The 54,692-nt window shown below is 71.4% G+C and carries 59 protein-coding genes (1 of these 59 running past the window's edge); 20 read left to right on the top strand and 39 right to left on the bottom strand.

What is annotated here, in order from left to right; translation table 11 throughout:
• The 5 genes in view from DI005_RS08240 to DI005_RS08220 are tightly spaced (at most 32 nt apart) and all read left to right on the top strand, a layout consistent with a single transcriptional unit that may run on beyond the window.
• Positions 1–355, top strand: partial view of a cytochrome P450 gene (locus tag DI005_RS08240; RefSeq protein WP_113641712.1) — the 3' end only. It extends 1,013 nt beyond the left edge of the window; the window shows 355 of its 1,368 coding nt (coding positions 1,014–1,368); the start codon falls outside the window, past its left edge; it ends in the stop codon at positions 353–355.
• Positions 356–387: 32 nt separating this feature from the next.
• On the top strand, positions 388–2,046 hold the full coding sequence (locus tag DI005_RS08235) for an OB-fold domain-containing protein (RefSeq protein WP_113641711.1): 1,659 nt from the start codon (positions 388–390) through the stop codon (positions 2,044–2,046).
• Positions 2,043–2,945, top strand: coding sequence for an alpha/beta hydrolase (locus DI005_RS08230; RefSeq protein WP_113641710.1), 903 nt, complete (start codon positions 2,043–2,045; stop codon positions 2,943–2,945). The genes DI005_RS08235 and DI005_RS08230 overlap by 4 nt, the downstream gene beginning before the upstream one ends.
• Entirely contained in the window at positions 2,935–3,447 is a 513-nt protein-coding gene (locus DI005_RS08225) for a DoxX family protein (protein ID WP_233520048.1), read from the top strand. The genes DI005_RS08230 and DI005_RS08225 overlap by 11 nt, the downstream gene beginning before the upstream one ends.
• Positions 3,447–4,265 carry an NAD(P)-dependent oxidoreductase gene (locus DI005_RS08220; RefSeq protein WP_113641709.1) on the top strand — a complete coding sequence of 273 codons (819 nt, stop codon included), beginning with the start codon at positions 3,447–3,449 and terminating at the stop codon, positions 4,263–4,265. The genes DI005_RS08225 and DI005_RS08220 overlap by 1 nt, the downstream gene beginning before the upstream one ends.
• Here the strand turns inward: DI005_RS08220 and DI005_RS08215 are convergent.
• Genes DI005_RS08215 through DI005_RS08205 form a run of 3 tightly spaced genes read right to left on the bottom strand, consistent with a single transcriptional unit; the run spans position 4,253 to position 7,950 of the window.
• Complete coding sequence (locus tag DI005_RS08215) at positions 4,253–5,248, bottom strand: aldo/keto reductase (RefSeq protein WP_113641708.1); 996 nt, start codon at positions 5,246–5,248, stop codon at positions 4,253–4,255. The genes DI005_RS08220 and DI005_RS08215 overlap by 13 nt on opposite strands.
• On the bottom strand, positions 5,241–6,647 hold the full coding sequence (locus DI005_RS08210) for an acyl-CoA reductase (protein ID WP_113641707.1): 1,407 nt from the start codon (positions 6,645–6,647) through the stop codon (positions 5,241–5,243). The genes DI005_RS08215 and DI005_RS08210 overlap by 8 nt, the downstream gene beginning before the upstream one ends.
• Positions 6,648–6,657: 10 nt before the next feature.
• Positions 6,658–7,950, bottom strand: coding sequence for a hypothetical protein (locus DI005_RS08205; RefSeq protein ID WP_113641706.1), 1,293 nt, complete (start codon positions 7,948–7,950; stop codon positions 6,658–6,660).
• Between the two features lie 89 nt (positions 7,951–8,039).
• Between DI005_RS08205 and DI005_RS08200 the strand changes: the two genes are divergently transcribed.
• Complete coding sequence (locus tag DI005_RS08200; protein WP_112267542.1) at positions 8,040–8,681, top strand: TetR/AcrR family transcriptional regulator; 642 nt, start codon at positions 8,040–8,042, stop codon at positions 8,679–8,681.
• Here DI005_RS08200 and DI005_RS08195 read toward each other — a convergent pair.
• The 6 genes from DI005_RS08195 to DI005_RS08170 are packed head-to-tail and all read right to left on the bottom strand — an operon-like array spanning position 8,678 to position 13,415.
• Positions 8,678–9,292, bottom strand: coding sequence for a TetR/AcrR family transcriptional regulator (locus DI005_RS08195; protein ID WP_199542641.1), 615 nt, complete (start codon positions 9,290–9,292; stop codon positions 8,678–8,680). The two genes, DI005_RS08200 and DI005_RS08195, sit on opposite strands and share 4 nt — an antisense overlap.
• A 5-nt stretch (positions 9,293–9,297) precedes the next feature.
• Positions 9,298–10,068 (bottom strand): SDR family NAD(P)-dependent oxidoreductase, encoded by a 771-nt coding sequence (locus DI005_RS08190; protein ID WP_113641704.1) that lies wholly within the window; start codon positions 10,066–10,068, stop codon positions 9,298–9,300.
• Positions 10,065–11,615, bottom strand: a complete 1,551-nt coding sequence (locus DI005_RS08185) for an acyl-CoA synthetase (protein WP_113641703.1) — start codon at positions 11,613–11,615, stop codon at positions 10,065–10,067. The genes DI005_RS08190 and DI005_RS08185 overlap by 4 nt, the downstream gene beginning before the upstream one ends.
• Positions 11,612–12,103 carry a cupin domain-containing protein gene (locus DI005_RS08180; protein ID WP_113641702.1) on the bottom strand — a complete coding sequence of 164 codons (492 nt, stop codon included), beginning with the start codon at positions 12,101–12,103 and terminating at the stop codon, positions 11,612–11,614. The genes DI005_RS08185 and DI005_RS08180 overlap by 4 nt, the downstream gene beginning before the upstream one ends.
• Positions 12,104–12,111: 8 nt before the next feature.
• The gene (locus DI005_RS08175; protein ID WP_113641701.1) at positions 12,112–12,942 is read right to left on the bottom strand and encodes an SDR family oxidoreductase; all 831 of its coding nucleotides are present in this window, start codon (positions 12,940–12,942) and stop codon (positions 12,112–12,114) included.
• A complete protein-coding gene (locus tag DI005_RS08170; RefSeq protein ID WP_113641700.1) occupies positions 12,939–13,415 on the bottom strand; it encodes a VOC family protein in 477 nt (158 codons plus the stop codon). Before DI005_RS08170 ends, DI005_RS08175 begins: the two co-directional genes overlap by 4 nt.
• A gap of 78 nt (positions 13,416–13,493) precedes the next feature.
• Between DI005_RS08170 and DI005_RS08165 the strand changes: the two genes are divergently transcribed.
• From DI005_RS08165 to DI005_RS08150, 4 genes are read left to right on the top strand one after another with little or no spacing between them, the layout of a single operon-like run.
• Positions 13,494–14,795 (top strand): acyl-CoA dehydrogenase family protein, encoded by a 1,302-nt coding sequence (locus DI005_RS08165; protein ID WP_113641699.1) that lies wholly within the window; start codon positions 13,494–13,496, stop codon positions 14,793–14,795.
• Positions 14,792–15,811, top strand: coding sequence for a phosphotransferase family protein (locus DI005_RS08160; protein ID WP_199542639.1), 1,020 nt, complete (start codon positions 14,792–14,794; stop codon positions 15,809–15,811). The genes DI005_RS08165 and DI005_RS08160 overlap by 4 nt, the downstream gene beginning before the upstream one ends.
• Positions 15,808–16,584, top strand: a complete 777-nt coding sequence (locus DI005_RS08155) for an enoyl-CoA hydratase-related protein (protein ID WP_113641697.1) — start codon at positions 15,808–15,810, stop codon at positions 16,582–16,584. Before DI005_RS08160 ends, DI005_RS08155 begins: the two co-directional genes overlap by 4 nt.
• Entirely contained in the window at positions 16,581–17,564 is a 984-nt protein-coding gene (locus DI005_RS08150) for an NADPH:quinone oxidoreductase family protein (RefSeq protein WP_233520047.1), read from the top strand. The genes DI005_RS08155 and DI005_RS08150 overlap by 4 nt, the downstream gene beginning before the upstream one ends.
• 90 nt (positions 17,565–17,654) lie before the next feature.
• On the opposite strand, the gene DI005_RS08145 is transcribed toward DI005_RS08150, so the two are convergent.
• The 10 genes from DI005_RS08145 to DI005_RS08100 are packed head-to-tail and all read right to left on the bottom strand — an operon-like array spanning position 17,655 to position 26,695.
• On the bottom strand, positions 17,655–18,110 hold the full coding sequence (locus DI005_RS08145) for a hypothetical protein (RefSeq protein ID WP_199542638.1): 456 nt from the start codon (positions 18,108–18,110) through the stop codon (positions 17,655–17,657).
• 41 nt (positions 18,111–18,151) lie between these two features.
• Positions 18,152–18,793, bottom strand: a complete 642-nt coding sequence (locus tag DI005_RS08140) for a TetR/AcrR family transcriptional regulator (protein WP_199542637.1) — start codon at positions 18,791–18,793, stop codon at positions 18,152–18,154.
• A gap of 57 nt (positions 18,794–18,850) precedes the next feature.
• Positions 18,851–19,999: an acyl-CoA dehydrogenase family protein gene (locus tag DI005_RS08135; RefSeq protein WP_113641695.1), complete on the bottom strand. Its 1,149-nt coding sequence runs from the start codon at positions 19,997–19,999 to the stop codon at positions 18,851–18,853.
• Positions 20,000–20,008: 9 nt separating this feature from the next.
• Positions 20,009–21,142 (bottom strand): thiolase family protein, encoded by a 1,134-nt coding sequence (locus DI005_RS08130; RefSeq protein WP_113641694.1) that lies wholly within the window; start codon positions 21,140–21,142, stop codon positions 20,009–20,011.
• A gap of 21 nt (positions 21,143–21,163) precedes the next feature.
• The gene (locus DI005_RS08125) at positions 21,164–21,952 is read right to left on the bottom strand and encodes an enoyl-CoA hydratase/isomerase family protein (protein WP_233520046.1); all 789 of its coding nucleotides are present in this window, start codon (positions 21,950–21,952) and stop codon (positions 21,164–21,166) included.
• Positions 21,949–23,130: a CaiB/BaiF CoA-transferase family protein gene (locus tag DI005_RS08120; protein WP_113641693.1), complete on the bottom strand. Its 1,182-nt coding sequence runs from the start codon at positions 23,128–23,130 to the stop codon at positions 21,949–21,951. The genes DI005_RS08125 and DI005_RS08120 overlap by 4 nt, the downstream gene beginning before the upstream one ends.
• Positions 23,130–23,897, bottom strand: coding sequence for an SDR family NAD(P)-dependent oxidoreductase (locus DI005_RS08115; protein ID WP_113641692.1), 768 nt, complete (start codon positions 23,895–23,897; stop codon positions 23,130–23,132). Before DI005_RS08115 ends, DI005_RS08120 begins: the two co-directional genes overlap by 1 nt.
• On the bottom strand, positions 23,897–25,063 hold the full coding sequence (locus tag DI005_RS08110) for an acyl-CoA dehydrogenase family protein (protein ID WP_113641691.1): 1,167 nt from the start codon (positions 25,061–25,063) through the stop codon (positions 23,897–23,899). Before DI005_RS08110 ends, DI005_RS08115 begins: the two co-directional genes overlap by 1 nt.
• Before the next feature lie 7 nt (positions 25,064–25,070).
• Complete coding sequence (locus DI005_RS08105) at positions 25,071–26,366, bottom strand: amidohydrolase family protein (protein ID WP_113641690.1); 1,296 nt, start codon at positions 26,364–26,366, stop codon at positions 25,071–25,073.
• Between the two features lie 11 nt (positions 26,367–26,377).
• On the bottom strand, positions 26,378–26,695 hold the full coding sequence (locus DI005_RS08100; protein ID WP_113641689.1) for a hypothetical protein: 318 nt from the start codon (positions 26,693–26,695) through the stop codon (positions 26,378–26,380).
• A gap of 218 nt (positions 26,696–26,913) precedes the next feature.
• On the opposite strand from DI005_RS08100, the gene DI005_RS08095 reads away from it, so the two are divergent.
• Genes DI005_RS08095 through DI005_RS08080 form a run of 4 tightly spaced genes read left to right on the top strand, consistent with a single transcriptional unit; the run spans position 26,914 to position 29,747 of the window.
• Positions 26,914–27,444 (top strand): carboxymuconolactone decarboxylase family protein, encoded by a 531-nt coding sequence (locus DI005_RS08095; protein WP_113641688.1) that lies wholly within the window; start codon positions 26,914–26,916, stop codon positions 27,442–27,444.
• A gap of 4 nt (positions 27,445–27,448) precedes the next feature.
• Positions 27,449–27,877 (top strand): nuclear transport factor 2 family protein, encoded by a 429-nt coding sequence (locus DI005_RS08090; protein WP_113641687.1) that lies wholly within the window; start codon positions 27,449–27,451, stop codon positions 27,875–27,877.
• The gene (locus DI005_RS08085; protein ID WP_113641686.1) at positions 27,874–28,962 is read left to right on the top strand and encodes an acyl-CoA dehydrogenase family protein; all 1,089 of its coding nucleotides are present in this window, start codon (positions 27,874–27,876) and stop codon (positions 28,960–28,962) included. The genes DI005_RS08090 and DI005_RS08085 overlap by 4 nt, the downstream gene beginning before the upstream one ends.
• Positions 28,963–28,964: 2 nt before the next feature.
• The gene (locus DI005_RS08080) at positions 28,965–29,747 is read left to right on the top strand and encodes an acyl-CoA dehydrogenase family protein (RefSeq protein WP_199542636.1); all 783 of its coding nucleotides are present in this window, start codon (positions 28,965–28,967) and stop codon (positions 29,745–29,747) included.
• Positions 29,748–29,753: 6 nt separating this feature from the next.
• On the opposite strand, the gene DI005_RS08075 is transcribed toward DI005_RS08080, so the two are convergent.
• From DI005_RS08075 to DI005_RS08060, 4 genes are read right to left on the bottom strand one after another with little or no spacing between them, the layout of a single operon-like run.
• Complete coding sequence (locus DI005_RS08075) at positions 29,754–30,512, bottom strand: SDR family NAD(P)-dependent oxidoreductase (RefSeq protein WP_113641684.1); 759 nt, start codon at positions 30,510–30,512, stop codon at positions 29,754–29,756.
• Complete coding sequence (locus tag DI005_RS08070) at positions 30,509–31,771, bottom strand: amidohydrolase family protein (RefSeq protein ID WP_199542635.1); 1,263 nt, start codon at positions 31,769–31,771, stop codon at positions 30,509–30,511. The genes DI005_RS08075 and DI005_RS08070 overlap by 4 nt, the downstream gene beginning before the upstream one ends.
• Before the next feature lie 10 nt (positions 31,772–31,781).
• A complete protein-coding gene (locus DI005_RS08065) occupies positions 31,782–32,111 on the bottom strand; it encodes a hypothetical protein (RefSeq protein WP_113641682.1) in 330 nt (109 codons plus the stop codon).
• A 20-nt stretch (positions 32,112–32,131) separates the two neighbouring features.
• Positions 32,132–33,424, bottom strand: coding sequence for an aromatic ring-hydroxylating dioxygenase subunit alpha (locus DI005_RS08060; protein WP_113641681.1), 1,293 nt, complete (start codon positions 33,422–33,424; stop codon positions 32,132–32,134).
• A 204-nt stretch (positions 33,425–33,628) separates the two neighbouring features.
• Here DI005_RS08060 and DI005_RS08055 point away from each other — a divergent pair, with 204 nt between their 5' ends.
• Genes DI005_RS08055 through DI005_RS08045 form a run of 3 tightly spaced genes read left to right on the top strand, consistent with a single transcriptional unit; the run spans position 33,629 to position 36,236 of the window.
• Positions 33,629–34,282, top strand: coding sequence for a TetR/AcrR family transcriptional regulator (locus DI005_RS08055; RefSeq protein ID WP_113641680.1), 654 nt, complete (start codon positions 33,629–33,631; stop codon positions 34,280–34,282).
• A 54-nt stretch (positions 34,283–34,336) separates the two neighbouring features.
• Complete coding sequence (locus DI005_RS08050; RefSeq protein ID WP_113641679.1) at positions 34,337–35,158, top strand: acyl-CoA thioesterase II; 822 nt, start codon at positions 34,337–34,339, stop codon at positions 35,156–35,158.
• 40 nt (positions 35,159–35,198) lie between these two features.
• Positions 35,199–36,236, top strand: a complete 1,038-nt coding sequence (locus tag DI005_RS08045) for a dihydrodipicolinate reductase (RefSeq protein ID WP_113641678.1) — start codon at positions 35,199–35,201, stop codon at positions 36,234–36,236.
• A 34-nt stretch (positions 36,237–36,270) separates the two neighbouring features.
• Here the strand turns inward: DI005_RS08045 and DI005_RS08040 are convergent, their stop codons facing one another.
• Together DI005_RS08040 and DI005_RS08035 are read right to left on the bottom strand one after the other, a co-directional pair.
• On the bottom strand, positions 36,271–37,410 hold the full coding sequence (locus DI005_RS08040; RefSeq protein ID WP_113641677.1) for a thiolase family protein: 1,140 nt from the start codon (positions 37,408–37,410) through the stop codon (positions 36,271–36,273).
• Complete coding sequence (locus tag DI005_RS08035) at positions 37,403–38,812, bottom strand: class I adenylate-forming enzyme family protein (protein WP_233520045.1); 1,410 nt, start codon at positions 38,810–38,812, stop codon at positions 37,403–37,405. Before DI005_RS08035 ends, DI005_RS08040 begins: the two co-directional genes overlap by 8 nt.
• A gap of 78 nt (positions 38,813–38,890) precedes the next feature.
• On the opposite strand from DI005_RS08035, the gene DI005_RS08030 reads away from it, so the two are divergent.
• Positions 38,891–39,652: an SDR family NAD(P)-dependent oxidoreductase gene (locus DI005_RS08030; RefSeq protein ID WP_113641675.1), complete on the top strand. Its 762-nt coding sequence runs from the start codon at positions 38,891–38,893 to the stop codon at positions 39,650–39,652.
• A complete protein-coding gene (locus DI005_RS08025; RefSeq protein ID WP_113641674.1) occupies positions 39,649–40,395 on the top strand; it encodes an SDR family NAD(P)-dependent oxidoreductase in 747 nt (248 codons plus the stop codon). The genes DI005_RS08030 and DI005_RS08025 overlap by 4 nt, the downstream gene beginning before the upstream one ends.
• 51 nt (positions 40,396–40,446) lie before the next feature.
• Here DI005_RS08025 and DI005_RS08020 read toward each other — a convergent pair whose 3' ends face one another.
• The 10 genes from DI005_RS08020 to DI005_RS07975 form a co-directional block, all read right to left on the bottom strand.
• Positions 40,447–41,208 carry an enoyl-CoA hydratase/isomerase family protein gene (locus tag DI005_RS08020; protein WP_113641673.1) on the bottom strand — a complete coding sequence of 254 codons (762 nt, stop codon included), beginning with the start codon at positions 41,206–41,208 and terminating at the stop codon, positions 40,447–40,449.
• A 1-nt stretch (position 41,209) separates the two neighbouring features.
• The gene (locus tag DI005_RS08015; RefSeq protein WP_113641672.1) at positions 41,210–42,298 is read right to left on the bottom strand and encodes an acyl-CoA dehydrogenase family protein; all 1,089 of its coding nucleotides are present in this window, start codon (positions 42,296–42,298) and stop codon (positions 41,210–41,212) included.
• Entirely contained in the window at positions 42,285–43,190 is a 906-nt protein-coding gene (locus DI005_RS08010; RefSeq protein WP_113641671.1) for an acyl-CoA dehydrogenase family protein, read from the bottom strand. The genes DI005_RS08015 and DI005_RS08010 overlap by 14 nt, the downstream gene beginning before the upstream one ends.
• The gene (locus tag DI005_RS08005; RefSeq protein ID WP_113641670.1) at positions 43,168–44,577 is read right to left on the bottom strand and encodes a class I adenylate-forming enzyme family protein; all 1,410 of its coding nucleotides are present in this window, start codon (positions 44,575–44,577) and stop codon (positions 43,168–43,170) included. Before DI005_RS08005 ends, DI005_RS08010 begins: the two co-directional genes overlap by 23 nt.
• Positions 44,577–45,587: an ABC transporter ATP-binding protein gene (locus tag DI005_RS08000; RefSeq protein ID WP_113641669.1), complete on the bottom strand. Its 1,011-nt coding sequence runs from the start codon at positions 45,585–45,587 to the stop codon at positions 44,577–44,579. Before DI005_RS08000 ends, DI005_RS08005 begins: the two co-directional genes overlap by 1 nt.
• On the bottom strand, positions 45,577–46,596 hold the full coding sequence (locus tag DI005_RS07995) for an ABC transporter ATP-binding protein (protein ID WP_113641668.1): 1,020 nt from the start codon (positions 46,594–46,596) through the stop codon (positions 45,577–45,579). The genes DI005_RS08000 and DI005_RS07995 overlap by 11 nt, the downstream gene beginning before the upstream one ends.
• A gap of 19 nt (positions 46,597–46,615) precedes the next feature.
• A complete protein-coding gene (locus tag DI005_RS07990) occupies positions 46,616–48,181 on the bottom strand; it encodes an ABC transporter substrate-binding protein (protein ID WP_113641667.1) in 1,566 nt (521 codons plus the stop codon).
• 55 nt (positions 48,182–48,236) lie between these two features.
• Entirely contained in the window at positions 48,237–49,121 is an 885-nt protein-coding gene (locus DI005_RS07985) for an ABC transporter permease (RefSeq protein WP_113641666.1), read from the bottom strand.
• Complete coding sequence (locus DI005_RS07980; RefSeq protein WP_113641665.1) at positions 49,118–50,071, bottom strand: ABC transporter permease; 954 nt, start codon at positions 50,069–50,071, stop codon at positions 49,118–49,120. The genes DI005_RS07985 and DI005_RS07980 overlap by 4 nt, the downstream gene beginning before the upstream one ends.
• A gap of 204 nt (positions 50,072–50,275) precedes the next feature.
• A complete protein-coding gene (locus DI005_RS07975) occupies positions 50,276–51,232 on the bottom strand; it encodes an LLM class F420-dependent oxidoreductase (RefSeq protein ID WP_113641664.1) in 957 nt (318 codons plus the stop codon).
• A gap of 103 nt (positions 51,233–51,335) precedes the next feature.
• Between DI005_RS07975 and DI005_RS07970 the strand changes: the two genes are divergently transcribed.
• Positions 51,336–52,166 (top strand): NAD(P)-dependent oxidoreductase, encoded by an 831-nt coding sequence (locus tag DI005_RS07970; RefSeq protein ID WP_113641663.1) that lies wholly within the window; start codon positions 51,336–51,338, stop codon positions 52,164–52,166.
• Here DI005_RS07970 and DI005_RS07965 read toward each other — a convergent pair.
• The 4 genes from DI005_RS07965 to DI005_RS07950 form a co-directional block, all read right to left on the bottom strand.
• Positions 52,163–52,957 (bottom strand): NAD(P)-dependent oxidoreductase, encoded by a 795-nt coding sequence (locus DI005_RS07965; RefSeq protein ID WP_113641662.1) that lies wholly within the window; start codon positions 52,955–52,957, stop codon positions 52,163–52,165. The genes DI005_RS07970 and DI005_RS07965 overlap by 4 nt on opposite strands.
• A 4-nt stretch (positions 52,958–52,961) precedes the next feature.
• Positions 52,962–53,267: a DUF4286 family protein gene (locus DI005_RS07960; RefSeq protein ID WP_113641661.1), complete on the bottom strand. Its 306-nt coding sequence runs from the start codon at positions 53,265–53,267 to the stop codon at positions 52,962–52,964.
• A 16-nt stretch (positions 53,268–53,283) separates the two neighbouring features.
• Entirely contained in the window at positions 53,284–54,213 is a 930-nt protein-coding gene (locus tag DI005_RS07955; protein ID WP_147263829.1) for a sucrase ferredoxin, read from the bottom strand.
• A gap of 11 nt (positions 54,214–54,224) precedes the next feature.
• On the bottom strand, positions 54,225–54,692 hold a 468-nt coding region (locus tag DI005_RS07950; protein WP_113641659.1), incomplete at its 5' end, for an aldehyde dehydrogenase family protein.

The following is a 54,692-nucleotide window of genomic DNA, read 5'->3' as shown; positions in this document are numbered from 1 at the left end:
GTTCCCCGAGCCGAACACGATCGACCTGGCCCGCAAGGGAAACCGGCACTACGCCTTCGGAATCGGCATCCACCGCTGCATCGGCTCCAACGTGGCCCGCACGGTGTTCAAGCGCATGCTGATCCAGGTGCTGGACCGCATTCCCGACTACCACTGCGATCCGGAGGGCGCCGTGCACTACGACACCATCGGCGTGATCCAGGGGATGCGGAAGCTGCCCGCCGACTTCACGCCCGGCTCGCCGCTGGGGCCCGGCCTCGACGAGACGCTGGAGGTGCTGCAGCGTTCCTGTGACGAGCAGCGGCTCGCCGAGCCCGTCACCAGCCGCAAGACCGAGGCGAGGATCGCCCGCTGACCGGCCCGAACGGAACGCAGCGAGGAGGCGAGGTGACCGCGAAGCCGGGACGTCCCCTGCCGTTGGTGACACTACAGAACGAGTTCTTCTGGACCTCGGGGGCGGACGGCACACTGCGGGTCCAGGCCTGCGAGTCCTGCGAGGCGCTCATCCACCCGCCGCAACCGGTCTGCCGGTACTGCCGGGGACGGCGGCTGGGCCCGCGAGAGGTGTCCGGCTTCGCGACGCTGATCGGCTTCACCGTCAGCCACCGGTTCAGCCTGCCGGGGCTGCCCTCGCCGTACGTGGTCGCACAGGTGGCGATCGAGGAGGACCCGAGGGTCCGGCTCACCACCAACGTCGTCGGGTGCGATCCGGCCGAGCTAGAGCTCGGCATGCGGCTGGAGGTGGTGTTCGAGCGGCACGACGACGTGTGGCTGCCGCTGTTCCGGCCCGCGGACGGGCGAACTGGTCCCGCGCCGCTGCCGTGCGATGAGGTCGAGCCGGAGGACGTGCACCGCCACGTCCGGCCGATGGCGACCCCCGAGAAGTTCGAGGACAAGGTCGCGATCACCGGCATCGGGATGTCGGAGATCGGGCGCAGGCTCATGGTCCCGCCGCTGTCGCTGACGGTGCAGGCGTGTGAGCGCGCGATCGCCGACGCTAGTCTGTCCTTTTCGGACATCGATGGCCTATCGACGTGGCCCGGGGCGGGGCCGGTCAGTGGGTTCGGCGAGGGCGGCGTGGGCGCCCTCGAATCCGCGCTGGGCATCCGGCCGACGTGGTACAACGGCGGCGGCGAGACGTTCGGCCCCGGTGGCTCGGTGATCGCCGGGATGCTGGCGGTCGCGGCCGGGCTGGCACGGCATGTGCTGTGCTTCCGCACCGTGTGGGAGTCCACCTACGGCGAGCTCGTGAAGGCGGGCCGGATCGAGCCGCCGTCCGGGCGCACGCCGAGCTGGCTGGCGCCGTTCGGGGCCACGTCGCCCGCACATTCGCTGGCGCAGAACGCGCAGCGGCATTTCCACCGCTACGGCACGACGCGGGAGACCCTCGGCTGGATCGCGCTCAACCAGCGGGCCAACGCCGCGCTCAACCCGACGGCGATCTACCGCGAACCGCTCACGATGGAGGACTACCTCGGCGCGCGGACCATCACCACCCCGTTCGGGCTCTACGACTGCGACGTGCCGTGTGACGCCTCGGTGGCGGTGATCGTGTCGGCGAAGGACGTGGCCGCGGACCTCGCGAAGCCGCCCGTGCTCGTGGAGGCGGTGGGCACCCAGATCATCGAGCGGATCGAGTGGGACCAGAGCACGCTCACCCACGAGCCGCAGGTGCTCGGGCAGTCGGCGCACCTGTGGTCGAGAACGTCCTTGCGCCCGGCCGACGTCGACGTGGCGCAGCTCTACGACGGGTTCACGATCAACTTCCTGTCGTGGCTGGAGGCACTGGGCTTCTGCGGGATCGGCGAGGCCGGGGACTTCCTCGACGGCGGCAAGAACATCGCGAGGGACGGCATGCTGCCGGCGAACACGCACGGCGGGCAGCTCTCGCACGGCCGCACCCACGGCATGGGCCTCATCCACGAGGCCGTGCTGCAGTTGCGAGGGGAGGCCGGGGCGCGCCAGGTGCCCGAGGCCGAGGTCGCGGTGGCCACCAGCGGCGGGCTCACGCCCAGCGGGGTGCTGCTGCTCAGGGCGGCCGCATGACGTCGCCGGTCGAGGAGGTCACGCCCGTCGAGTCGCGCGTCGCCGAGGTCGGCGGCGTGCCGATGTCCGCTCTGGTGCGGGAGGTCCGGGACCCGCGAGCCGTGCTCGTGGCACTGCACGGCGGTGCGGCGACGTCTCCCTACTTCCACCATCCCGGCCTGCCCCGGCTGTCCCTGCTGGAGGCCGGTGCGGCACTCGGGTTCACCGTGCTGGCGCTCGACCGGCCGGGCTACGGACGGTCGGCACCGTTCGCCGAGGGGATGCGCTCCCCCGAGCGAAGGGTCGACCTCGCATACGCCGCGATCGACCTCCTCCTCGGCGACCGGCCGCGAGGCGCCGGCGTCTTCGTGCTCGCCCACTCGGCGGGGTGCGAGCTGGCCGTGCGGATGGCGGCCGACGAGCGCGGGCACTCACTGCTCGGCATCGAACTTGCCGGCACCGGCTGCCGGTTCCACCCCACCGCGCAACGCATCCTCGGCGGGGCACGGCCGGGTCGGCCGACAGGGCTGCAGCGGCTGCTCTGGGAACCCGCCGAGCTGTATCCGGCCGAGGTGATCGGCGGCGCGCACTTCGCCGCGTCGGCGCCCGCCTACGAGTCCGACGTGGTGGCCCGGTGGGCGCCCCGCGACTTCGCGCTCACCGCGACGGACGTCCGCGTGCCCGTGCAGTACACGCTCGGCGACCACGACCTGGTGTGGCGTACCGATCCGGAGGCGATGGCCGACATCGCCGGGCTGTTCACCGCGGCCCCCCGGGTCGTGGTGAACCTGCAGGCGAACAGCGGGCACAACCTGAGCACGGGGCTCACCGCGGCGGCCTACCATCTGCGGGCTCTGTCCTTTGTGGAGGAATGCGTGGTGGCAAGGCAAGAGAGCAGGAGGGGAACCGGTGGAGGCTGACCTCGCACTGCTGCTGATCCGGGTCGTGGTCGGCGGCACGATGATCGCGCACGGCGTGAACCACTGGCTGGGCGGTGGCCGGATCGAGGGCACCGCCCGCTGGTTCGGCGGGCTCGGTCTGCGGTACGGGACGCTGCAGGCGTGGCTGAGCGTGGTCACCGAGATCGGCGCGGGCGCGCTGCTGGTGCTCGGGCTGCTCACAGCGCCCGCATGCGCGGCGGTGATCTCGGTGATGCTGGTGGCCGGTGCGCTCGCGCACCGGCCGAACGGGTTCTTCGTCTTCAAGGACGGCTACGAGTACGTGCTCGTGCTGGCCGTTGTCGCGCTGGGGCTGGCGATGCTGGGCCCGGGCCGGGTGTCGCTCGACGCCGCGGTCGGCATCGAGGTCACCGGCTGGGCGGGCGGCGGTGTCGCGCTCGGGGTCGCCGTCGTCGCGACGGCGGGGCTGCTGGCGGTGTGCTGGCGGCCCAGGCCGGCCAGGGTCGAGTCGGAGGTGGGCTGATGCGGGTCGGGTTCATCGGGCTGGGCAGCCAGGGCGCGCCGATGGCGCGGCGGATCGTCGACGCCGGATACGAGGTGACGCTGTGGGCGCGCCGCCCCGCGTCGCTGGAGCCCTTCGCCGGCACCGCGGCGAAGGTCGCGGGCTCGCCGGCCGAGGTGGCCGCGGCGAGTGACCTCGTCTGCGTCTGTGTGGTGAGCGACGCCGATGTCGAGGAGGTGACGTACGGCGAGAACGGTGTGCTCGCAAGACTGCGGGAGGACGGCGTGCTGGCCGTGCACAGCACGGTGCACCCGGACACGTGCCGCCGCCTGGCCGAGCGGGCAGGCGCGCGCGGTGTCGCCGTCGTCGACGCCCCGGTGAGCGGCGGCGGCCCGGCCGCGGCCGAGGGAACGCTGCTCGTCATGGCAGGTGGGGACGAGGCCGTCGTGGAGCGCTGCCGTCCCGTGTTCGAGACCTACGGCGACCCGGTGGTGCATCTCGGCGGCCTCGGTGCGGGACAGCTGACCAAGCTGCTCAACAACCTGCTGTTCACGGCCAACCTCGCCACGGCGTCGAGCACGCTCGCGCTGGGCCGGGCACTCGGGGTGGATCCGCGCCGCCTCGGAGAGGTGGTCGCGCACGGCACGGCGAACAGCTTCGCGCTGGGCCGGATCAGCGCCGCGGGCGGGACACTCGACCGCATCGCCGCACACGCCGGTGCACTGCTGCGCAAGGACGTCGGGCTGGTCGCCGAGCTCGCGAGCGCGGACGGGGCGGCGCCGGGCATCGTGCTCGACGCCGCCGACGCCACGCTCGCGGCGATGAATCACCCTCGCTGAGCGGCCGGGTCGTTGAGCGCCGAGGGGCTCAGCGCCGCCCTGCGCTCGCGCAGGAAGTCGTGCGGATAGCCGGGCCGCACACGTGTGGTGGCGTCCAGCCGCTCCAGTTGGGTGTCGTCGAGCCGGACGTCCACCGCGCCGAGGTTGTCCCGCAGCTGCACGAGGGTCCGGGCGCCCAGCACGGGCAGCAGTCCCTGGCGCAGCACCCACGCGAGCGCGACCCGCGCGGGTGTGGTGCCCAGTTCGGCGGCGACCTCGGCGGCCACGTCCGCCGCCGAGGGCCTGGTCCGCTGTGGACGGTCGCGCTCGCGCCGCTTGCCGGTCAGCAGCCCTCGGGCGAGCGGGCTCCACGCACAGGGCGTGAGCCCGAGCGACCGGGCCATCGGCAACAGCTCGCGGTCGGCCGTCCTCGCGGCCAGCGAGTACTCCACCTGCACGGCGCAGAACTCGCTCCAGCCGCGTAGCTCGGCGATGGCCTGCGAACGGGCGACCACCCACGCGGGCGTGTTGCTGACCCCGATCGAGAGCACCGCGCCCGACCGCACGAGGTCGTCGAGCGCGCGCAGGGTCTCCTCGGCGGGCGTGCACTCGTCCCACGCGTGCACCCACAGCAGATCGAGGTAGTCGGTGCCGAGACGGCGCAGGCTCGCCTCCACACTGCGCCGCAGGTTCTTCCGATGGTTGCCCGCGGAGTTGGGATCGGCCTTGTCGGTGGGCAGCGAGTACTTGGTGCTCAGCACCACGGCGTCGCGGTCCCCGGCGACGAGCCGGCCCAGGATCGTCTCGCTCGCACCCTCGGTGTAGACGTCGGCGGTGTCGACGAAGTTGCCGCCCGCGTCGCGGAACGCGCCGTAGATCTCGCGGCAGACCGCCTCGTCGGCGCCGAACCCCCACTCGGTGCCGAACGTCATCGTGCCGAGGCAGACCTCGCTCACGCGCATCCCCGACCGGCCAAGTACACGCAGCCGCAGTGGCTCAGGCATCGTCGTCCACCACCCAGTTCACGAAGCGGTGCAAGGGGTACATGGCGTCGTGCGGGTTGCCGATACTGCCGGACAGCGCGCCGCCGAGGTTCACGATGCGCTGCACGCCCGCGGTGGCGAGGCGATCCCGCACCTCGGCCTTACGGTGTGCCGGGTAGACGCCCACCGTCTGCGTCGCGACCGTGGCGAACGCGGCCGCGTCGGCGAGTGCGTCAACGGGCACGACGTTGACGGTCTTGTTCGTGGGGTGGAAGTCCACCGGTTCCGGCGAGCGCACGACGAGCCCGCGCCCGTCGTACTCGCCCCACACGCGGTAGTCGGGTTCGAGGAAACGCAGGCCGTCCACGGCCTCGCGCACGTCGCTCGGGGTCCTCGGCCCGGCCGCCGACGCGAACTCCCTGTCCACGCCGAGCCGTTCCCACAGCAGCGCGGCGAACCGGTCGGCCTCGGCGACGCCGCCCTCGACGCAGATGTGCCGGGGAGCGACGCACGCGTCCTGGTTGAACACGGTCGCGTCGGTGGCCGCGCGCTCGGCGACCTCGCGCAGGGTCTCCCCCGACGCGAACGCCTCCCTGCCGATCATCGACATCGACACCTTGGGATCGAAGGCGATCAGCTGGAACCCGGGCGCCACGTACTTCGCGGCGTTGGCGATCGCGTCGCCGCCGCCCCATGCGACGAGCTTGTCGAAGTACTGGGAGCGGTAGAGCACGCCCTCCACGGCGGCGTCGCCGCCGCGCCAGTACACGGCCGACATCGACCGCAGCACGGGGTGGTCCGGCGCGAGGTCGGCCATCGTGCGGAGCACGGCGACGGTGGTGAACGGGTCGGCCGAGGGCATTTTGAACACGTTGACGGCCTTGACGAGCGCGGCGTCGGCGATCGAGGTCATGGCCGCGCTGGGCGAGTTGCCCGCGAGCATGTGCACGAGCCGGGGCGGGAACGCGCGCACCCGGCTGACCCGGCCCGCCGGGTCGGTGTGCTCGGCCCAGCCGTCGAGGACGGCGCTGCCACCGAACGTGCGCTCGATGCGGTACTCCAGCGCCTCCCGCGTGAGGAACTGTCCCGGCCTTCGGAAGGTGTTCTCAATGATCCGGCGGGGCAGCGCGCTCACCCGCAGGGTCATCTCCAGCGACTCCTGCAGGTAGGGGTTCTTCTCCAGCGTGAGATGCTTTCCGGTCTCCACGAGGAAGTCGATGATCTCGTCCACCGGCACGTCGAACGCGGGACCGGGCTCGGTGCGTGGCACGAACAGCTCACCCAGCTCGAGGCGCGGGGTGACGAGCGGGATCCCGAAGTCGCGCGAGTGGTACTCGGTGTCCTCACCGTAGACGAGCCTGCCCCGGACGAAGTGGGGTACGCGGATCCTGGCCCCGGGGGGCGCGGCCGTGGTGGTCATGGTCTGCCCCTCACTCGGCGACGAAGCCGCGGACATAGGCGTCGATGGTTCCCGCGCAGGCGATCTTGTCGTCGTCGCGCAGGTCGGAGTATCGGACGATGTCGGGGTGAATGCTCTCCCCGCCGCGCCCGCAGGGGCAGCCCCTGAGGTCCACCCGGATCCGGTCGCCGGTGATCGTGCCGCCCCAGCGCCCGTCGACGGTCGCGTCGAAGAACGCGGCCCGTCCCTCCACCTCACCGTCCGATGCGGACGCGAGTGTCTCGCCGTCCTTGTCCAGCACGAACAGGGTCAGCCCGGTCGGCACGTGGTAGCGGCCCTCGGCGCACTTGGGGGCGCGCAGGTTCAGCTCCTGCATCGAGTAGTAGTGGTAGAAGCGGGACGGCGAGATGTTGAGCATGCGGAAGATCCGCTCCTGGTAGTCCGGCGGAAGCGTGTTGCCCTTGAGGCCGCCGCCGGTCATGAGCGCGTTCTCGCCGGTGAGGTCGCCGGCGGTGGCGCCGGACTCCTCGAGGATCTCGCACAGCCGGAACAGCGGCGCGAACATCGAGTTGAAGAAGATGCGCTCGTGGCGGTGCTTCAGGATGTGCCCGGCGAAGTGGCGCAGGCGTTCCTCGGTCTGCCGTTGCCGTTTCGCGCCGTCGGCCTCGATCGCCGCGACGTCGTCGGGGTTCGCGGTGCCGTCGGCCATCGCCTTGCGGATCACGGCGACGCGGGAAAGGTAGCTGTAGTGGTCCTTGCGGACCTCGGCGGTGGGTATCGGGATCGAGTCCGGCCTGGCGTAGGCGTCGAGGATCAGGTCGCGGGTGGCCTGATGGGCGCTCACGCCCGTGTCGGGTCCGACCGGGATGACGTGCCAGGTGCGAGCGGGCACCACGCCCAGTTCGCTGAGCCCGTCGAGCATGTTGCGCAGTGACGTCTCGCGGTCGCGCCGCGTCTTGTTGAGGAAGGACGCCTTGCCGCTGGTGCCGCTGGAGCTCGTCACCAGGTGACCCGCGGACTCGAGCCGCTCGATCCAGTCGTCGACGGTCTCGACCCCGGTCACGTCCACGTCGACGCGATGAGTCGACAGCGAGTCGAGCCAGCGGTTCAGCTGCGCCCACCGGCCCTTGCTCACGAGGGTCTCGGGGTAGCTCTTGTAAGTGGTGTGGGGGAAGAGCAGCGGAACGAGGTCCTCCTTGGCGCGGATCGCGGAGATGCCCTCCGCGTCGGCCCGCTTCGCCAGCACGGGCACCTGACGGCGCCGCTCCTGGAACCGCTCGTCGAGCGCCTCGATGGTCTCCCGCTGGTTCGTCGTCGTTGACATCGCGCCTCCGGCTGGGGTGAGGGATCGCCATTAACTATACTTGCGAGTCTAGTTATGTCCAGGGCTTTCGTTCTGGCAGACTGCGGCAGATGACGCCACCGACTCGATCCCGCAGGGGCGGGAGGCCGACGCGCGAGCAGGCGAGGCTGCTCGACGAGACGGTGCGGGAGCGCGCCCTCGAGCTGTTCCTGGAACACGGTTACGAGGACACCTCGATGGACGCCATCGCGGCCGCGGCCGGCACCACCAAGGCGTCGCTCTACGCCCGCTTCCCCGGCAAGGAAGCCGTCTTCCGTTCGGTGATGGCGTGGGCGATGCAGCGCGCGGACTGGCCCGTCGCGGAGCCACCGCCGCCGGATCTCGACGACCTGGAGGGCGCGCTGACCGCCATCGCCGAGACCGCGCTGCGGCGCGCGCTCGATCCGGCGATGGTCCGTCTCGGGCAGGTCGCGATCGCCCACGCGACCCGGTTCCCCGACATTGCCCGGAACGCGTACTCCGCCGGGTTCTGGCCACGCAGGCAGCTCGTGGTGGAGCTGCTGAACCGGCACGCGGAGACCGGCGACATCGCGCTGGCCGACGACCCGGAGGTGCTCGCCGAGCACTTCCTCGGGCTCGTCTCCGGCACCCCGGCGCGCCTCGCCTCCTTCGGCATCGTGCGCGCCGAGGCCGACCGGCGACGACACGTCACCAGTGCGGTGCGCCTCTTCCTCCGCAGCCTGCGTACCTAGGCCTTCACGATCCGGAGACAGCACGCGGTGATCCGGTCCACATCGGACGGCGCGGGCACGGACCGGCCCCAGAGGTGGTCGGCCAGCGTCCCGACCGTGGCGTGTGCGGCGAGCGCGGCATCGAAGGCCGGATCGGGGCTGCCGAGCGCGGCGAACGGCTCCCGCAGCAGCACTGCGAGCAGCCCGGTGACCGACGGCGGACCCGACGGGGCAGGCCCGGTCACACCACCCGCGTTCCACAGCACCGCCCGCGTGGTCGCCGCGACGTCCCCGGCCGCCTGCGACAGCACGCCCGCCACCCAGCTCCGGACCTTCCCCTCCGGTGTGGGCTCCTTGCCCATCTGGTGCGCGACGTAGTCGCGCAGCCGCTCGCTCCCGTCCTCCAGGATCGCGGCGACGAGGGCATCCTTCGAGGGGAAGTGCCGGTAGAACGCCTCGTTGGACAACCCGGCCGCCGCCACGATGTCGGCGACCCTCGGCCGCGAGGCCGTTCCGCCCGCCCGCATCAGCTCCAGCGCCGCGTCGAGCAGCCTGCGGACCTCCCCCGCGTAGTCGGCCCTGCGTTTCGCGAGCGAGCGCTGGGCGATCCGGCTCGCGACATCGCTGCCCACGGGACTCACACCGGGCCCAGTCCGTCGACCCGCAGCAGCGAGCCGGTTGTGTAGCAGGAGGCGTCACTCGCGTAGTAGAGCGCCGCCGTGACGATCTCCTCGGGGTGGCCGAACCGCCGCAGCAGCACGTTCGGCACGTCCTCGCCGGGCGTCGCCCACTTCTTCGAGATGTCGGTGTAAAAGCCGCCCGGCGAGATGACGTTGAACCTGACCTTCGGGGCGAACTCCTGCGCGAGCGCGACGCTGATCGCGTTGAGCGCCGCCTTCGAGCCGGCATAGGGCGCGAACCTCGGCGACGGCCGCAGGGCTCCAGTACTGGAGATGCCGATCACCGACCCGCCCTCGCCCGCCGCCATCCGCTCGGCGACGATCGCCGAGAGCCGGAAGGGACCCTTGACGTTCACGGCGACGACCTTGTCGAACAGCTCCTCGCTCGTGGCGGCCGACGACGGTGCCGTCGGCGACAGCCCCGCGTTGTTGACCAGGACGTCGACCCTGCCGAACCGGTCGTACGCTCGTTCCACCAGCGTGTCGAGCTCGGCCCAGCGCCCGACGTGGCACGCGACCGGCAACGCCGTGCGCCCGAGCGCCTCCACCTCGCGCGCCACGGACTCGCACGCCTCCTGTTTCCGGCTGGCGATCACCACATCGGCCCCCGCCGCCGCGTAGCCGAGCACGATCGCCCTGCCCAGTCCCCTGCTGCCGCCGGTGACGAGCGCGACCTTGCCGGAGAGGTCGAACAGCTCGGCCGGCGTGCGAGTCTCCCTGCTGCTCATCGGGCCACTCCGTCCGCTCCGTAGCGTTCGCGCAGGAGCCGTTTGTAGAGCTTGCCGTTGGGATCGCGGGGTAGCTCGGCCACGAAGTCCACCGTTCTCGGGCACTTGTACGTCGCCAGCTCGGCACGGCAGTACGCGAGCAGCTCCGCCTCCAGATCCGGCCCGCCCGTGGCCCCGCCGGCGAGCTGGACCACAGCCTTGACCGCCTCCCCCATCTCCGCGTCCGGCACGCCGATCACGGCCACGTCCGCGACCGCGGGGTGTCCGATGAGGACGTTCTCGGCCTCCTGCGGGTAGACGTTCACGCCCCCGGAAATGATCATGTGTGCCTGCCGGTCGGTGAGGTAGAGGTACCCGTCGTCGTCGAGGTAGCCGATGTCGCCGAGGGTCCGCCAGCCCTTGTCGTTGGTGACCGAGGCGGTCGTGGCCGGGTCGTTGTGGTACTCGAACGGCCGCCCGCCCGCGAAGTACACGACGCCGGGACTGCCCGCGGGCTGCTCGGTGCCGTCGTCGCCGACGATGTGGCACTCCTGCATCGGGCGCCCGACCGAACCGGGATGCGCCAGCCATTCCCGCGGGGTGATGGCCGTGGTGCCGACGTCCTCGGTGCCCGAGTAGTACTCGTGGATGATCGGCCCCCACCAGTCGAGCATCGCCCGCTTCACCGCCACCGGGCACGGCGCGGCGGCGTGCACCACGTAGCGCAGACTCGACAGGTCGTGACGCTCACGCTCGCGGGCGGGCAGCCGCAGCAGGCGCACGAACATCGTCGGCACGAACTGCGCGTGCGTCACGCGGTGGCGTTCGATGAGCTCGAGGCAGCGGCGCGCGTCGAACCGCTCCATCACCACCACCGTGGCGCCAAGCCGGTGCATCGACATCGAGAACACCAGCGGCGCCCCGTGGTACAGCGGCGCGGGCGACAGGTACACCGAGCCCGGGCCCGCCTCCTGCACCAGCAGGCCCCGTGCGATCTGCGCGGGCGCGGCCGACGGATCGCCCAACGGCGTGCGCGGCAACGGTTTGCGCACGCCCTTCGGCCTGCCCGTCGTGCCCGACGAGTAGAGCATCTCGCGGCCCTCGCACTCACCGGGAAGCTCGCGCGCGTTCTCGGCGGCGAGCACGTCGCCATAACGCTCGAACCCGGGCAACTCGCCCGCCGCCGCGACGCGCACGCGAAGGCGGGTGAGGTCGAGGCCGGCGACCACCTCGGCCATCGCCTCGCTCGCCACGAGCGCGCTCGCACCGCAGTCGTCGAGCACGTACTGCACCTCGGCCGGCCGCAGATGGTTGTTGATCGCCGTGTAGTACAAGCCGCTGCGCTGCGCGGCCCACGCGATCTCCAGGTACGCGCGGTTGTTCTCCATGAGGACGGCGAGGTGGTCGCCGGGGCGAAGACCCCGGGCGCGCAATGCGGCGGCGAAGCGCACGGAACGGTCGTGCAGCTGCGCGAACGTCACCACCTCGCCGGTGCCGCCGAGCACGATCGCGGGCGCGTCCGGGGTCTCGTGCGCGTACCGGCTCGGGGTGAGCAGGGTGCCGGTCACGGCGCGGCCTCCTCGGCGCCGAGGACCACGAACGCGATCGTCGCGGGCGCGCCGGAGGAGTTGCGCCAGCCGTGCATCGTCCCGTTCTGCACCACCGTGTCGCCGGCCCGCAACGTGACCTCGTCCCCGGAGTCGAGCACGAGCGTCAGCTCGCCGTGCAGCACGATCCCGTAGTCGACGGTGCGGGTGACGTGCGAGTGAATCCGCTCGGGTGAGGCGGAGCCGTCCGGTGGCGCGGTGCCCATGCCGGCCGGGAAGACGCTGACGAAGAACCGCGATCCGCGGGGCCGCGGGAAGAACGCCTGGCCCGGCCCGGTCGGGTCGGTGCCGTCGCAGGGCACGGCCGGAACGTCGTCGGTCGCCCACAGCTGAACGGTCTCGTAGCCGGGTGCGCGCTCGTCGGTGAGCACGTGCGGGGCGGGCCCGTCGCTCACCACACGGGCCGTGCCGTCGTGTCCGAGGCCGGTGACCACTCGTCGTGTCGCCATGCGGCCGCTCACCGGTGCAGGGCGGCGCACACGCCGCCGTCGACGAGGAGATCGGTGCCGGTGAGGAACGCGGCCTCGTCGGACAGCGCGAACGCGACGACCGCCGCGACGACCGCCGCGACGTCCTCCGGCCTGCCCTTGCGGCCCAGCGGCGTCTGCCGCACGAGCGCCGTCATGCTCGGGTGGCTCTGCTCCTCCTGCCGCCCCTGTGGCGTGTCGATGATGCCGGGCGACACCGAGCAGATCCGGGCGCCCACGGGGCCGAGCAGCACGGCTTCCCTGCGCACCAGCCGGTGCACGCCGCGTTTGGCCCACGCGTAGGCGGTTCCGGTGTCCTCGAGCGGCGCGCCGAGCGCATCGTGCAGCCGCTCGGGAAACCCTTCGGCGAGCGGGTCGTCGAGCGCCGCGAGCACGGCGGGGTGCTCCTCGGCCGGGCCGAGCAGCGGCGCCATCGAGGCGAAGCACACCAGTGCGGTGCCCTCGGTGGCGAGCGGGCGCAGCGCCTCGGTCAGCAGGGCCGTGCCCACCAGGTCCACGGTGAGGATCCGGCGCCAGTCGGCCATCGTCGGGGAGATGCCCGCGGCGTGTGCCACCGCCCGCAGCGTGCCGGTGCCGGCGACGCGGCCGGCGAGCCCGGCGAGCCCGTCGCGGTCGGTGACGTCGAGCGCGACCGGTTCGACGCGGGCGGAGCCCTCGGCCGCGAGCTTGCCCGCCGCAGCGGTGGCGGCGTCCTCGTCGCGGTCGACGAGCAGCAGCACGTCCACCATCGTCGTGAGCCGGCACGCGCACGCCAGCCCCATCCCCCGGCCCGCGCCGGTCGCGATGCCCACGGTCGTCATCGGTCTGCCTCCTGTCGGTCTCCGGTGCCGGGCGCGGCCCAGCATCGCCTCAGTCCCGGCTCCGCCGCCCTGCTGACGAGCTCGATCCGGAACCCCTTGGTGCTGCGCTGAAAGCTGAAGTACGCCGCACCGTCGACACCCGTCCTGCTCGCCTCGGTGACGTAGCCGTGGGCGGCGAGCTCGGCGGAGTCGGCGGCCACGTCATCGGACCAGAAACCGACGTGGTGGATGCCACCGCCGGCCACCGGCTCCCACAGGGTGCCCGGGATGCTGCGCACCAGCTCCAGCCTCGGCACGGTCACCGAGAAGGCGCACCGCAGATCGAGAACGGCGTTCCCGGCGGGCAGGGTGACCGCCGTGGGACCACCGACCTGCTCGCCCCACTCGTAGCCGAACACCGCCGACAGCGTCGCCATGGTCGCCTCGATGTCGTCGGCGACGATGCCGAGGTGGAACTGGTCCTCAACCCGCATGACACACTACTTGCCCAGCTGCAAGAATTGCGTTCTCATTCACGAGAAAGATATTCTCACTTCCGACTAGGAGGCGCAATGGCGTGGGACTTCGAGACCGAACCCGAGTTCCAGCGCAAGCTCGACTGGGCGGACACGTTCGTCCGCGAGGAGGTTGAGCCGCTGGACCTGGCGTTCCCGCACGAGCAGTTCGTGCCGCTGGACGAGACCAAGCGCAAGATCATCGACCCGCTGAAGGAGGAGGTCCGCAGGCAGCAGCTGTGGGCGACCCACCTCGGGCCCGAACTCGGCGGCCAGGGCTACGGGCAGCTGAAGCTGGCCCTGCTCAACGAGATCCTCGGCCGCTCACAATGGGCGCCGATCGTCTTCGGGTGCCAGGCACCCGACACCGGCAACGCCGAGATCATCGCCCACTACGGCACTCCCGAGCAGAAGGAGCGCTACCTTCGCCCGCTGCTCGACGGCGAGCTGTTCTCCTCGTACTCGATGACCGAACCGCAGGCGGGCGCCGATCCCACCCGGTTCACCACCCGCGCGGTACGCGACGGTGACGACTGGGTGATCAACGGCTGGAAGTTCTTCTCCTCCAACGCGAAAACGGCGTCGTTCCTGATCGTGATGGCGGTGACCGACCCCGACGTCAGCCCGTACCAGGGGATGTCTATGTTCCTCGTGCCCGCCGACACGCCGGGCGTGCACCTCGTGCGCAACGTCGGCCTGTACGGAGAGCAGGACGACGAGGGGTTCCACTCGCTCATCCACTACGAGAACGTGCGCGTACCCGCCGACGCGCTGCTCGGCGGGGAGGGCCAGGCGTTCGCCGTGGCGCAGACCCGCCTCGGCGGCGGGCGCATCCACCACGCGATGCGGACCATCGGATTCGCCCAGAAGGCGCTCGACATGATGTGCGAGCGCGCGCTCTCTCGCGAGACCGCTGGCAGCAGGCTCGCCGACAAGCAGTTCGTCCAGGGCTACATCGCCGACTCCTACGCCCAGCTCACGCAGTTCCGGTTGTTCGTGCTTTACACGGCGTGGGAGATCGACAAGTACAACGACTACCGCAAGGTCCGCAAGGACATCGCGACGGCCAAGGTCGTGATGCCCACCGTGCTCCACGACATCGCCTGGCGTGCGATGCAGGTGCACGGAGCGCTCGGTGTCACCAACGAGATGCCGTTCTTCTCGATGATCCACGGCGCGGCCGTGATGGGCCTCGCTGATGGGCCGACCGAGGTCCACAAGGTCACCGTGGCCAAGCAGGTGCTGCGGGACCACGAACCGTCCGACGACCTCTGGCCGACCGAATGGCTGCCGCGCAAGCGGGCCGCGGCGCGGGCCAAGTTCGCCCAGTACCTCGAACACGAAGTGGGGAACCTGTGATCGACCTCGACCGGCTCGCCGAGTGGATGGACGGTGAGGGACTGCCTGGCAAGGGCGCGCCCATCGAACACCGCTTCCTCTCCGGCGGAACCCAGAACGAGATCTACGAGATCCGTCGCGGGGACGAGCGCTGCGTGCTGCGCATCCCGCCGCCCCCCGCGCCGGCCAACCGGGACGACGGCATCCTGCGGGAGTGGCGCATCATCGAGGCGCTCGCCGGCACCGACGTGCCGCACACCGCGGCGATCGCGGCCTGCCGCGACACCGCGGTGCTCGGCAGGCCCTTCTACCTCATGGGCTTCGTCGAGGGCTGGTCACCGATGGGCCGCAGAACGTGGCCGGAGCCCTTCGACACCGACCTCGGCGCGCGCGCCGGGCTCGCCTACCAGCTGGCGGAGGGCATCGCGCTGCTGTCGAGAGTGGACTGGCGGGAGAAGGGGCTGCACGACCTCGGCCGCCCCGACGGCTTCCACGAGCGGCAGGTCGACCGCTGGACCGCGTTCCTGGAGCGGATCAAGGGCCGCGAGCTGCCCGGGTTCGACGAGGCGGCGGCGTGGCTGCGGGCGCACCGGCCGCTCGATTACGTGCCCGGTCTCATGCACGGCGACTACCAGTTCGCCAACGTCATGTACGCCGACGGCGCACCCGCCCGGCTCGCGGCGATCGTCGACTGGGAGATGGGCACCGTCGGCGACCCCAAGCTCGACCTGGGCTGGATGCTCCAAAGCTGGCCCGAGGACACGAACGCCCCCGAGGCGGCCGAGGCGAGCTACGTGGACCTGCGCGGCATGCCGTCGCGGGATCAGCTGCTCGCGCACTACGCCGAGGTGTCGGGCCGTCAGGTCGACGACATCGACTACTACGTCGTCCTCGCGAAGTGGAAGCTGGCCGTGGTGCTCGAACAGGGCTACCAGCGCGCGGGCGACGACGAGAAACTCCAGGCGTTCGGCCCGGTCGTGCTCGACCTGATGCGCTCGGCCGCCGAGCTCGCCGAGACCAGCGAGTACCGGTCATGACCGCCGACGAGCTGGTGCTGACGCGCCGGGGACCGGTGCTGATCGCCCGCCTCAATCGGCCCGAGGCCCGCAACGCGCTCAACGCGAGCCTGTTCCGCGCCATCGGCACCGCCGCGAACGAGGCCGAAGCCGACCCGGAGGTGCGCGCGCTCGTGCTCACCGGCACTGGCGACCGCGCGTTCTGCGCCGGGATGGACCTGCGAGCCTTCGCCGACGGCGAGCGGATCGGCACCGGCTCCCCCGAGGAGACGGCCGGGTTCGCCAGGCTCGCCGGAGGCGCCCTCACCACGCCGGTGATCGGCGCGGCCAACGGCACCGCGATCGGCGGCGGGCTGGAGCTGCTGCTCGGCTGCGACGTCATCATCGCGTCGGCCGAGGCGAAGTTCGGGCTGCCGGAGGTGAAGCGCGGGCTCTTCCCCGCGGGCGGCGGCACCACGATCAGCACCCGGATCCCGCTATCCGCCGCGCTGGAACTGGCGCTGACGGGTGACCCGGTCGACGCGCGGAGGGCCTACGAGCTCGGGCTGGTCAACGCCGTCGTCGCCCAGGAGGACGTGCTGGAGTCGGCGGTGACCATGGCGGAGCGGATCGCCGCGAACGGACCGCTCGCGCTCGCGGCGGTCAAGGAACTCGTGCGGCTGTCCGTCACCGATCCCGCCCGTGCGGCGGAGCGCACGCGGCACTGGCAGACCACGGTCTTCGCCAGCGAGGACGCCGGGGAGGGCGCGCGCGCCTTCGTGGAGAAGCGGCAGCCGGTCTGGAAGGGCCGGTGAGGCGGGTGCGCGCCGCGCTCTGCCGCTCCTACGGACCGCCCGAGGTCGTGCGCGTGGAGGAGGTTCCTGCCCCGGAGCTGACCGACGGCGCCGTGCGCGTGCGCGTCGCCGCCGCGGCCGTGAACTTCCCGGACGTGCTGCTCATCGCCGGCGAGTACCAGATCAGCGTGCCGCCGCCGTTCGTGCCGGGCAGCGAGTTCGCCGGCGTGGTCACCGAGGTCGCCGGCAGGTCAGGGCTCGAGGTGGGCGACCGTGTGACGGGCACGGGCCTGGTCGGCGCCTTCGCGGAGGAGGTCGTGGTCGGGGCGGACTCGCTGCGGCGTGTCCCGGCCGGGGTCGGCGACCACCGGGCGGCCGCGTTCGGCGTCGCCCACCGCACGGCCTATCACGCGCTGCGGTCGGTGGCCGGGCTGCGGCCGGGCGACGAACTGGTGGTGCTCGGTGCGGGCGGCGGGGTCGGGCTCGCCGCCGTTCAGCTGGGCGTGCTGTTGGGCGCCTCGGTGACCGCGGTGGCGTCGTCGGCGGACAAGCTCGCCGCCGCGGCGTCGCACGGCGCGCGCCTGCGCGTGAACCACCGCGAGACCGCCCTGCGGGAAGCGCTGCGCGAGGCCCTTCCCGATGGAGCGGACGTGGTGCTCGATCCGGTGGGAGGAGCGCTGTCCGAGCCCGCGCTGCGGTCCCTGCGGCGCGGCGGCCGGTTCGTCACCGTCGGCTATGCCTCCGGCGTCATCCCGAAGATCCCGCTCAACCTCGTGCTCATCAAAGGGGTGCGGATACTCGGCTTCCAGTTCGCCGACCTCGTCGCGGCCGCGCCGGAGGAGTTCCGCCGCAACGAAGAGGAGCTCACCGCACTGCTCACCTCGTGCCCCGCGCTCCCCCACATCGGCGCGACGTACCCGCTGGGCGAGGTGGCCTCGGCGCTGCGGCGGGTGGCCGACGGCCAAGCCATCGGGAAGATCCTCGTCGACCTCTCACGCTGACGCCCGCCCGCTGACAGCCACCCGCAGTGAAGGCCACCTTCCCTGCGTTCAACGCAGGGAAGGTGGCCTTCACTGCACGGCGGGCGGTCGCTAGCCCACGGGTACCAGGTCGGGGGCGGCGGGCAGCAGGTCGCCGCTGCAGAACACCTCGGTCACCTCCACCGAGTCGGCGGGCGCCGCGGCCGCGGCCAGCGCGTGCGCCTTGAACGCCCTCGCCGCGACGCTCAGCCGGTGGCTCACCGAACCGCTGTCCTCGTCGAGCCCGTCGGTCCAGTCCTCGCCCCACAGCCGCACGTCCGTCAGCCCGTGGTCGATCGAGCGCACCACCAGCCGTTGCACGCGATCGTCCGATTCGTACAGTCCCGCGTCTACGGCGATCGCGTGCGGCCGCGGCCCGCTGACGCGCGACGTGAGCGCCGCTTCGAGATCTACACCTTTCGCGCCGAGGATCCGCAGTGGACGGGAGTTCAGCGGATCGGCGACCAGCACCAGGACGTCCCAGCCCGCCATCACGCGGTCGAACAGCCAGCCTCCCGCCGCCCGCACGACGTCCGCGGTGGTCGGGGCGACGACGACCAGCCTCGGCCTCAGGGGACGTCTGCGTGCACGGTGAGCTGACGTGCCAGCGACCTGGTGTACTCCTTGAACACCTCGGTCAGCGAGATCGACGGATCGAGCAGCCATGATGTCTCCATCCCGTAAAGAAAGGCGACGATTTCAACGGCCTTGACGGCCGGATCCACATCCGTGCGATACCGGCCGGCGCGTTGCCCTCGTCGGATTCCCTCGGCGACGGTGTCGACCGCGGCGCGATACCTGACGAGCAGGCGATCGTGCAGCGGAGCCTCGGGGTCGAGGTTCTCGATCAGGAGAACGACGAACATACCGACCAGGTCGGGAACCTTGTCGAAGCGCGCGGCGACCCCGTCGATCTGGTCGATGATGTCGCCCGAGGTGTCCCGGTGAGCGTCGTCGTAGGCATCGCGTGCTTCGAGCACTGCGTGCAGCAACTGCTCTTTGGACTCGAAATGGTGCAGCAGGCCTGCCGGGCTGATCCCGGCTTCACGGGCGATCTGGCCGAGTGTCGTGTTACGCCAGCCCTGTCGCACCAGCAGGCGCTGGGCGATGGTCAGGATGCGTTGCCGCCGGTCCTCGCCTTTGGCGAGGAGCGTGGCATACGGACGTTGATCGGACACCGAACTCCCTTGTTCAACCGACCTACTGAACATACATTAGGTTGGTGTGCGTCCTGTGACAAGGGTCTCAACGGAAACCGGATGGGATCGTCAGAGGCACAGCGACTTCGCGATGATCACCTTCATGACCTCGCTGGTCCCGGCGTAGATGCGGGCCACGCGGGCGTCGGTGTACAGCCGCGCGATGGGGTACTCGGCCATGTAGCCGTAGCCGCCGAAGAGCTGCAGGCAGCGGTCGACGATCCGGCCCTGCGTCTCGGTGCAGAACAGCTTCACCTTCGCGGCATCGGCTCCGGAGAGCTCTCCGTCCACCAGCGCGAGCACGGCGCGGTCGAGCATCGCCTGCGCGGCCTCGACCTCCGCGACCATGCCCGCGAGCTCGAACTTCGTGTTCTGGAACGACGCCACCGGAGTGCCGAACGCCTTGCGCTCCTTGACGTACTCGGTCGTCGTGGCCACCGCGGCCCGCGCCTGCGCGACCGAGCCGACCGCCACCGTCATCCGCTCCTGCGGCAGGTTGTGCCCCAGGTACCGGAACGCCTCACCCTCCTCGCCGAGCCGGTTGGCCACCGGGACGCGGACGTCGTCGAACGACAGCTCCACGGTGTCCTGGACCTTGAGCCCGATCTTGTTGAGCACCCTGCCCCTGCTGAACCCCGGCATGCCGTCCTCGACCACGAGCAGCGTGAGTCCCGCCCGCCGGTCCCCGGGGTCGCTCGACGTCCGGGCGACCACGATCACCAGGTCGGCCAGCAGGCCGCCAGTGATGAACGTCTTGGCCCCGTTGAGGACGTAGTGATCGCCCTCGCGCACCGCCGTGGTGCGGATGCCGGCGAGGTCTGAGCCCGTGCCCGGCTCGGTCATCGCGATGGCGGTCAGCAGTGTGCCCGCCGCGAGGCCCGGGAACCAGCGGTCGCGCTGGCCCGCGTCGGCGTAGGCGAGGAAGTACGGCAGGATCACGTCGAGCTGGGTGCGCACGGTGCCGAGCGTCACCAGCGCGCGGGAGGCCTCCTCCTGCAGCACGACGTTGTAGCGGTAGTCGGCGATGCCCGCTCCCCCGTACTGCTCGGGGATCGCGATGCCCAGCACGCCCAGCGCGCCGAGCTTCGCGAACACCTCCCTCGGCATCCGGCCCGCCCGCTCCCACTCCTCGTAGTGCGGCACCACCTCCTTCGCCACGAACGTCCGCACGGTCTCGCGGAAGTCCTCGTGGTCGGCGGTGAAGACGTCTCTGCGCACTGCTGCTCCTCAGTCGGTGAGCTCGACGAGCGTGGCGTTGGCCGTGCCACCGCCCTCGCACATGGTCTGCAGGCCGTAGCGGATCCCGTTGTCCCGCATGTGCTGGATCATGCGCGTCATGAGCACCGCGCCCGACGCGCCGAGCGGGTGCCCGAGCGCGATGGCACCACCGAGCGGGTTGAGCAGGTCCGGATCGGCACCGGTCTCGGCGAGCCATGCCAGCGGCACCGGTGCGAACGCCTCGTTGACCTCGAACACGCCGACGTCGGCGAGCGCGACCCCGGCCTTGCGCAGCACCTTGTCCGTCGCCGGGATCGGGCCCGTGAGCATCAGCACCGGATCCGCACCCGTCACCACGCCCGCGCGGTAGCGCACGAGCGGCGTCAGGCCCAGCTCGCGTGCCTTCTCCCGCGTCGTGACCAGGAGTGCGGCGGCCCCGTCGGAGATCTGCGACGAGTTGCCCGCGTGGATCACGCCGTCGGCGGTGAACGCCGGCTTCAGCCCGGCGAGAGTGTCCACAGTGGTCCCTCGCCGGACACCCTCGTCGGCGGTCAGCGTGTCCATCCGCACGATCCGGGCGGACAGCGCACCACTGTCCTGAGCCGCGGCGGCGCGTTCGTGCGACAGGGCGGCGAACTCGTCGAGGCGGGTGCGGGAGAAGCCCCATTTCCGCGCGATCTTCTCCGCCGAGATGCCCTGGTTGAAGGAGAAGCCGTCGTAGCGTTCCAGCACGTTCGGCCCGTAGGGCATGCCGCTGGCCCGCGCCGCCCCGAGCGGCACCCGGCTCATCACCTCGACGCCGCCCGCCACCACCACGTCCTGCTGGCCCGACAGCACGGCCTGCGCGGCGAAGTCGAGCGCCTGCTGGCTCGACCCGCACGCGCGGTTGACGGTGGTGCCCGGGATCTCCTCCGGCCAGCCCGCCGCCAGCACCGAGTAGCGGCCGATGTTGCTCGACTGGTCGCCCACCTGGGAGACGCAGCCCCACACGACGTCGTCCACCACGCCGGGGTCGATCCCCGCCCGCTCGGCGAGCGCGGTCAGCACCACGGCCGAGAGGTCGGCGGGGTGCCACGTGGCCAGCCCGCCCTTCCTCCTGCCCACCGGGGTACGGACCGCCTCGACGATGACCACTTCACGCACGGCACTACCTCCACCTCACGGTCATGACCGGCCCGCCGCCCAGCGGCCGGTGAACACCGGCTCGCGTTTCTCGGCGAACGCGGCGTACGCCTCCGGCACGTCGGCCGTGGCGAAGTTGATCGGCTGGGCACGCGCCTCGCTGGCGAGCGCCTCGCGCAACGTCCGGTCGGCGCCCTCGTTGAGCAGCGCCTTGGTCTGGGCGAGCGCGATCGGCGGGCCGGCCGCGAGCCTATCGGCCAGCTCGTCGGTGAACCCGTCGATCTCCTCGCCGGGCACCACCCACGTCACCAGGCCGAGCGCGAGGGCCTGCTCGGCATCGACCAGCTCGGCGAGCAGCGCGAGCCGTTTCGCTTGCTGGAGCCCGGCGAGCTTCGGCAGCAGCCACGAGCCACCGCAGTCGAGCGACAGCCCTCGCCGCGCGAAGATCTGCGAGAACCGCGCCTCGGGCGTGGCCACCACCAGATCGCAGGCGAGTGCCAGGTTCCAGCCCGCGCCGACCGCCACCCCGGCGACCTTCGCGATCGTCGGCACCCGCAGCTCGTGCAGCAGCAGCGTCACCTCGGTGGGCACGCGCAGCTTCTCCACGGGGTGCGCGTCGGCCCGCGCCGCGGCGAGATCGGCACCCGAGCAGAAGGCGCCTCCGGCACCGGTGAGCACGAGCGCTCGCACGCCGCCGTCAGCGGTCACCGCCGCGAGCGCGGCACGCAGCGCGTCCCACAGCTCGGCGTCGAGCGCGTTCTTGCGGTGCGGGCGGTTCAGCGTCAGGGTCCGCACGCCCCCGCGGTCGTGGGTCAGCAGCACCCGGGTCACGACCGGGCTCCGATCGCGCCCTGCTCGCGCAGCAGCGCGATCTCCGGCTCACCGAGGCCGAGTTCGGCCAGCACGGCGTCGGTGTGCTCGCCGAGCGCGGGGATCGAGCCCATCGGCGGCTCGAAACCCGCGATCACCGGAGGAGGCAGCAGCGCGGGAATCCGGCCCGCGGGGGTGTCGATCTCGCGCCAGCGCTCGCGCGCGGCCAGATGCGGGTGGGCCACGACCTCACTCGGGCGGTTGAAGCGCGAGTTGCCGATGCCGGCCTCGTCCGCGCGCTTCTGCACGGCGGCGAGGTCGTGCCGGGCGCACCACGCGCCGAGCTCGCGGTCGAGCAGCTCGCTGTGCCGCACACGGCCGGAGTTGGTGCGGAACCGCTCGTCGTCGGCGAGGTCGGGCCGCCCGAGCAGCTCCCGCGCGAGGCGCTGCCACTCGCGGTCGTTGGTGGTGCCGAGCACGACGGTCTGCCCGTCGGCCGTGGGGTAGGCGCCATACGGGGCGACCGCGGGCGAGCCCATGCCACGCGGCTGCTGGTCGGCGCCGGAGTGCCATGCGTGGTTGAGCGCGTAGCCCATCAGCTCGGTCATGGTGTCGAACAGGCTCACCGCGATCGTGCCGGAGCGGCGCGCGTAGAGCAGCGACAGCACCGACAGCGCGGCGTAGAGCCCGGAGCAGACGTCGGCCATCGGCGGGCCCGGTTTCGCGGGCGCCCCTGGCGATCCCGTGATCGCGCAGGCCCCCGACTCGGCCTGCACCAGCAGGTCGTAGGCGCGTTTGTGCGACAGCGGTCCCCCGGGACCGTAGCCGTCGATCTCCACCGCGATCAGCTCGGGATGCCGCTCGGCGACGTCGGCCGGGGCGATGCCGAGCCGGGCCGTGGTGCCGGGCGTCAGGTTGGACACCAGCACGTCGGCCCGGTCGAGCAGCCGGTGCAGCAGCTCCAGCCCGGCCTCGGACTTGAGGTCGAGCGTCACCGACTGCTTGCCGCGGTTGACCCACACGAAGTGGGCCGCGAGGCCGTTCACCACGTCGTCGTAGTGGCGGGCGAAGTCACCGCCGCCGGGGTTCTCCACCTTGATCACGCGGGCGCCGAGGTCGCCGAGCGTCCGGCTGCACATCGGCGCGGACACCGCCTGCTCCAGGCTGACCACCGTGACGCCGGCCAGCGGTCCCGGCATCACATCACCATGCCGCCGTCGACGGGCAGCACCTGCCCGGTGACGAACGACGCGGCGTCGGAGGCGAGGAACACGAAAGCGCCGGCGACCTCCTCCGGCTCTGCCCAGCGGCGCAGCGGGATGCGGGCCAGCATGGTCGCCGCGAACTTCTCGTTGGTGCGGATGGTCTCCGTCATCGGCGTTGCCGCGAGCGGCGCGAGCGCGTTGACCAGAACGTTCCTGCGGGCCAGTTCCCTGGCGAGCGACTTGGTGACGCCGATGATGCCCGCCTTGGCCGCGGAGTAGTTGACCTGGCCGAGCGTGCCCGTGATGCCCGCGGACGAGGTGACGTTGATGATCCGCCCGGTGCCGTCCTCCGGCAGGTACGGCAGCGCCGCCTGCGAACAGTGCACTGTGCCCATGACGTGGATGTCGAGCACGCGCCGGAAGCCGTCGTCGTCGAGGTCGGGGAACATCGCGGGCGCCGTGACGCCCGCGTTGTTGACGAGGATGTGCAGGCGCCCGTCGGAGAGCGCGGCGGCGCCGGCGGCGGCCTCGTCCGCCGAGGCCCGGTCCCGCACGTCCAGCGCGGCGCCCTCGGCCTTGCCGCCCTCAGCGCGGATCCGCTCGGCGACGGCGGAGGCAGCGGCACCGTCCACATCGGTCACCAGCACGGCGGCGCCCGCGCCGGCGAGCGCCCGCGCGACCGCGGCGCCGATGCCGCCGGCGGCTCCGGTGACGAGCGCGGAACGGCCCGCGAGGTCGAACAGCCCGGTGTTGTCGGCCATCAGTAGCTCCTCGGCATTCCCAGTGTGTGTGAGCCCAGGTAGTTCAGGACCATCTCCTGGCTCACCGGTGCGATGCGCATGACCCTGGCCTCGCGGAAGTAGCGGGCGACGTCGTACTCCTCGGCGTAGCCCATGCCTCCGTGGGTCTGCAGCGCCCGGTCGGCGGCGGTGAACCCGGCGTCGGCGCACAGGTACTTGGCGGTGTTGGCCTCGCGACCGCACGGCTTGCCGTTGTCGTAGAGCCAGGTCGCCTTGCGCAGCACCAGCTCCGCCGCGTCCAGGCGCGCGAGCGAGTCGGCCAGCGGGAACTGGATGCCCTGGTTGGCGCCGATCGGCCGGTCGAACACCACGCGCTCGCCCGCGTACCGCACGGCCCTGTCCAGTGCCACCCTGCCGAGCCCGAGTGCCTCGGCGGCGATGAGCATGCGCTCGGGGTTGAGCCCGTCGAGCAGGTAGGTGAAGCCCTGGCCCTCCTCGCCCACCCGGTCCTCGACCGGCACCTGCAGGTCGTCGATGAACAGCTCGTTGGAGGTGACGGCGTTGCGGCCCATCTTGCGGATGGGCCGCACCGTGACCCTGCTCCGGTCGAGATCGGTGAGGAACAGGGTCATCCCGTCGGTCTTCTTCTCGACGTCCTCGTAGCGCGTGGTGCGGGTCAGCAGCAGGATCTTCTCCGACTCCATCGCCTTGGAGATCCACACCTTGCGGCCGTTGACGACATAGTGGTCGCCCTCGCGCCTGGCGAACGTCGTGATGCGGGAGGTGTCGAGTCCCGCGCCGGGCTCGGTGACCCCGAAACACACGTGGAGGTCGCCGGTCGCCACCCTCGGCAGCGTGCGCCGCTTGAGCTCCTCGGAGCCGTGCACCACCACCGGGTGCATGCCGAAGATCGACAGGTGGATCGCGCTCGCGGCGTTCATCCCACCGCCGGAGCGCGACACCTCCTCCAGCACGAGGCTCGCCTCGGTGACGCCGAGCCCGTGCCCGCCGTAGGCCTCCGGGATCGTGATGCCCAGCCAGCCACCCTTGGCGATCGCGTCGTAGAACTCGCCGGGGAACTCGTGTGCCTGGTCCTTCTCCATCCAGTACCGGTCGTCGAACCGCCTGGCCAGCCCTGCGACCGACTTGCGGATGAGCTCTTGGTCCTCCGTCAGTGCGAAGTCCACTGCGTCCTCACCGGGCCGCGGCGACGGCCCTGCGTGCCCGCTGGCGGTAGCCCTCGAGCTTCTCCGAGGGGTCGACCACCCGGTGGCTGCGCGACCGCACCGCGACGTCGTGGTCCTGCGCCGCGCGGCGCAGCGCCCCGACGGTGGCCTGCTCCTTCGGCACGTGCGCGAACGGTTCGAAGGAGTACCAGCGCATAGCGTTCTGGTAGGTCATCTTGTCGATGTCGGAGTCGGGCACGTCGAAGCGATCCATCACCTCGCCGAGCTCCTCGGGCGCCCCCGGCCACATCGAGTCGCTGTGCGGGTAGTCGGCCTCCCAGCAGATGTTGTCGATGCCGATCTCGTGCCGCAGTTTCACACCGAGCGAGTCGCTGATGAAGCAGGTGAGGAAGTGCTCGCGGAACACCTCGCTCGGCAGCTTTCCGCCGAAGTCCTGCAACGTCCACGTCGCGTGCATCTCGAACGTCCGGTCCACGCGCTCCAGGAAGTACGGAATCCAGCCGGTGCCGCCCTCGGACAGGGCGATCCGGATGTCGGGGAACTCCTTGATCACGCGCGACCACAGCAGGTCGGCGGCGGCCGAGACGATGTTCATCGGTTGTAGCGTGATCATCACGTCCGGCGGCGAATCCACCGCGGGGATGGTGAGCCGACCGGACGATCCGATGTGGACCGACAGCACGGTGTTGGTGTCACACAGCGCCTTCCACAGCGGGTTCCAGTACTCGTCGTGGAAGCTCGGGTAACCGAGGGCGGCTGGGTTCTCGGAGAACGTCAGCGAGTGGCAGCCCTTCTTCGCGACCCTGCGCACCTCCTCGGCGCAGGCCTCGGCGTCCCAGATCACCGGCAGCGCCATCGGGATGAACCGGCCGGGGTAAGCACCGCACCACTCGTCGATGTGCCAGTCGTTGTAGGCCCGCACGAGCGACAGAGAGAAGTCGGGGTCCTCGGTGGCGAACAGGCGCGCGGCGAACCCGGGGAAGGAGGGGAAGTTCATCGACGCGAGCATCCCGCCCGCGTTCATGTCCTTGACCCGCTCGTGCACGTCGTAGCAGCCGGGCCGGATCTCGTCCAGGCCCTGCGGCTCCATGCCGTACTCCTCCTTGGGCCGCCCGGCCACCGCGTTGAGCGCCGCATTGGGGATCACCGTGTCGCGGAACTTCCAGACATCGGTGCCGTCGTCCTGGTGCACCAGCTGCGGAGCGTCCTTCTGGTACTTCTCCGGCAGGTGGTTCACGAACATGTCGGGTGGTTCGATGATGTGGTCGTCGACGCTGATGAGGATCATGTCGTCCCGGTGCATGGCGGTTCCTTTCAGTCCGAGGCTGGCAGTGGTTTGGCGACCTTCGTGGTCATCGGGACTCCGTCGCAGCCGAGCTCGCCCGCGCCCGAGGCGGTGCACAGCAGCTCGAGCGTCTCGTTCGCGTCCACGTAGCGCTTTCCGATGAGTGTCATGGCGCCGGCCGCGGGCGCCTTCGCCGCGGGCGCCGACGACGCGGGGACCATCGGGCTGCCCCCGCACGTGATCACCGGCCGGCCCTCGGCCGGGGCGCGGACGACCACCACCCTCGTGGTGCAGACGGTGCTGGCGAGCTGGTCACCGGGACTCAGCGTGGATGCTGATGAGCTCATGCGACGTCCCCTTCGCGCGGTCGGCAGGAACCTGGTGCTCTCAATCAGAGAAAACTATCTTCTCATCATAGGAGAATCAACCTTCGGGCGCGAAGACGCCGGACAAGAGCACGGGGCGCCGACGAACTCGGCCGAGGAGGAGTTGACTCGGCGCTGCACGCATGGAAATCTTGCCATCAAGAATGGAGAATATGATTCTCACCGGTAGGAGGGTCCCGATGCGCCTGCCCCCGCTGCCCGCCGAGGAGTGGGACGACCGGACACGTGCCGCGCTGGCCGGCCTGGTCCCGAGGAAGCGCCAGGATCCCGATGGCGCGGGCGTCGCACTCTCCACGCTGGTCCGCCACCCGGATCTGGCCAAAGCGTTCCTCGGCTTCAGCACCCACCTCATGGCGCGCTCGACGCTGCCGCCCCGGCTGCGCGAGCTGGCGATCCTGCGCGTGGCCCGGCGCCGCGACTGCGCCTACGAATGGGTTCACCACGCGGCGTTCGCCGCGGAACTCGGTCTGACCGAGGCCGAGATCGAGGCCGCGGGACACGGGAAGTCCACCGACGAGTTCGAGAGCGTCGTGCTCGGCGCCGTCGACGAGCTGGACGAGAACACCACGCTCTCCAACGAGACATGGTCCGCGCTCGGGGAGCGCCTCGACGAGCGGCAGCGGATGGACCTGGTGTTCACCATCGGCGGCTACTGCCTGATGGCGATGGCCTTCAACACCTTCGGCATCGAACCGGAACACGAAAGGTAGCCCCGTGGCGCACAACGATTCCCCGACCGACGACCTGGTGGAGATCCAGCAACTGCTCGCCCGGTACGCGGTGACCATCACCAAGGGCGACCTCGACGGGCTGCTCGCGGTGTTCACTCCGGACGGCACCTACAGCGCCTTCGGCGACACTTACCCCCTCGCCGAGTTCCCCGCGCTGGTCGAGGCCGCGCCGAAGGGACTGTTCCTCACCGGCACGCCCGTGGTGGAGCTCGACGGCGACACCGCCACCGGCACCCAGCCGCTGTGCTTCGTCGACCACGCTACCCACGACATGCGCATCGGCTACTACTCCGACACCTACGCGCGCACCGAACACGGCTGGCGGCTGCGCACCAGGGCGATGACGTTCATCCGCCGCAGCGGCGCCCACGACTCGGGCCGCCCGCACGCCTACCAGCGCGGCGAGGCATGAACACCGACGAGTTCCGGTCCGGCCTGCGGGCCTGGCTCGACGAGCACGACCTCTCCCCCGGCCACGACGGCTCGTTCGCCGGGGAGGTCGCACAGCTGGCCCGCGTCCGCCGCGCCCTGTACGACGCGGGCTGGATGCGCTACGGCTGGCCGGAGGAGATCGGCGGGCTCGGCGGCCCCGCCGTGCTGCGGGCCGTGCTCGGCGAGGAGGTCACCAGCCGGGAGCTCGCTGATCCGGGCATCTACTCGATGGTCGAGGTGCTCGCGCCGACGATGCTCGCCTACGCCGCCAAGCGGCTCGCCACCGAGATGGTGCCAAAACTACTCGACGGCACCGAGCAATGGTGCCAGGGCTTCTCCGAGCCCGGCGCGGGCAGCGACCTCGCCTCGCTGGCCACCAGGGCGGTGCCCCGCGGCGACGACTGGGTGGTCACCGGGCAGAAGGTGTGGACCAGCCTCGCGCAGTTCGCCGAACGCTGCATCCTGCTCACCCGCACCGCGCCGGGCCACGACGGCATCACGGCGTTCTTCCTCGACATGGACACCCCTGGCATCACGGTGTGTCCACTGCGGACCATGCACGGCCGCGACGAGTTCTGCGAGGTCTTTCTCGACGACGTGGTGGTGCCCGGCGACCGGATCCTCGGCCGCCCCGGCGACGGCTGGCGCGTGGCGATGGACCTGCTGCCGCACGAGCGGTCGACGTGTTTCTGGCACCGGATCGCACACCTCTACACGCGGCTGGACCGGCTCACCGCCGAGACGTCCTCCGCCGACGACAGCGCGCTCGGCGCCGCGTTTCTCGCGCTGCATACGATCCGCTGCCGCTCCCACGCGACGCAGCGGCGCCTCGCCGACGGCGCGAAGCTCGGCCCGGAGACCTCCGTCGACAAGGTGCTGCTGGCCACAGCGGAACAGCGCCTCTTCGACACCGCCCGCGACCTCCTGCCCGGCGTGCTGGAGCTGGACGAGTCGCCCTGGCGGTCCGAGTTCCTGTACTCGCGCGCGGCGACGATCTACGGCGGTACCGCCGAGATCCAGCGCAACATCATCGCCCGCAGGCTGCTCGGCCTGGGAAGGGAATGACCGTGGACACCACCGAGCTCGACCTGCTGGCCGAGACGCTGCGCAAGACGATGACGTCGCTCTCGGGCACCGGCCTCGACGAGGTCCTGGCAGGCCTGGGCTGGGCCGAGCTGCTCACGGAGGCACGCGAGGTGGCGATCTCCACGGTGTTCTCCCTGCTCGGCGAAACCGGCGCGCACGCACCGCTCATCAACGACGTCGTGCTCACGGCGGCCGGTGGCGAGGCGGGCGGCACGGTGGCCCTGCCCTACGCCGGCGGCTGGTGGGTGCGGTGGGAACGCACCCACCAGCCGAGCGCGGCGCTGGACCCCGAGCTGCCGCTCCATCGCGCCGCAGGGAGCGAGCCCGTTCCGCTCGCCGAAGGCCGGAGGGCACTCGGCTGGTGGCTCGTGGGCACCGCCAAGGCCATGCTGGAGCTGGCCCGCACCCACGCGCTCGAGCGAACGCAGTTCGGCAAGCCCATCGCGTCGTTCCAGGCCGTGCGGCACCGGCTCGCCGAGACGCTCGTGGCGATCGAGGGCGCGGAGGCCACGCTCGCGGCCTCCGGGGACGAGCTCGGCTCGCTGCTGGCGAAGGCGGCCGCGGGACAGGCGGCGCTGACCGCGGCCCGGCACTGCCAGCAGGTGCTCGGGGGCATCGGCTTCACCGCCGAGCACGAGCTGCACCGGCACATGCGGCGCGCGCTCGTGCTCGACGGCCTGCTCGGCAGCGCGCGGGAACTGACCCGCGAGGCCGGGGCGGCGCTGCGTGAGAACGGCAGGGCGCCCCGGCTGGTCGAACTCTGATCGCGCTCAGGTGTTGCGGCCGCCGTTGACGCCGAAGACCTGGCCGGTGACGTATCCGGCCTCCTCGCTCACGAGGAACGCGCACGCCGCCGCGATGTCGTCCGGCGTGCCGGGCCTGCGCACCGGAGTGCGCGCGGCGTGGTGGTCCACGCCGCCGCCGAGAAAGCCGCGGGCCTCGTTGCGCCGGGTCATCGGGGTGTCGATGAACCCGGGCGGGATCGTGTTCACGGTGATGCCCTGCGGTCCCAGCTCCAGCGCGAGTGCCTTGGTGAAACCCACGACACCGGCCTTGGAGGCCACGTAGTGCGTCATGAACGGCTGCCCGCTCTGCGCACTGGAGGACGAGATGGTGACGATGCGGCCCCAGCCCGTATCCACCATGTCCGGCACCACGGCCTGGCAGCAATGAAACGTGCCCGTGAGGTTGACGGCGAGGATCCGCTGCCACGCCTCGTCGGTGATGTTGAGGAACTTCTTGAAGCCATCCTTGCCCGCGGAATTCACCAGGATCGATACCGGCCCGAAGCGTTCACGCACCACGCCAAGCCCCTCGTCGATGCTCACGCGGTCGGCGACGTCGACGGCCGCGGGCAGCGCCGCGCCCCCGTCGGCCTCGATCCGCTCGGCCGCCGCCCGCGCCGCGGCGCCGTCGAGGTCGAACACGGCCACGCGCGCGCCGTCGCGGGCCAGCCGCCGCGCCACGGCGAGGCCGATGCCCGAAGCGGCGCCCGTGACGACGGCGACCCTGCCCGCTGCCGGTCTCATGTGGACCGCTCCCGGTCGTCGCGGTACACCTGGCCGCCCTTCATCACGAACCGGACCTGCTCGGTGACGCCGATGTCGGCCAGCGGGTCGCCGGGCACCGCGATGATGTCGGCGAGCAGTCCCGCTTCGAGGCGGCCCCGGTCGTCGGCGTCGATCAGCTCGGCGGCGACGGTGGTGGCGGCCCGGATGGCCTGCAGCGGCGTCATCCCGCGCTGGACGAGCGCGAGCAGTTCCCTCGCGTTGCGCCCGTGCGGGATCGCCGGCGCGTCGGTGCCGCACGCGATGCGCACGCCCAGCTCGATGGCCCTGCTGATCGTCGCCCGCGAGCGGGGAAAGACCTCCGCCGCCTTGGCCTGCAGTTCGGGCGCCGCGTTGGAGGTGTCCATGCCCTCGGTGAGATAGGTGGTGGCCACCAGGAAGGTCTCCCGTTCCAGCATGCGCTTCAGCGTCGCCTCGGTGGCGAGCGAGCCGTGCTCGATGCAGTCGATGCCGGCGTCGAGCGCGGCCCGGATGGCGTCGTCGCCCATGCAGTGCGCGGCGACCTTGAGCCCCGCCCGGTGCGCTTCGTCCACGATGGCCCGCAGCTCCTCGTCGGAGTACTGCTGCGCACCGGCGGGGCCGGTGTGCGACATGACCCCGTTCGACGCGCACACCTTGATCACCCGCGCGCCGTGCTTGACCTGGTAGCGGACCGCCTTACGCACTTCGGCCACGCCGTTGGCGATCCCCTCCTCCACCGTCAGCGGCATGATGTGCGGGGCGAAGGCCTGGAACATCGTGGGGTCGAGATGCCCGCCCGTCGGTGTGATGGCGTGCCCGGCGGGCACGACCCTCGGGCCGTCGATCCACCCGAGGTCGATGGCCTTCTTCAGCGCGACGTCGAGCAGCAGGCCGCCCGTCTGCACGAACAGGCCGAGGTTGCGCACGGTCGTGAACCCTGCCCGCAGGGTCCGGCGCGCGTTGGCTACCGCCCGCAGGGTGCGCACGGCGGGGTCGTCCTGCACGGGGTTGAGCGGGCTGCGGTGGTCGGGGCCGCCGAGCAGGAGGTTGACCTCCATGTCCATGAGCCCCGGCAGGAGTGTCACGTCGCCGAGGTCGAGCACCACGGTGCCCTCGGGCACCGTGGTGGGCGCGACCTCGACGATGCGGCCGTCCTGGACGAGGAGCTCGCCGGGTTCGACGAGCTCGCCCTTGTCCACGTCGAGCATCCGGGCGGCACGCAGGTGGATCGGTGGTTGCGGTGCGCGCGTTCGGCCCACTGTCCGGTCCTCAGACAGCGGGTTCGACGACGGCGTCGATGCTGGAGGCACCGCTGTCCGGCACGCGGGCCTGCCGCCAGGCCTCCACCGGGAAGGCGACGGTCACCAACGAGCAGAACAGCCACAGGAGGTGCTTCTCCTCCTCGCCGATGTCGTCCATCGAGACCCGCTGCAGGTACTCGGTGCTGCTCTCCAGGCGTGGGTAGGCAGCGTCGTAGAACGCCTGCAGCTCGTCCATGCTACTGGCGATCCGCTTGGCGTAGCGCGCCCGCTCGGTCGGGATCGCCCAGTCCGCGAACGGCTCCAGGTCGGCGAACTCGGGGGGCAGGACATTGGCCATGATCGTCTCTCCTCGAAGGCTCAGGAACGGCTCGCCGCGGCGGGCTTCGCCTGCCGCTGCTGGAAGTCGCGCACGTACTGACCGGCGGTGTTGTGCAGGTGCCGGAGGAGGATCTCCTGGTCGCACAACGGGAAGTCGGTCACGGTGCCGGACTCGAGCATGGTCTGGGTGGCCTCGAGGGTGTTGCCGTCCTGCAGGCCGTACTCCTTGAACGAGACCACGGCGAGCTCCTGCTGCAGGCGCTCGAAGGCGTTCTTCGGCGGGACGAAGTAGGCGGTGCCCTCGAAGATGTGTGTGTTGTACGAGGTGGGCCAGTAGTGATAGGTCAGCACCCAGTTGGGCCGCCAGATCAGCAGCATGAAGTTCGGGAAGAACACGAACGAGTCCATGCCCCAGCGGGGATCGCGGGTCGGGTTGATGGCGGGCGGCAACTGCTCGGTGGTGAGCCCGATGTCGGGAGCGTCCCACGGGCCGAACAGGCCACTGCGCAGCGCGCGCTCGATGGGCTTGACCATCTTCGGCTCCTGCGGCGGGGCGATGCCGCCCCATGAGGACACCAGGCTGTGCGGGCCGTCGACGTCGTAGGCCAGCGCCTGGTAACCGTACTTCTGGATCTTCGCCCGCTCCTCGGGCTCGTACTGGCCGCCGTGCAGGATCGGCGCGTGGTAGAACTCGGCGAAGGCGTCGATGAACAGCTTCCAGTTGCTGCCGATCTCCGCGCGGTACTTGTGGACCTGCGTCAGCTTGTCGAACGGGTAGCCCTCGATGCCCTTGCCGAACTCGCCGAGGTACTCCCGCAGCGGCGTGGTGTTCTCGGGGTCGAGGTTCACGAAGATGAAGCCCTCCCACACCTCCGCCCGCACCCCGACCAGCCCGTAGTCGGACTTGTCGAGATCGAAGAACTCGCCCTCCTGCTGAACGAACGTCAGCTCGCCCTCGAGCGAGTACCGCCACGCGTGGTACTTGCAGGTGAACTGGCGGCAGAAGCCGCTGGTCTCCTCGCGCGGGTAGTCGTTCCACACCAGCTTGTTGCCGCGGTGCCTGCAGACGTTGTGGAAGGCGCGCACCTCACCGTCGTTGCCGCGCACGACCACGATGGACGTCCGCGCCGCGTCCAGTTCCTTGGTGAAGTAGCTGCCCTTCCTCGGCAACTGCTCGACCCGGCCGACGTTGAGCCAGGTCCGGCGGAAGATGGCGTCCCGCTCCAGCTCGTAGAACTCCGGTGACACCGAGTCCTCGTAGGAAAGCGGCTCGGTGCCGATCTTGAAGTGCTCGGTCCAGCTGCCCTCAGCAGGCTTGGTGAAGTGTGCCATGTGGTGGTCCTCCGGTCTTGTCGCCACGTAGGACGATAGCAACGATCTCCAAAAAGGAGAAGCCCATTTCCGCAGGACCGTGACCACGCTCCAACACCCCGGAGCAGACTTCCCCGACACCCCCGAGCCGAGTCGCCGAACAGGCGAGACGTACCGGTACAGTGCGGTTATGTTGTTCCTGTGCCACGAAGGACGGATCCGGCGGTGAGCAGCCCGAGCGAAGAGCCCGCCTGGCGGCAGCGCGCCGTCGAGCGCTCCATCAAGGCCGCCAAGGTGCGGGCCGAGCAGCGCGTGCAGCGGTTCCTCGACGCCGCACAGGTGATCATCGACGAGAAGGGCACCACCGACTTCACCGTGCAGGAGGTGGTAGACCGTTCTCGCCAGTCGCTACGCAGCTTCTACCTGCACTTCGACGGCAAGCACGAGCTGCTGCTCGCCCTCTTCGAGGATGCCCTCAACCGCACCGCCGACCAGATCCGCGCCGCCGCATCCGGCCAGAAGGAACCACTCGACCGGCTCAAGGTCGCCGTGCAGCTGTTGTTCGAGCTCTGCAGGCCCGACCCCGACGCCCGCCGTCCGCTGTTCACCGACTTCGCACCCCAGCTGCTGGTCTCGCATCCGACCGAGGTGAAGGTCGCCCACACGCCGGTGCTCGCCGTCTTCACCGAGCTGCTCACCGACGCGGAGGAGGCCGGCCTGCTGTCGCCGGACGTCAAGCCGCGCCGCACGGCCGCGCTGATCATGCAGACAGTGATGTTCAACGCACAGTCCAGCGGCTCACCCGACGACGAGACCGCCAACCCGCTGACCGCCGACGAGATCTGGGACTTCTGCGCCAACGGCATCACCTACCACTGAGCACACAGCGAGAACAGTATTCTCCTGAATGTAGAATTCCCCTACACTCAGGAGATGGGCGATCTGTGGACGGACCTTCTCGACTGTCTCGATCTGCACCCGCACGCGGATGACGCCGGCCCGGCCACGGCCGGCGTGCTCGAAGGACGCAACCTGGAGCTGAGCTACCACCGGCTGTTCGGCGGGCAGCTGCTGGCCCAGTTCGTGCGCGCGGCGTGCCTGACGTGCCCCGGCAAGGCGGTCAAGTCGCTGCACGTTCTCTTCCCCAAAGAAGGCAGGGCAGACGAGCCCGTCCGCTACGAGGTGTGCCGCCACCACGAGGGCCGCTCGTTCGCATCACTGTCCATCGTGGCCAGACAGAGCGGGGGCGTCGCGGCCACGGCGTCGGTGTCGATGCACGCCGCCGAGGACGGCGTGGACCGCCAGACCGTCCCTGCGTTGCCCGCGGTTCCCGGCGAGGAACATCGGGTGGAGCTCGACCTGTTGCCCTGGGAGACGAGGATGACCGTGGACCTCGACTCCCCCGCCGCCGCGCGGCCCGAGCTCGACCTGTGGATGCGCACGCCCGAGGTGAGCGGGGAGCTGGCTCCCGCGCTCACCGCCTACGCCACCGACCTCAGCCTCATCGGCACCGCCCTGCGCCCGCTCGGCGGCGTCAGCCAGCGCGACGCGGGAACGATGTTCGTCTCGGCCGTCACGTCCCACACCGTGTGGTTCCACCGCCCGTTCCGCAGCGACGACGGCTGGCTGCTGCTGCGCCAGCACAGCCCCGTCATCGCACACGGCCGGTGCTTCGGCAGGGGCGACGTGCTCACCGAGGAAGCCTCACTCGTCGCGTCCTTCGCGCAGGAGGCCCTGCTCCGCTTCCGGCACTAGGCACCAGGCGCGCGGTGCCCCGTACACAACGAGGTGTCAGATGCCCGTCAGTCCGATCCGCGTGGTCCAGTGGGCCACCGGCAACATCGGCACGCACGCCCTGCGTGCCGTCCTCGACCATCCCGTCCTCGACCTCGCCGGCGTCTACGTCCACTCCCCGGACAAGGCCGGCCGTGACGCCGGAGAGCTGTGCGGACGCGGCCCGGTGGGCGTCACCACCACCGGCGACGCAGACGAGATCCTCGCGCTCGGCGCCGACTGCGTGCTGTACATGCCGTTGCGGTGCGACGCTGACGTGGTGTGCCGGCTGCTCGCGGCAGGCACGAATATCGTGACCACGCGCGGGGAGTTCCATCATCCGGCAGGGATGGAACCCGCTTTGCGGCAACGGATCGAGGCCGCCTGCGCCGAGGGCGGCACATCGATCCACAGCACTGGCAGCAGTCCCGGCTTCATCACCGAGGCCGTGCCGTTGGTGCTGACCTCGATCCAGCGGCGGCTGGAGCGGCTGCGGATCGACGAGTACGCCGACCTCTCCCAGCGCGACTCGCCCGCGATGCTGTTCGACGTCATGGGTTTCGGCCGGTCACCGTCCACCTTCGACGAACGCAGGCTCACCCACGCCAGGACCAGCTTCGGCCCCTCGCTCCGGCTGGTCGCCGACGCGCTGTCCGTGCCGCTCGACTCCGTCGAGGCGACCGGTGAGCTCGCGACCGCGCGCCGGACCGTCGAGATAGCCGCGGGCACCGTGGAAGCGGGCACCGTCGCCGGGCAGCGCATCAGCGCGCTCGGCATGCGCGACGGCGCGCCGCTGCTGACGTTCCGCGCCACGTGGTACTGCACCACCGACCTCGAACCGGCGTGGGACCTGCGCGACACCGGCTGGCGCGTCACGGTCGACGGCGACGCGCCGCTGGACATCGACATCCGCTTTCCCGTGCCGCTGGAGCGGATGGCCTCGGTCTCGCCCGGCTACACCGCCAACCGCGCGGTGAACGCCGTTCCCATGGTGTGCGCGGCCGAGCCGGGGATCCGCTCGACGGTGGACCTGCCGCAGGTGGTCGCGGCGATGGCCTGAGCGGGCGGGGCCGCGCGCGGCCCCGCCCTCCCGGTCACGGGGCGTGGACGTCGAGCACCACGGCCGAGCCCATGCCACCGCCCGCGCACATCGCGGCGACCCCGGTGCCGCCGCCCCGGCGGCGCAGCTCGTGCACGAGCGTGACGAGCATCCGCGCACCGGTCGCGGCGACCGGGTGGCCGAGCGAGCAGCCGCTACCGTTGACGTTGACGCGCTCGGGGTCGAGCTCGAGCAGCCGCACCGTGGCGACGCACATCGCGGCGAACGCCTCGTTGATCTCGAACAGGTCCACGTCCTGAGTGGACAGTCCCGCCCTGGCGAGCGCCTTGGGAATGGCTTTGACCGGCGCGAGGCCCGTCTCGGCCGGATCGACACCGACGCTGGCCCAGGCCCGCACCGTCGCCAGCGCGGGCAGCCCGAGCCGGTCGCTCGCGACCGTCAGTGCGGCGGCGCCGTCGTTGCCCCCGCACGCGTTGCCCGCGGTGATGCTGAAACCTTCGATTTCCGGGTGGAGCGGCTTCAACGAGGCGAGCTTCTCCATACTCGTGTCGCGACGCGGGTGCTCGTCGACGGAGAACGTCCCGTGCGGCGTCTCGATCGGCACGATCTCGTCGTGGAACCGGCCCTCGTCGATCGCGCGAACGGCATTGCGGTGTGAGCGCAGCGCCCAGGCGTCCATCTCCTCGCGCGTGACGCCAGCCTTGACCGCGGCATTCCAGCCCACGGTGATCGACATGTCACGGTTGGGGGCGTCGGGGCGGTCAGGGTGGGTCGGCGGGAACCAGTCGACCCACGCACCGTCCACGCGGAACTGCTGGCGGGGCGCGGTGGACGCGGAGTTCACGCCGCCCGCGATCACGAGCTCGTCCATGCCGGCGCGCACGGTCGCCGCGGCGCTCTGCACGGCCGAAAGGCCCGCGGCGCAGTGCCGGTTCTGGGCGAGCCCGGCCACCGACGTGAGCCCCGCGGTGAGCGCGGCGTGGCGGGCGAGCACGCCGCCGCCGTAGAGCCCCTCGCCGAGCACGACGTCGTCCACCAGGTCGGGGTCGAGCCCCTTGGCGGCGGCGGCGACCACGTGGTGAGCGAGGTCGAACGCGGTGGTGTCGCGCAGGGTTCCCTTGACGGCGGTGCCGACGGGGGTGCGCAGTGCGGAGACGACAACTGCCTCAGGCATGGGTTCTCTCCAGATCGGCCAGCAGGACGCGGCGCAGTAGCTTTCCGGTCTCGGTCTTGGGCAACTCGGGGCGGAACACGATGGTGTCGGGAGTCTTGGAGGAGCGGAGCCGCTGCCGGACCCAGGTCCTGATCTGCTCGGGCTCGCCGTCGCCGACGAGCACCGCGACGAGCCGCTGACCCCACTCGGGGTCGGGCACCCCCACCACCGCGGCCTCGGTGACGCCGGGGTGGCCGAGAAGCACGTCCTCGATCTCCGCGGGAGCGATGTTCTCCCCGCCGCGGATGATCGTGTCGTCGGCGCGGCCCTCGACGAAGAGGTAACCCTCGGGGTCGAGCCTGCCGAGGTCACGGGTGGCGAACCAGCCGTCGTCGTCCAGGACGCTGCGCCCGCCGTACTCACCGGCGATCTGCTCGCCCCGCACGAACACGAGCCCGGTCTCCCCCGGCGGCACCGGTGTGCCGTGTTCGGTGCGGATCTCGAACTCGATGCCCGGCAGGGCACGCCCCACCGAGCCGAGCCGGTCCCGTACCGCGGGGTCGTCCGACGCCTGGGCCTCACGGTGGTCCTCCGGCCCGAGCACGGCCACCGTCGAGGCCGTCTCGGTCAGCCCGTAGGCGTTGACGAACCCGGTGCGAGGGAACACCGACAGCGCCCGCTCCAGCACCGGTCTCGGCGTCCTGGAGCCGCCGTAGGCGAGGCTGCGCAGTGTCGGGGTCCGCGCGTCGGCACCGTCCACTTCGGCCACGATGCGGGCCAGCATCGTGGGCACCAGCATGGCATGTGTGACCCGCTCGCGCCGCACCGTCTCCAGCCACTCGGCGGCGCCGAACGCGGGAAGGTAGACCACGCGGCGTCCGGTGTAGAGGTTGGACAGCAGGTTCGTCAGCCCCGCGATGTGGTACGGCGGCACGGCGACGAGCGCCGCGTCGCCCTCGTCCGCTGAGGCGAACTCCAGCGTGTTGAGCACGTACGCGAGCAGGTGCCGGTGACGCAGCACGGCGGCCTTCGGCTCGGCGGTGGTGCCGCTCGTGTAGATGAGCACGGCGACCGCGTCGCCGTCCCACTCCGGCTCGGCGCCGTCGGGCGCGGGCTCACCGCCCGGCTCCACCAGCGCGTCGAGGTCCCCGGATTCGAGCACGAGCGCGCCGGGATGCCGGTCCCGCAGCGCACCCAGCTGCTGTGCGCCGAGCCGGTAGTTCAGTGGCACGAACGGCACCCCGGCCAGTGCGGCGCCGAACAGCGCCACCGGGTAGGCGAGGTGGTTCGTGCCGAGGTAGAGGACGGCCGGGCGGCCACGGAACCGCGCGGACGCCCGGCGCGCGAGGTCCGACAGCCCGGCGGCGGAGAGCGAGCGGCCTCCCGCCGTCACCACCGCCCTGTCACCGGCCGATGCCACCATGTCAAGAATCATGCTGATGTTCATGAGAATGCTATTCTCTCAATTAAAGAGCGTCAGTTGCAAGAGAGGGAAGGCCAGATGCAGATCAGTGGGAGCTCAGCGATCGTGGTCGGCGGCGCGGGCGGCCTCGGGGAGGCCACCGTCCGCCGCCTGCACGCGGCGGGGGCGAAGGTGGTCGTCGCCGATCTCGCCGACGACAAGGGCAAGGCACTCGAGGACGAGCTGGGCGTTCGCTACGTGCGCACCGACGCCACCAGCGAGGACGACGTCCAGGAGGCCATCGCGGCCGCGGAGGCCGAGGGCCCGCTGCGCATCTCGGTGGACACCCACGGCGGTCCGGCCAGCGGCGGAAGGCTCGTCGGCAAGGACGGCACGCCGCTCGACCTCGCGGGCTTCCGCACCACCATCGAGGTCTACCTCACCGCCGTGTTCAACGTGCTGCGGCTGTCGGCCGCCGCGATCGCCAGGCAGGAACCGCTCGAGAACGGCCGTGGCGTGGTGGTGAACACCGCCTCGATCGCGGCCTTCGAGGGCCAGATCGGCCAGCTGCCGTACTCCGCGGCCAAGGGCGGCGTGGTCGGCATGACGCTCGTCGCAGCGCGCGACCTGTCCCCGCTCGGCGTCCGCGTGGTCACGATCGCCCCCGGCACCTTCCTCACCCCGGCCTACGGCAAGGCGGGCGACCAGCTGGAGGCCTACTGGGGCCCGCAGGTGCCGTTCCCCAAGAGGATGGGCCGCTCGCCCGAGTACGCGGCGCTGGTGCAGAGCGTCTGCGAGAACGACTACCTCAACGGCGAGGTCATCCGGCTGGACGGCGCGCTGAGGTTCCCGCCGAAATGACCGGCACGCTGGCGGGGAAGGTCGCTTTCGTGGCCGGGGCCAGCCGCGGCATCGGCCGCACGGTCGCGCTCGCGCTGGCTGAGGCGGGCGCGGCCGTCGCGGTCGCCGCGCGGTCCGAACGCGAGGGCAAGGTCCCAGGGACGATTCACGACGTCGCGGACCGGATCACGGCCGGCGGCGGCAGGGCGCTCGCGGTGCCCTGCGACGTCACGAACGAGGAGTCGGTCGAGTCGGCGGTTGCCGCGACGGTGGCCGAGTTCGGCGGCATCGACGTGCTCATCGCCAACGCAGGCGTGCTCTGGCTCGGGCCCGTGGAGTCGACGCCACTCAGGCGCTGGCAGTTGTGCCTCGACGTCAACCTCACCGGGGTGTTCCTGGTGACGAGGGCGGTGATCCCGCACGTCCGCGCCCGCGGCGGTGGCTCGCTGGTCGCCATCACCACCACCGGGGTCGGCATGACGGAGCGGGGTGCCAACGCCTACTGGGTGTCCAAGGCCGCCGTCGAGCGCCTCTACCTGGGGCTCGCCGCCGAGCTGAAGGCCGACAACATCGCCGTGAACTGCCTCAGCCCGTCCAGGATCGTGCTCACCGAGGGCTGGCTGGCCGGCGGGAGCGGGCGGGAGATCCCGCCCGAGGCAGTGGAGCCGCCGCAGGCGATGGCCGACGCGGCCGTGCTGCTGGCAGGGCAGGACGCCACCGGCATCACGGGCACGGTGCAGCGTTCGGAGTCGCTGCCGGGCTGAGGCGAGAGGCGCCGGACCTCGCGGGGAGTTCCGGCGCCTCCCGGCTCAGCTTCACCGGCTGCGCAGCTTCTCCAGCGTGGCTCGGAAGTCCTCGGTCTGGAAGGACTGCTCCTCGGCGGTGGTGGCGTAGTCGAGTGTCGTGAGCACCGCGCGTTCGAGCTGGATGTTGAACAGCCGCTTGGTGCTCTCCACCGCCTGCCTCGGCAGGCCCGCGATCCGTTTCGCGCAGGCGAGCGCCTCGGCTACCGGGTCGGCCACGACGTGGTTGGCCAGCCCCAGTTCCCGCGCCTGCTGTGCGGGGATACGGGCACCGGTCAGCGCGTACTCCTTGGCCAGGTGCATGCTCGTGTGCAGCGGCCAGGTGAGCGGGCCGCCGTCCGCGGCGACGAGTCCCACCTGAACGTGCGGGTCGGCGAGGTGCGCGGTCTCGGCGAGGTAGACGATGTCGCTCAGCGCGACCAGGCTGCAGCCGAGGCCCACGGCGGGGCCGTTGACCGCCGCCACCACCGGAACCCGGCAGCGGGCCATGCCGAGCACGATCTCGCGACCGTCCGCGATGGACCGTGCGCGCAGCTCGGGGTCGCGGCGCAACTCGTCGAGGTAGGCGAAGTCGCCGCCCGCGGAGAACGCCTTGCCCGCACCGGTCAGCACGGCGGCGCGGGCCGCACGGTCGTCGCTGAGGCGGGGCCACAGCCGGGCCAGCCCCCGGTGCAGCGCGTCGTTGACGGCGTTGAGCTCGGAGGGCCGGTTCAGCGTGATGATCCTCAGTGGACCGTCCGCACGGACGTCGATCTCTTCCGGCAGGTCGTACATGTCAGGCTCCCAATCCGAGGATCCGCGAGGCGATGATGTTCTTCTGGATCTGCGATGTGCCGCCCATGACGCTCTGCGCACGGCTGTAGAGGTAGGCGCCCAGCAGCTCGGGGTCGTCGGTGCCGCCCACGGCGAGTGCCGCGTGGCCCACCGACTGCTCGACCCACGTCATCAGCAGCTTGTCCAGTGAGCCGTCCGGCCCGTGCACCACGCCGTCGAGCTGCTCGGAAAGGCGGCGCCGGACGTGCAGTCGCAGCATCTCCGCCTCCACCTCGGCCCAGGCCAGCTCCTCGGGCACCCGCTCCCCCGCTCGCGCGGTGAGTTCCCTGACGAGCTTGCCGTACCGCGCCGAGAAGCCCAATGTGGACGGTTCACGTTCGTGACCGACGACGGTCATGGCGAGCGCCCAGCCTTCCCCGGGTTGCCCGACCAGCTGGTCGGCTGGCACGGTCGCCCCGTCGAAGAGCACCTGCCCGAACTCGCGGGTGACGCCGTTGATCATCCGCAGCGGGCGCTGCTCGATGCCGGGCTGGTGCATGGAGACGATGAACGCGGAGATGCCGCGGTGCCGGGGCGCGTCGGGGTCTGTCCTCGCGAGCAGCAGGCACCAGTCGGCGACGTCGGAGTAGCTCGTCCAGATCTTGTGCCCGTGGATGACCCACTGGTCGCCCTCGCGCGTGGCCCTGGTGGTGAGCGACGCGAGGTCGGAGCCCGCGCCGGGTTCACTGAAGCCCTGGCACCACCGCTGCGTGCCGTCGATCATGCCGGGCAGGAACCGCCTGCGCAGCTCCTCGCTGCCGTGCCTGCCGAGCCCCTGGACCAGGTAGCCGAGGCTGGGACGGGCGGGCGCGCCCGCGAGTGCGAGCTCCTCGTCGAGGATCACGTCGTAGACGGGCGGCAGCTCGTGCCCGCCGTACTCCTTGGGCCACGAGAGGCCGAAGAACCCGGCCGAGTAGAGCGCCTGGTGCCATTCGCCCTGCCGCGCCCAGTACTCGTCACCCGCGGCCGGGAACGTCCCGGCCCGCTCGGCGAGCCAGGACCGCAGCCGGGCGCGGAACGCGGCCTCCTCCGGCGAGTCACGAAAGTCCACTGTGGATGTCCTCCAGTCGGACGGGGAACAGGTCGGTCGAGGCCAGCGCCCTGCGCAGGTACACGTGCGCGAGGCACTCCCAGGTGTTGCCGATGCCGCCGTGCACCTGGATGGCGGTCTCGCAGACGGTCCGCGCGGCCCGCGCGCAGTAGAGCTTCGCGATCCGGGCGGCCCGCACGGCCTCAGCGGGGCCAAGCTCGTCGACCGCCCACGCCGCGTGCCGCAGGACGCTCACGGAACCCTCGATGAGGGCGAGTCCCTCGGCCAGCAGATGGGCCACGGCCTGGTACGAGCCGATCGCGTTGCCGTACTGCTCGCGGACCTTCGCGTAGTCGCACGCGAGCGCGTGCGCGCCGCGGGAGACGCCGACCAGATCGGCGGACGTCACGACCAGCGCCAGCGCGGACCAGCGTCCGGCGGCGTCCGCCTGCAGCGTCCCGAGCGGCTCCGGCGCGCCGGTGACCTCGGCGGTGTGCCGGGTCAGGTCCGCGCCGGCGACGGCGGCGCCGAGCCCGTGTGCCAGCACCCGGCCGCCGTCGAGGGCGAGCGCGCGGCGTGCGCCCCTGGCGTCCCTGGCGTGTCCCGCCACGGCGATGGTGTCCGCCGCGGCGTCTCCACCGAGGTGCCGGGTCAGCTCGCCGGCGAGCACGGGGCCGCCGAACGCCGCGTCGACCAGGCCTCGGGCGAACTCCTCGGCGACGATCGCGACCTCCACCCCGGACGCGCCGTCGGCGCGCAGCGAGCGCCAGCCGGTGCCGTCGACCGCCTTGTCCAGCCGCGCGACGCGGTCGTCGTCGGTCAGCTCCTGAACCGACCCCGGGCCGAGGTCGTCGGCCAGCTTCGCGGCCGCGTCGCGCAGCTGCCGCTGCTCACTGGTCAGCCGGACGTCCATGGCTCTCCTTGAGAACTCGGCGCAGCACCTTGCCGGAGGGCAGGCGCGGGATCTCGGGCACGAACACGACCTCGCGCGGGCGCTTGTAGGAGGCGAGCGACTCCCCGACCAGCGCGATGAGCTTCTCGGCCTCGACGGGTTCCGCCGTGGTGACGGCCGCGATCACCGCTTCGCCATCGGACGGGTCGGGCACGCCGAACACCGCGCAGTCGGCGACGGCGGGGTGCCCGTGCAGCACCGCCTCGACCTCGGCGGGCGCGACCTGGAAGCCCTTGACCTTGATCATCTCTTTCGAGCGGTCGGTGAGGTGCAGCCAGCCGTCGGCGTCGAGGTGGCCGACATCGCCGGTGCGGTACCAGCCGTCGTGGAACGCCTCCTGGGTCGCCTCGGCGGGCAGGTACCCGGCCATGAGCGACTCGGCCTTCGCCTGGATCTCACCGGTCTCGCCGGGCGCGACCGGCTCGCCGGTCTCGAGCGACACCACCCGCAGCGTGACGCCGGGAACGGCCCTGCCCGCGCTGTCGAGCCGGGCGCCCTTCAGCGGGTTGCACGCGATCACCGGAAGCTCGCTGGCCCCGTAGGCGGGGACCCACCCTACGCCGGTCCGCCTGGTCACGGTCTCGGCGACGCTCGGCGTCACCGGCGTGGCGCCCCACATGATGTAGCGCAGCGACGAGAGGTCGTAGGACTCCAGCTCCGGATGTGAGGCGATCGCCAGCGCGATCGGCGCGACGGCCATCTCGACGGTGATCCGGTCGGACTGGATGTGGTGCAGCAGGCGATCGAGGTCGAACCGGCGGTGCAGCCGCACCCACGTGCCGGACTCCAGCGCGGTGACGATGTTGAGCAGCCCCAGGATGTGCGAGGGCGGGGTGACGATCTGGATGCGGTCGGCCGGGCCCAGCTCCAGCGCGTCGCGCCAGTGGCGCACGGCGGCGGCGAACGAGCGGTGCGTGTGCCGCACGGCCTTCGGCATCCCCGTGGTGCCGGAGCTGAACACCAGCACGGCGTCGCTGTCCGGATCGGGGGCTTCGGAGCCGGGGTCACCCGGCGCGATGGGCTCCTCCAGCGACAGCATCGGCCGCAGGCCCGCGAGCACCGGGTGGTCGCCGACCGCGTGGGCCGCGTCGGTCACTTCCAGTGCGTGCCGCACCTCCGCGCGCTTCCACGCCGGGCTGATGAGCACGACCGCCGCGCCCAGCCGCCAGATCGCCCGCACCGCGACCACGAACTCGGGCCGGTTCGACGACATGAGCGCCACCCGGTCGCCCGCCCGCACGCCTCGCGCGGAGAGGGTCGCGGCGAGGCCGGCGGAGAGGGCGTCCAGTTCCGCGCGGGTGTACGCCTGGTCCTCGAAGACGAGCGCCACCGGTTCGTTCTCCACCATCACGCCGCCCCGTTCGTCGCCGGATCCGCCTGGTACAGCGGGAAGTGGCAGGCCGCGTACTGTCCCGGCCGGACCTCGCGCAGCTGCGGTTCCTCGGCGGCGCACCGGTCCTGCGCCAGCGGGCACCGGGTGCGGAACCGGCAACCAGACGGCGGCGCAAGCGGCGACGGCACGTCGCCCTCCAGAGCGGGACCGGCGAAGCCTCGGTCGGGGTCGGTCAGCGGGACCGAGTCGAGCAGTGCCTTCGTGTAGGGGTGCGCTGGCTCGTCGTAGACGCCCACGGCGTCGCCGAACTCGCAGACCTTGCCCAGGTACATGACCATGACGTTGTCGCTGATCGTGCGCACCACCCCGAGGTCGTGGGCGATGAACAGCACGGTCAGGTCGTACTCGGCCTTCAGCTCCGCGAGGAGGTTGAGGATCTGCGCCTGCACCGAGACGTCCAATGCGGACACCGGCTCGTCGCACAGCAGCAGGCGCGGACCCACCGCGAGTGCGCGCGCGATCGCGACCCGCTGGGCCTGCCCTCCGGAGAGCTGCCTCGGCAGCATGCCCGCGAACCGCTCGCCCGAGAGGCCGACCTTGTCGAGGACGCCGGCGGACGCCTGCTCCCGCTCCGCTGCCGTGGCGCCGGCGATCGCGAGGCCCTCCACCACGATGTCCCTGACCGAGCGCCTCGGGTTCAGCGAAGCCACCGGATCCTGGAAGATCATCTGCATGTGCCGCCGGAGCGTGCGCATGCGCTGCTCGCTCGTCTGCTCGATCGACTCGCCCTCGAACGAGATCCGCCCACCGGTGAGGCGGTCGAGCCGCAGCAGTGCCCGGCCGGTGGTGGACTTGCCGCAGCCGGACTCGCCGACGATCCCGAGCGTCTCGCCGGGCAGCACGTCGAAGCTGACCCCGGACACCGCCCGGACGGTCCCGGCCTTGCCGGGGTACTCGACCACGAGATCCCGCACGCTCAGCAGCGCCTCGTCGCCACGCAGGTGCGCAGTTCCGCTACCGGCCACCGGAACCACCTCCCACGGGCAGCGGCGGCGCGTCACCGGCGGCCACCGGGCGGGTGCACGCCGCGTAGTGGTCGGCGCCGACCAGGGCCATGCTCGGGCCAGGGTCGCGGCAGTCGTCCTCGACCTGGGCGCAGCGCGCCGTGAACCGGCAGCCCGGTGGCGGGGCGGTCGGGTCGGGCAGCGAACCGGGTATCAGGCGCAGCGGCGCGTTGCGCTCGTGGTCGAGCGCGGGGGTGGCCTCCAGCAGGGCGTGCGTGTAACGGTGCCGGGGGCTGTCGAACACCGACCTGGTGGCGCCGACCTCGGCGAGCCTGCCCGCGTACATCACGGCGACCCGGTCGGTGCGCCCGGCGACGACCGCGAGGTCGTGGCTGATGAGCACGAGCGACATCCCGCGATCGCGCTGCACCCGGCGCAGCAGATCGAGGATCTGCCGCTGGATCGTCACGTCCAGCGCGGTGGTGGGCTCGTCGGCGATGAGCAGGTCGGGCTCGCATGCCAGCGCGATCGCGATCATCACGCGCTGGCGCATGCCTCCGGACAGCTCGTGCGGGTAGTTGCGCAGCCTCCGCTCGGGATCGGGCACGCCGACCTCGCTCAGCAGCTCCAGCGCCTTGCCTCTCGCCTCCGACCTGCTCGTGCCGAGCAGCCTGCGCATGCCCTCGGTGAGCTGGCGTTCGATGCGCACCACCGGGTTGAGGGAGCGGCCAGGGTCCTGGAACACCATCGCGATCTGCTTGCCCCAGATCTGGGCGCGTTCCTTGCGCGGCAACGAGAGCAGGTCCCTGCCCTCGAACAGGACCTCGCCGGAGCACGCCGCTCTCGGCGGCAGCAGGCCCATGATCGCCTTGGCCATCACGGACTTGCCGGATCCGGACTCGCCCACCACGCCCAGCGCCTGCGCGCGGTCGACGTCGAGGGACACGTCATCGACCGCCCGCACGGTGCCGCGCGCGGTGCCGATGTGGGCACGCAGGTTGCGGACCTGCAGCACGGGTTCAGCACTCATGATCGGCCACGGCCTCCCGTCACTCCTCGATCCACAGTTCCTCGGGCAACAGCGAGCCCTGGCCGTACTGCGTGATGCCGTGGACGTTCTGCGCCGCCATCACCGAAGGCGAGGTCCGCGTGTAGAAGACGCCGGGCACCAGCTCGATCAGCCTTTCCTGCACGGTCCGGTAGGCCGCCTTGCGGTCCTCCAGCGTGGTCGCAGTCCGGCCCGCGTCGAGCGCGGCGTCGAGCCGCTCGTCCGCGATGCCCGACATGTTGGCCCGCGATCCACTGTGGAACGCCGTCCACAGGCGGGGTTCGGGGTCGGCGAAGTGCGCGGAGGAGATCATCATCTCGTAGTCGTGCGTGGTGTAGAGCCGCGCCGTCTCGGAGAGGTCGACGGTCTTCACGTCCACGGTGACGTTGCGGAACGCCGACAGCTGCGCCTGCACGCCCTCGGCGAGGGACCGGCTCTCCTGCGTCGCGAAGGACGTGAACGTGTACCTGACCGGCTTGCCGTCCGCGGCGAGCTCGTCGAAGAGCCGCTGCGCCTCCGCCTTGTCCTGCGTTGCCAGTTTCTGTCCGGTGTGGAACCGGGAGGACTCGGTGAACAGCGACGGCACGAGTTTGCCCTTGCCGCTGTACACCACGACGTCCATCGCCTTGAGGTCGAGCGCGGCGGCGACGGCGCGGCGTGCCCGCACGTCGTCGAACGGTGCCTTGCGCATGTTCATGACGATGTACTGCCCGCCGTTGAGCGGCACCACGTCGGTCTGGAGACCGGCCTCCTCGGCCTTGGCGAGCATCGTCCAGTTCGTCTCGATGGACAGGTCGGCGCCGCCGCTGATCATCGTGTTGACGCGCTGGGTGGGGTCGGCGGCAGTGCGCAGCGTGACGTGGTCGAGGTACGGCTTGGGCGCGTCCCAATACTCCGGGTTCTTCGCGAGCTCGATGCGGTCCTGGCGGGTCCACTGTTCGAGCGTGTAGGGCCCGGCACCGACGGGTTCGGCGTCGAACGACTCCCGGCCCGCCTGCAGCGCCTTCGGCGACGCGATCCAGTTCAGCGCGGTGGTGAGCACCGACCACGCGAAGTTCGGCACCGGCTCCGCCATCGTGATCTTCAGCGTGCGCGCGTCGACCACCTCCGTCGAGGCGATCATCGACGCCTCCTGCGCGCTGGTGGAGCCGAGCTCGGGGTCCTTCAGCCGGTCCCAGTTGAACTTCACGGCCTCGGCGTTCAGCGGACTGCCGTCGCTGAACGTCAGCCCCTCGCGCAGTTTCAGGGTGAACGTGGCGCCGTCGTCGGTGGTGTCGAAGCTCTCGGCCTGCTTGTACTGGATCTCGCCGGAGCGGGTGTCATTGGTGAGCAGCGTGCCGTACAAGGCATTGCCGAGGAAGGCGTTGAGCACCCACGCGTTGGACAGCACCGCCGGATCAAGGCTGCGGGGCTCGCCGATCTGGAGCACGTTGGCGGTGCCGCCCACCACCGGGTCGCCGACGGGTTCGCCCGAGTTTCCCGCGGACGGGCTTCCGCCACAGGCCGCCAGTACGAGAGCGCCGAGACACGCCGCCACGGCGGCCGGGAAACGCCTGCTTCGGATCATCGTCGACCTCTCATCAGGGTTCGGGGAACGGGAAGGAACGAGACCGGATGGCCGGTCAGTCGTGGAGGGTGCGGTCGAACCGCTGCCGCAGGTGGTCGCCTGCCTGGTTCAGCGAGAAGACGGTCAGGAAGATGACGAGTGCGGGGATGAACACCAGGTGCGGGAAGTCGGCGATGGCGTCCTTGCCGTCGGAGATCATCCCGCCCCAGCTGGGCGTGGGTGGTGGGATGCCGAGGCCGAGGAAACTCAGGGAGCCCTCGGCCACGATCAGGGCGGCCATGACGATCGGCAGGTACGCGCCGAGCGCCGGCAGCACGTTGGGCAGGATCTCTTTGAGGAGGATGCGCCGGTGTCCCGCGCCCATGTTCCTGGCGGCGAGCACGAACTCGCGCGCCGACCACGCCAGAGTGTTGGCCCGCGCCAGCCGCGTGAACGTGGGCACGACGAGGAGCGTCAGTCCCACCAGCAGCGTCCGCACGCTCGGGGTGAGGATCGACGACAGGGCCAGCAGCAGGATCAGCGGGGGAAAGGCCAGCATCGTGTCGGCGATCAGGCGCACGAGCGAGTCGAACTTCCCGCCGAGGTAACCGCCCAGCATGCCGAGCATCGTGCCGATCACGAAGCCCAGCAGACCGGCGACCGCGCCGACCACGAGCGAGACGCGGGCTCCGTGGATGCAGCGCGCGAGGATCGAGCGGCCCTGGGTGTCGGTGCCCAGCAACAGGTCGAGCGAGCCCCATTGCGGGCCCTGCCGAGGAAAGCCGACGGGCGTGGCGTAGGACGTCAGCGGCAGCACGTCGGCCAGCAACGCCACCGCGATCACCATGAACAGCCACGCGTAGGCGAGCACGACGAGTACCGAGCGGGTCCGCCGCACGCGGGGGACGGCGGGCTCGGCCTGCGCCGCGACACCGGCGACGGCGTGGGAGTGGGTGGTCATGCCGCGGCCACCTTCCTGATCCTCGGGTCGATCAACCGGTAGCTCAGGTCCACTGCGGTGTTGACGCCGACGTAGACCACGGCGATGAACGCCACGACGCCCTGGACCGTCACCACGTCGCGGGTGACGATCGACGTCGCGAGCAGCTGGCCCAGCCCGGGCAGGGCGAAGAGCGACTCGACGATCACGGTGCCGCCGATGAGCCTGCCCAGGTTGATGCCGGCGAGCGTGATGAGCGAAAACGACGACGGCCGCAGGGCGTGCCGCAGCATCACGTAGGCGCCGCTCATGCCCTTCGCCCGTGCGGCGCCGACGAAGTCCTCGCGCAGCGTGCCGATCAGGTCGGCGCGCAGTACGCGGTGGAACGCCGCGATCTCGGTGAGCGCGATGGCGATCGCGGGCAGCAGCGCGCCGAGGAGGTTCGGCCCGATGCCGTCGCTCAGGCGCGACCAGCCGGTGACCGGGAACCAGCCGAGCTGGAGCGCGAAGACGTAGATCAGCAGCGGGCCCGCGATGAACGCGGGCACGGAGAGGAAGACCGACGACACGGCGTTGATCGCGCGGTCGAGGAGACTGTTCGGACGCAGCGCGGAGGCGACGGCCAGCAGCACCGAGACGACCAGCGCGAGCAGCAGGGCCATCACGGCGAGCTGCAACGTCACCGGCAGTCGCTCCACAATGGCCTCGGTGACCGGCTGGCCCGTCACCGGCGACTCGCCCAGGTCGCCGCGCACGGCGTCGCCGAGCCAGTTCAGGTACTGGGCCCACAGCGGCTGGTCGAGGCCCAGTTTCGCGTTCAGCGCCGCGACCGCCTGCGGGGTCGCGGCCTCGCCGAGGATCACCTCGGCGGCCGAGCCCGGCGCCAGGCTCATCAGCAGCACCACGGCCATGGTGACCAGCAGCACCACCAGCAGGCTGCGGCCTATCCGACCCAGAACGGGGAGCACCATGCGACTCGCTTTCGGTGAAGCACTCGGCTGAGCGGGGCGGGCGTTCCCTGCGCCGTGCCGCGTGAGGAGCCCGCTCCGCCACGGCGCCCGCGACCCCGGCCGGAGGGGCTCGTGACCCGGAACCGGTCGGCGTCGACCACGTCGAGAATCATATTCTCGCTATCTGGCAATCACAAGTATCCAATCAGAGAACATGCTGGTTGATCATCGGAATTCCTGCGCGAGGGCGGCGATCATCTCCCTCGTCCTGCGCTTGGAGGCCACCAGCTCGTCCCTGCCGTCGCCGATGGGCAGCAGGCGCACCGAGAGGTCGGTGACCCCGGCATCGGCGAAGCGCCGGAACCGCTCCGCGATGGCCCGCTCGTCCCCGGCCGCGCACAGGTCGCCGACGTCGCGCGCGTCACCGTGGTCGAGCAGCCGCTGGTAGTTGGGCGAGATCTCCGCCTCGCCGAGGATCCGGTTGGCCCTTGCCCTCGCGTCGTCCACTTCGGACGGGAGGCACAAGCAGACCGGCACGCCCGCGACGATGCGCGGGGCCTGCCGCCCCGCCTCGGCGGCGGCCTTGGTGATGCGCGGCGCCACGTGCTCGCCCACCGCGCGCTCGTCGGCCAGCCAGAGCACGGTCCCATCCGCCCGCTCCCCCGCGAGCTTCAGCATCACCGGACCCAGCGCGGCGACGAGCACCGGCAGCGGGGCCACGGGGCCGATCTCGAGCGGGTTGTGCACGGTGAACGTGCCGTTCTCGACGTCGACCGGGCCTGGCCCGCGCAGCGCGGCGTCGAGCACGTCGAGGTAGTCCCTGGTGAACGCCGCCGGCCGCTCGTAGGGCAGGCCGAGCATGTCGCGCACGATCCAGTGGTGCGACGGCCCGACCCCCAGCGCTAGCCGACCGCCCGTCGCCGCCTGGGCGGACAGCGCCTGCCTGGCCAGCGCCACCGGATGCTGCGGCTGAAGCGGGACCACCGCGGTCCCGAGCTCGATCCGGGTCGTGCGGGTGCCCATCAGCGCCACGGCGAGCAACGCGTCGAAGTCGCCGGGCACCTGGGGCACCCACACCGTGTCCATCCCGGCGGACTCGGCCCACTCGACGTCCGCGAGCATCCGCCCCGCCTTGCGCGCCGAGTCGCCCCGCTCGGGCCCGACCATCACACCGATCCGCATGGGTCCCCTTCGGTCGCAAGCTCAAGTCCTACCGGCGGATACGGTACTTGCAGAAAATGAGAATGCCAATACCATCAATGAGAATGCGCTACGAGGAGGTCTGATGCCTGACGGACAGCACCCGTTGACCGGACGCACGATGGTCATGTCCGGCGGCAGCCGGGGAATCGGGCTGGCGATCGCGACCGCCGTGGCCCGGCACGGCGCCAACGTGGTCCTGCTGGCCAAGACCGCCGAGCCGCACCCCCGCCTGCCGGGCACCGTGCACACCGCCGTCGCCGACATCGAGGCCGCGGGCGGCAAGGCGGTCGCGGTGGTGGGTGACGTACGCCGGGAGGAGGACGTGCGGCGCGCGGCGGAGACGGCGGTCGAGCGGTTCGGCGGCATCGACATCTGCCTCAACAACGCGAGCGCCATCGCACTGGAGGGCACCGGAGAGCTTTCCGTGAAGCGGTTCGACCTGATGCAGCAGATCAACGTGCGCGGCACGTTCCTGCTGACCCAGTCCTGTCTGCCCGCCCTGCGGGAGTCGGCGAACCCGCATGTGCTCACGCTGTCCCCACCGCTGAACCTGAGCCCGCGCTGGCTCGGCGCGCATCCCGCGTACACGCAGTCGAAGTACGGGATGACGCTGCTGTCGCTGGGCTGGGCCGAGGAGTTCGCGGGCGAGGGCATCGCGGTCAACTGCCTGTGGCCACAGACCTACATCGCCACGGCGGCGGTGGCGAACATGGCCGACGGGCAGAGGCTCCTCTCGTCGGCGCGCAGCCCGGAGATCATGGCCGACGCCGCCGTGGAGATCCTGTCTCGCCCGGCGAAGGACTCCTCCGGCAACTGTCACATCGACGCGGAGGTCCTCACCGGGGCGGGCGTGACGGACCTGTCCCGCTACGGCGGAGGCGACGACCCGCGGCTGGACCTGTTCCTGGACTAGGCCGCCTCAGTCACCGCGGCGTCGATCGCGGGTCCCAGCGCACCGAGGTCGCCGCCGAGGTCGGCGGCGACCTCTCGAGCCACCGCGACGTCCTTGCCGAGGAAGTCCCGCACGGCGGCGCTGAAGCCCTCGACCGAGCCGCGGGCCGCGGCACCGGCCAGCGCGCGGCTCGCCGCGCTGCCGTGGGGAAGCGCGGCGAGCAGGGCGGCCTCGGCGACACCCAGCTGACCGGCGAGGCGCACCGCGTCGCCGAGCAGTCCGATGTGGGCGGCGAACAGGGCATTGTTGACGAGCTTCACGCGCTGGCCCGCGCCGAGCCCGCCGACGTGCAGCACCGGATCGCCATAGGCGGCGAGCACCGGCCGGACGCGGGCCACGGCGCCGTCGGTGCCGCCGGCGAAGAGGGTGAGCCTGCCCGCCGCGATGTCGTGTGGTCCCCCGCTCACGGGCGCGTCGACCACGGTGACGCCCCGGGCGGCGATCTCCTCCACCGTGCGCGGGCTTCCGGTGGTGTGCACGACGAGGACGGACCCGCCACCCATCGCGGCCGTCAGGTCGCCGCCGAGGCACACCTCGCGCACCTGGGCGTCGTCGAAGACGCACACGAGCACCGTCTCCGCTCCGTCGCCGACCTCGGCGACGGAGCCGACCGGGGTCGCGCCCGCGGCGGCGAGCGCGTCCGCGCGCCCGGCCGAGCGCGCGAGAACCCGTACCTCGTGCCCGCGCGCGATCAGGCGCTCCACCATCGGCGTGCCCATCCGCCCCGCGCCGACGAATCCCAGTCCGGTCACCGGATCACAACTCCTCCCAGAAGTGCATCCGCGTGCCCGCCGCGTCGATGCTGTCGCTCAGCTGGAACCGCCCGTCACGGGAGCGGGCGAAGATCTCCGCGAGTACCGCCTCGGGATTGCCGTCGATCTCGTACACGGTCGCGTACCGGTGTTCCGTTCCGGGGCCCCGCCCGGCGGAGCGGACGCGGTAGCGGGCGCCCGAGGCGACCCCGGGGATGTCGAGGACCTCCTTGAGGTGCACGGTGTCGTACCACTCGTTGAACTCCTCGTCCCTGCCTTCCAGCGGACTGGAGTGAATGACGAGCTTCATCACGCCTCCCGGCGGCTCAGGCCGCCCCCTGGCGGCAGTGCAGTGCGACGAGTTCGAAGGTGCCTGGCGTCGCGGTCGCTTCCGGTGCCGCGCACGAGGTCGGGCGCGCGACCGTCGATCGTCGCGCGCGCACGTGGACCACGCACGCGGTGCCGTCGTCGAGGGCCAGCTCGACCCTGACGGTGCCGTCGGGCACGGGCTCGTGCCGCAATGGCAGCACCCCGTCGACACCGCGAATTCCATAGTGGACACGGGCGAAGTGCTCCGCTGCCTGCACCGGGGCGGGCAGCCCGGCCCGGCCCCGCAACCGGCCGGGGACGACGTGTCCCGCCGTGATGGCGTCGGCGAGCGTGGGCGTGTCGGCGGGGGTGACGCCGCCGTGGAACACGGCGTCGGGCAGGGTCACCACACACGCGGCGAACCGGTGCCCTCCCAGGTGCGTCGACTCCCAGACCTGGCCGGGCATCCGCCGGTCGAGCCGTTCGGCGACCGGCCTGCCGAGGCGGGCACAGCACACGTCCCGCCGCCCGTGTGTGCAGACCACGACCACGCGGTGCCGGCCACGCTCACCGAAACCGGGCGGCCTGCCCTCGGCGAGCGCGCCGAGGTCGAGCCCGGCGAGCTCGCGCGGTTCGGTCAGCGTCGCCCGCTCGATCCACGTGCCGCCGAGGTGGGTGCCCGCGGCGAACACGGTCGTGGTCGGACGGTGCCGCTCGCGGACGGACCTGATCCAGTGCCAGCGGATCCCGGCCCCGGCAGCCTGCTCCCGCATTCGCAGGACCTCCGGCGGCAGGCCGGGTGGCGATCCGGTGGCCGGCCACGGCCCTGGATGCTCGACGAGCAGCCACGCGCTCGCGCTCTCGGGCGCGGTCGCGATCAACGGTTCCCCGCACGCCTGCCGGATCGCCGCGCAGCCCACGGCTCGCGGGGAGAGGTCACTCGTCACGGTGTCCGCCCCTACGCGACGACCGTGCCGAAGGTCTTGCTCTCCAGGAACTCCTCGAGCCCGGCCACACCTTTCTCCCTGCCGATGCCCGACTGCTTGTAGCCGCCGAACGGGGTGTCGGAGAAGAAGTAGTTGCCGCCGTTGATGCTGAACGTTCCGGTGCGGATGCGCCGGGCGAGGGCCACTGCGCGTTCCTGGTCGCCGCCGTAGATGGCGCCGGAGAGTCCGTAGATGGAGTTGTTGGCGATCCGCACCGCGTCGTCCTCGTCCTCGTACGGAATCATCGCCAGCACCGGACCGAACACCTCCTCCTGCGCGAGCTCACTGTCCGGATCCACGTTCGCGAGAAGAGTCGGCGTGTAGAAAAACCCCGGGTCCACCTTCTCGCCACCGGTCACCAGCCTCGCCCCGGCCTCCACCGCCCGCCGCACCATCCCATCCACCTTGTCCCGCTGCCGCTCACTGATCAACGGACCCAT

It is taken from the genome of Prauserella sp. PE36 (assembly GCF_003311655.1).
Taxonomy (GTDB): Bacteria; Actinomycetota; Actinomycetes; order Mycobacteriales; family Pseudonocardiaceae; genus Prauserella_A; species Prauserella_A endophytica.
This window is presented reverse-complemented; position numbering and strand designations above follow the sequence as displayed.

Bases quoted from the DNA above. Each gene is read 5' to 3' on its own strand.
- DI005_RS08120 (WP_113641693.1), bottom strand. From the start codon at position 23,130: ATGCCGGGACCGCTGGCCGGCGTCACGGTGGTCAGCCTGGAGCAGGCG.
- DI005_RS08100 (WP_113641689.1), bottom strand. From the start codon at position 26,695: ATGAGCTCATCAGCATCCACGCTGAGTCCCGGTGACCAGCTCGCCAGC.
- DI005_RS08085 (WP_113641686.1), top strand. From the start codon at position 27,874: ATGAACACCGACGAGTTCCGGTCCGGCCTGCGGGCCTGGCTCGACGAG.
- DI005_RS08210 (WP_113641707.1), bottom strand. From the start codon at position 6,647: ATGACCACCACGGCCGCGCCCCCCGGGGCCAGGATCCGCGTACCCCAC.
- DI005_RS08060 (WP_113641681.1), bottom strand. From the start codon at position 33,424: ATGGCACACTTCACCAAGCCTGCTGAGGGCAGCTGGACCGAGCACTTC.
- DI005_RS08190 (WP_113641704.1), bottom strand. From the start codon at position 10,068: ATGAGCAGCAGGGAGACTCGCACGCCGGCCGAGCTGTTCGACCTCTCC.
- DI005_RS08200 (WP_112267542.1), top strand. From the start codon at position 8,040: ATGACGCCACCGACTCGATCCCGCAGGGGCGGGAGGCCGACGCGCGAG.
- DI005_RS08155 (WP_113641697.1), top strand. From the start codon at position 15,808: ATGACCGCCGACGAGCTGGTGCTGACGCGCCGGGGACCGGTGCTGATC.
- DI005_RS08040 (WP_113641677.1), bottom strand. From the start codon at position 37,410: ATGCCTGAGGCAGTTGTCGTCTCCGCACTGCGCACCCCCGTCGGCACC.
- DI005_RS08140 (WP_199542637.1), bottom strand. From the start codon at position 18,793: ATGTTCAGTAGGTCGGTTGAACAAGGGAGTTCGGTGTCCGATCAACGT.
- DI005_RS08030 (WP_113641675.1), top strand. From the start codon at position 38,891: ATGCAGATCAGTGGGAGCTCAGCGATCGTGGTCGGCGGCGCGGGCGGC.
- DI005_RS08205 (WP_113641706.1), bottom strand. From the start codon at position 7,950: ATGTCAACGACGACGAACCAGCGGGAGACCATCGAGGCGCTCGACGAG.
- DI005_RS07980 (WP_113641665.1), bottom strand. From the start codon at position 50,071: ATGGTGCTCCCCGTTCTGGGTCGGATAGGCCGCAGCCTGCTGGTGGTG.
- DI005_RS07975 (WP_113641664.1), bottom strand. From the start codon at position 51,232: ATGCGGATCGGTGTGATGGTCGGGCCCGAGCGGGGCGACTCGGCGCGC.
- DI005_RS08170 (WP_113641700.1), bottom strand. From the start codon at position 13,415: ATGCGGGTTGAGGACCAGTTCCACCTCGGCATCGTCGCCGACGACATC.
- DI005_RS08215 (WP_113641708.1), bottom strand. From the start codon at position 5,248: ATGCCTGAGCCACTGCGGCTGCGTGTACTTGGCCGGTCGGGGATGCGC.
- DI005_RS08220 (WP_113641709.1), top strand. From the start codon at position 3,447: ATGCGGGTCGGGTTCATCGGGCTGGGCAGCCAGGGCGCGCCGATGGCG.
- DI005_RS08045 (WP_113641678.1), top strand. From the start codon at position 35,199: ATGCCCGTCAGTCCGATCCGCGTGGTCCAGTGGGCCACCGGCAACATC.
- DI005_RS08095 (WP_113641688.1), top strand. From the start codon at position 26,914: ATGCGCCTGCCCCCGCTGCCCGCCGAGGAGTGGGACGACCGGACACGT.
- DI005_RS07985 (WP_113641666.1), bottom strand. From the start codon at position 49,121: ATGACCACCCACTCCCACGCCGTCGCCGGTGTCGCGGCGCAGGCCGAG.
- DI005_RS08115 (WP_113641692.1), bottom strand. From the start codon at position 23,897: ATGGCCGACAACACCGGGCTGTTCGACCTCGCGGGCCGTTCCGCGCTC.
- DI005_RS08005 (WP_113641670.1), bottom strand. From the start codon at position 44,577: ATGGTGGAGAACGAACCGGTGGCGCTCGTCTTCGAGGACCAGGCGTAC.
- DI005_RS08010 (WP_113641671.1), bottom strand. From the start codon at position 43,190: ATGGACGTCCGGCTGACCAGTGAGCAGCGGCAGCTGCGCGACGCGGCC.
- DI005_RS08105 (WP_113641690.1), bottom strand. From the start codon at position 26,366: ATGCACCGGGACGACATGATCCTCATCAGCGTCGACGACCACATCATC.
- DI005_RS08050 (WP_113641679.1), top strand. From the start codon at position 34,337: ATGGGCGATCTGTGGACGGACCTTCTCGACTGTCTCGATCTGCACCCG.
- DI005_RS08025 (WP_113641674.1), top strand. From the start codon at position 39,649: ATGACCGGCACGCTGGCGGGGAAGGTCGCTTTCGTGGCCGGGGCCAGC.
- DI005_RS07995 (WP_113641668.1), bottom strand. From the start codon at position 46,596: ATGAGTGCTGAACCCGTGCTGCAGGTCCGCAACCTGCGTGCCCACATC.
- DI005_RS08175 (WP_113641701.1), bottom strand. From the start codon at position 12,942: ATGACGACCGTGGGCATCGCGACCGGCGCGGGCCGGGGGATGGGGCTG.
- DI005_RS08065 (WP_113641682.1), bottom strand. From the start codon at position 32,111: ATGGCCAATGTCCTGCCCCCCGAGTTCGCCGACCTGGAGCCGTTCGCG.
- DI005_RS07970 (WP_113641663.1), top strand. From the start codon at position 51,336: ATGCCTGACGGACAGCACCCGTTGACCGGACGCACGATGGTCATGTCC.
- DI005_RS08020 (WP_113641673.1), bottom strand. From the start codon at position 41,208: ATGTACGACCTGCCGGAAGAGATCGACGTCCGTGCGGACGGTCCACTG.
- DI005_RS07960 (WP_113641661.1), bottom strand. From the start codon at position 53,267: ATGAAGCTCGTCATTCACTCCAGTCCGCTGGAAGGCAGGGACGAGGAG.
- DI005_RS08035 (WP_233520045.1), bottom strand. From the start codon at position 38,812: ATGGTGGCATCGGCCGGTGACAGGGCGGTGGTGACGGCGGGAGGCCGC.
- DI005_RS08075 (WP_113641684.1), bottom strand. From the start codon at position 30,512: ATGAGACCGGCAGCGGGCAGGGTCGCCGTCGTCACGGGCGCCGCTTCG.
- DI005_RS07990 (WP_113641667.1), bottom strand. From the start codon at position 48,181: ATGATCCGAAGCAGGCGTTTCCCGGCCGCCGTGGCGGCGTGTCTCGGC.
- DI005_RS08180 (WP_113641702.1), bottom strand. From the start codon at position 12,103: ATGGCGACACGACGAGTGGTCACCGGCCTCGGACACGACGGCACGGCC.
- DI005_RS08230 (WP_113641710.1), top strand. From the start codon at position 2,043: ATGACGTCGCCGGTCGAGGAGGTCACGCCCGTCGAGTCGCGCGTCGCC.
- DI005_RS08165 (WP_113641699.1), top strand. From the start codon at position 13,494: ATGGCGTGGGACTTCGAGACCGAACCCGAGTTCCAGCGCAAGCTCGAC.